The following is a 55,377-nucleotide window of genomic DNA, read 5'->3' on the forward strand; positions in this document are numbered from 1 at the left end:
GGTGTTCGGTCATTCCGCACCTCTTCTGTCACCACGGACGGCCGCGTCCCGTCAGCGGGCCGCATCCCAGACTTCCTTGCGTTGCGACCACAGCAGCAACGCCACGATCACGCCGAACGGCAGGAAGTACCGCGCCACCGACAAACCGTCCACCTGGGCCGCCGCGCCCTGCACCAGGCCGAGTCCCAGGCCCCCCGCCACGGCCAGGTCCAACCGCCGGAAGCCGCCCAGCAGGGAAGCGGCGGCGGCCGGGACCACCAGCATCGCCAGCGAGGTCGCGTCGTTCGACTGCGACGGCGCCACGATCGACACCACTAGCGTGCTGACCACCCCGGTAGCCGCCCACACCGCCACGCTGAGCCGTTTCGCGGGAATGCCGAGCAGTTCGGCGGTGGTCGGGCGTTCCGACAGCGCTCGCAGCTCGACCCCGGCCGAGGTTCGGCTCAGCACCAGCTTGCTGGCCACCGCGACCACCACGGCCAGCGCGACCGTCACCACGGTGACCTGGCTGATCACCACCCCGCCGACGGTCACCGCCGGCCCGTCCAGGATCGGGTGGAACGGCTGCGGCTTGTTCCCGAACAGGATGAACGACAACGAGATCAACAGGAGCAGCACCGCCACCGTGACCGCCGACCGGGTACCGGTGTCGGCCTCGGCGAGCCACGTCGAGATGATCCAGCCGAGCAGCGCGCTGAGCAGACCGCCCAGCGCGATGCCCGCCACCGTGGCCAGCCAGGTCGGCAGTCCGAACTGGACGGACAGGAACACCGCCACGTAACAGCCGAACATCCCGGTCGCGGACTGGGCGAAGTTGACCACCCGCACCAGCCGCGACATCAGCGTCAGGCAGACCGCGAGCACCGCGTACAGCCCGCCCGCCGCGAGGCCGGCGAGTGCGCCTTGCAGCATCGGTACCGCCTCCTAGTTCCGCGCGGGGATGTGCAGCCAGTCGTCGGCCGCGAGCTCCCAGCGGTTCGTGCCGGAGGCGAGCTTGATCGGCCAGCCCGCGGTGTTGTCGTGGTGGGTTTCGCCGGGACCGAACACGTACGGCGTGCCGACCATCGGATCGCTGATCGGCTGCATCTCACGCAGCGCCTTGGTCACCGACTCCCGGGTGATCTCGCCGCTGATGCCGCGGATCACGTCGAGGAAGTACTTCGCCGCGAGATAACCGCCTTGGCTGAACGAGGTCAGCGGGATGCCGTTCTTCGTCATCAGCTCGCGCCATTCCTTGTTCTGCGGGCTTCCGGCGTCGGTGAACGGGTAGAACTCGGCGGGCACGTACACCCCGGCGCCGGCGTTCGAGATGGCCTTCGCGTAGTTCTCGCTGTAGACGCTGGTCAGCAGCAGCCAGGTGACGTCGGTCCAGCCCTGCGCCTGCGCGGCCTTGAGCTGCCCGATCGAATCCGGCTCGACCGGGTTCACCGTGATCGCCTTGCAGCCCGCGTTGCGCGCCTTGACGATGTAGGAGGTGTAGTCGGAACCGCCGTACGGCACGGTCGCGTCCATGTACTTCAGCTTCTTGCCGGTGATCGCCGACCACTCGTCGATCGCCGCCTGGTAGGACGGCAGCGTGTTGCCCGCGATCTCCAGCAGCGCGCAGATGTCGGTCAGCCCCAGCTGCTCCGAGCCGTAGAGCAGGCTCAGCGTCATGTCGTGGTACGGCCCGACGTTGACCGGTGCGATGTTGGGGCTGGAGAAGCACGCCGGGTCCACGCCGATGCCCGACATGGACAGGATCTTCTGCTGCTCGTAGTACTCGGCGTTGATCTCGCACTCGATCAGGCTGGACGAACCGACCATCGCCACCGCCTCGTCGCCGCCGACGATCTCGCGGGCCGCCGCCGCGGCCGCCGCCGGGTCGCCCTTGTCGTCGAGCGCCTTGTACTCGATCTGCCTGCCGTTCACCCCGCCGCCGGCGTTGGCCGCGTCGAACACCGCCTTCGCCGCCTGCGAGGCCTCGGGAAAGGTGGCCGCACCGCTGAGCGCGTTGACCGAACCGACCACGATCGGGCCGCCGGAACCACTTTCCGCACCCGCGCACCCCGCCGCGGTCAGCAGCACCACCGCGGCGACCGCACTGAGGCGCCGCATCACCGCGCCCCGGCCGCGCGGACCACCGGGGCGGAGTCGACGATCTGCTCGAAGCTCGCCAGCTTGCCACCGTCGAACTTCCACACGTGCGCGACGCGGGCGGTGAACGAGCGCCCGGTCTCCCGGTGCTTCCCCTGGTACGAACCGAGTCCGATCACCGCGTCACCGGCATCGAGCAGCTCGGCGAGGGTGAAGGCGTACCCGTCCCAGTCCCGCGCGATCGCGTCGAAGACGTTCTCGCGGACCTCCTCCGGGCCGACGTACGTTCCCGCGTAGGGGAAACCGGCGGCCTCGGTCCACGTGGTCTCCGGACCGAGCGGGGCCAGCATGCCCGCCAGATCCCCGTTGTCGCTGGCGTCGTAGTGCGCCGCGATGATGTCTACATTGGACATGGAAGCTCCTTCAAACCGGTTGCGCGTCGGGGTAGGCGACGGTGCCGAGCGGGTAGATGTGCCCGCCCGCACGGGAGTGCTCGGACCGGCCGTCGCCGGTCAGGCCGAGGAAAACGCCGGTGGTCCGCAGGCCGTAGCCGAGGTCGTGCAGCCACACGCTGGCCACCGCGATGCGGAACTCGCGGAAGCAGAACAGGTAGAGCCCGTCTTGGAACTTCCACACCGTCGACAGGTCCATGTCGCCGTGGCCGCGCTGCACGCCTTCGAGGCACTGCCAGGCGTAGCGCTGCGAGGACACGTACACGTGCTCGTAGAGGTGATCCGGGCTGTACCGGTAGATGTTGCGCTTGCCGATCAGGTCCCGCGACGGCCCGGGAACGGAACCGGACGGCGTTCCCGCGTCGGTGGTGCCCGAGGAGAACGTCTGCGAAACCCGCGGAACCCCTTCGACGTCCTCGGCGCCGATGACCGACCGCACGGCCAGCGCGCGGTGCGTCGTCGAGGAGAACACGACGGTGAGCGCTTCACCTTCCACGCTGGTGTGCGGGAAATTCACGAAGAAGACGTCCTCGCGCACGGCCACCGCGTCGTACGGGTCCTTGATCCCGTTGCAGGTGGCCGTTTCCGCGTCGTCGAACCGCAGCGCGAGCGTGGTGCCGTCGTCGAGCGAGACGGTCAGCTCGCGGCCGGTCAGGTCCGCGTTCGGCAGGCGGTAGGTGGCTATTCCGGCGGCGAACTCGTCATAGGTGCGCCACTGTTCCTCTGGTGTTCCGGGCATGCGGTCATCGTCGAGTCGCCCGCCCGGCCGGGGCCAGCGGTCACGCGCTGGGCGGCAAGAACCGGTCGCTCACGGTCAAGCCACGGCGTAGTTCACTCGGCGAGCGGCCGAACTCGGTCTTGAACACGCGGCTGAAGTGCGGTGCGTCGACAAAGCCCCACTTGGCCGCGATGGCCGCGACCGGCCGCGCGGCGTGCACCGGGTCGAGCAGTTCGCGGCGGCAGTGCTCCAGCCGCCGGGTGCGGATCCAGCCGGACACCGTGGTGCCCTGCTCGTGGAACAACCCGTGCAGGTGCCGCGTGGAGATGTAGTGCTCGGCGGCGATCTGCGCCGGGCCGAGGTCGGTGGAGGACAGGTTCGCGTCGATGTAGGCGAGCACCCGGCGCATCAGCTCGTGGTGCGGCCCGGCGGTGGCGCGCGCGAGGTCCAGTTCGGTGGCGAACAGGGTGGCGAGCAGGTCCACCGCGGTGTGCGCGAGCCGGACCCCGGCCGGCCCGCCGAGCTGGTCGAGATTGGTGCCGAGCTGGGCGAGGAAGGGCACCACCACGTTGCCCATGCCGCGCTTGCCGGACATGCGGACCGCGGTGAGCTGGCCGACCAGGTCCCGCGGCAGGTCGATCAGCCGCTGCGGGAACATCACCACCAGCGTGCGGAAGTCCTCCTCGAACACCAGCGAGTACGGGCGGTGCGTGTCGTAGAGCGCCACGTCACCGGGGCGCAGCAGGGCCTGCCGGTCATCCTGCACCAGCAGCCCGGTCCCGGCCAGGATCAGGCTCAGCTTGTAGTAGTGGCGATCGGCCGCGGCGATCAGCTCCGGGGTGCGCTCGACCACGTGCGCGGTGGCGGTCACCTCGGACACCTGCACCTCGTCGGCACCGCAGGAGCGGATGCGCCCGCGGAACTGGTCGCGCTGGTCGCTGGTCACCCGCAACGGGACGAACGACCGCGAGACCACCGCGCGGAAGTCGGAGAAATCGCGTGCGACCAGGGTGGTGGTCGGATCGGCGGTGGGGGACACGGCGTCACCTCACGACATCGGGAGGACCGGAATTTCATATACGATAAGCGATACGATGCCGCCGGGCAATCATCCCGGCACCGATCTCGAGATCTTTCTGACGGGATCCGTCGCCGGGGTTTTCCGGCACTGGTGCCCGTACAAGAGCCTGAAACCACCGGTCTGACCAGCACCAGTGCAGGATTCCCGCGTTGACGGGCCCGATCCGGGTACCTACCGTCTGCCCGCATGGTGATCGACGAACTGGACCGGCGCATCATCGGCGCGCTCCAGCTCAACGGCCGCGCGCCGTGGAGTGCGATCGCACGCTGGGCCGGGGCCAGCGAGACGACCGTGCAGCGCCGGTTCGCCGCGCTGCACGAGCGCGGGCTGGTGCACGTGGTCGGTGTGATCGACCTGGACCGCACCGCCGCCGGTTCGTCGATGCTGGTGCGCGTGCAGGCCAAGCCGGGCCGGGGCTGGGAGCTGGCCGAGCTGCTGGCCGCCCGGCCCGAAGCGCGGTTCCTCGCCGTGGTCACCGGTTCGGCCGACCTGGTCGTCGACTTCGTCGCGCACGACAACGACGAACTGCTCCGGCTGCTGTTCACCGACCTGCCGGGTGCCGGGCTGATCACCGGGACCGACAGCGTCGCGGTGATCCGCACCTTCACCACCGCGCCGATGTGGGACACCGGCCTGCTGCCGCCCGAAGCCGCCGACGACCTGCGGCCAGGGCACCGGCCGCCGTACGAGCGCGACGACTGGAACACCCCGCCGCGGCGCCCGAGTGAGCTGGAGAGCGCGGTCGCCGAGGAACTGGCGGCCGACGGAAGGCTCCCGGTCAGCACCATCGCCCGGCGGCTGGGCCGCAGCGAGTCGAGCGCGGCCAGGGCACTGGACCGGCTGGTGGCCACCGGCAGCCTCCAGTTCCGCACGCTGGTCGAACCGGGACTGCTCGGCTACGCGGTGGAGTTCATGCTCTGGCTCTCGATCCACCCCGGCAAGCTCACCGAGGCGGGCCGCTGCCTGGCGCGGCACCCCGGCACCAAGTTCCTGGCCGCGTCCACCGGCCGCTTCAACCTGGTCGGCCAGATGGTGCTGCCGAGCACCGCCGATCTGTTCCGCTACACCGACGAGGTGATCGGCAGGCTGCCCGGCCTGACCGCCTCCGACGTCACCCTCCACCTGGCCACGCTCAAACGCGCGTGGACCAGGGTCGACCGTTCCCAGTGACCGACGCTGAGCCCACGGAGGAACTATGGATCCCCAGCCATGGCAGTGGCCGGAGCAGACCTGGCGCGCCCACGTCGACGCGGTGCGCGCCGGACGGCGGCTCGTGCCGCCGGCGTGGCCCGGCGGCGCCCGCGTCGCCGTCGCGTTGTCCTTCGACTCCGATCACGAGACGATCCCGTTGCGGGACGGGGAAACCAGCCCCGGGCGGCTCGCGCAGGGCGAGTACGGCGCGCGCGTCGGTGCCGGGCGTGTGCTGGAACTCCTTGCCGAGTACGGCATTCCGGCCACCTTCTTCATGCCCGCGGTGTCCGCGCTGCTGCATCCTGCCGAGGCGAAGGACTACGCGAGCGGCCCGCACGAGATCGGCGTGCACGGCTGGATCCACGAGCGCAACACGCTGCTGTCCGAAGCGGACGAACGCGAGCTGGTCCGCCGGTCGCTGGACACGCTGGCCGAACTGACCGGCACGCGGCCGGTCGGCATCCGCACGCCGTCGTGGGACTTCTCCTCGTCTACTTTGGACATCGTCAGGGAGCTGGGCTTCGCCTACGACTCCTCGCTGATGGCCGACGACGAGCCGTACGAGATCGTCGCCCGCGGTGAACCGACCGGACTGGTGGAGATCCCGGTCGACTGGATCAGGGATGACGCGCCGTACTTCACCATGGACCGCTACGGCTCGGTGCGGCCCTACACCCGGCCGCGCGACGTGCTGGAGATCTGGACCGACGAGTTCGACGCGGCCTACCGCGCGGGCGGGGTGTTCCAGCTGACCCTGCACCCCCACGTGATCGGCCACCGTTCCCGGCTGGTCGTGCTGCGCGAGCTGATCGACCACATCCGCGCCCACGGTGACGTCTGGTTCACCACGCACGCCGAGCTCGCCACCGCCGTGCGCGACACCCCGGGAGGCACGCCGTGACCACAGTAGACACCGGGACCCGGCTGTCGCCCAAGCAGCGCAAGGCGATCGTCGCGGGCACCATCGGCAACACCGTCGAATGGGTGGACTGGGCGCTGTACTCGATCTTCGCCAAGATCATCGCGGTGGAGTTCTTCCCCGGCGGCGACGAGACCGTGGCGCTGCTGTCCACGCTGGCGGTGTTCGCCGTCGGCTTCGTGATGCGCCCGATCGGCGCGGCGGTGCTCGGCGCCTACGCCGACCGGCACGGCCGCAAGAAGGGCCTCACGCTGACCGTGGGCCTGATGGCGGGCGCGTCCTTCGTCATCGCGCTGACCCCGAGCTACGGCGCGATCGGCGTGCTGGCGCCGGTGATCCTGCTCGTCGCCCGGCTGTTGCAGGGCTTCTCGGCGGGTGGCGAGTTCGGCTCCTCCTCGGCCTTCCTGGTCGAGTCGGCGGCACGGGGGCGCCGGGCGTTCGCCGGTTCGTGGCAGCAGGTCTCGGTCGGCGGCGGGGTGCTGATCGCCTCGCTGCTCGGCACCATCGCCACGTCCACATTGGACGACCAAGCGCTGCACGACTGGGGCTGGCGGGTGGCCTTCGTGCTCGGCGGGCTGCTCGGCCTGATCGGGCTGTGGCTGCGGATCTCGGTGGAGGAGACGGACTCCTTCACCAAGACCGCCGCGAGCCGGAAGGTCAATCCGCTCAAGGCGATGGTCAAGGAGCACCCGGGTGCCGCGCTGCGGGTCGCCGGGATCACCATCGCCGGCACGCTGACCTACTACATCTGGGTCAACTACCTGCCCACCTACGCCAACATCACCACCGGCATCCCGCTGTCGCAGGCCCTGCTCTCGCAGACGTTGTGCCTGGTCGTCTTCGTGGTGCTGCTGCCGTTCGCCGGGCTGGTCTCGGACAAGCTGGGCCGCAAGGTCACGCTCGGGGTGTTCGCCGGCGGTTTCGTGGTGCTGTCGTGGCCGATGCTGCACCTGCTGGACAACAGCTTCCTGAGCGTGTTCCTGGTGCAGCTGACCGGGATGCTGTTCCTGCTCGGCTATTCGGCGAACTGCGCGGTGATCATGGCCGAGCAGTTCCCGCCCGAGGTGCGGGCGACCGGCATCGCGCTGCCGTACGCGCTGGCGGTGGCGTTGTTCGGCGGCACCGCGCCGTACGTGACCACCTGGCTCAACGAGATCGGCCAGCGCGACCTGCTGTGGCTCTACGTCTCCGGTTCGGCGCTGATCTCGCTGGTGGTCTACCTGACCATGCCGGAGACCAAGGACAAGGAGTTCGACTGATGCACGTGCTGGTCACCGGCGCGGCCAGGGGCATCGGGCGGGCGATCGCCGAGGAGTTCGACGGCGCCACGCTCAGCCTGGCCGACCTGGACGGCTCGCTGATCCCGGCGTCGCTGGGCTTCGCGATCACCGCCGACCTGACCGAACCGGAGGCGCCGGAGCAGGTCGTGGCGCAGGCGTGGCGGCGCCACGGGCCGGTGGACGTGCTGGTGAACGCGGCGGGCCGGTACCCCTCGCTGGACATGATCGACGTCGACGCGACCGCGTGGGACGCGCTCTTCGCGCTCAACCTCCGCGCACCTGTGCTCGCCACGGCCGCCTTCGCTCGGCGTGCCAACGGGCGTGGTGGCTCGGTCGTGAACATCTCGTCCGGCGCCGCGCTGCGAGCCCGGCCCGGCGGCGGGCCGTACGCCAGCACCAAGGCGGCGCTGGAGATGGCCACCCGGGCGGCGGCACTCGAATTCGGGCCGCTCGGCATCCGCGTCAACGCGGTGAGCCCGGGGTTCGTGGCCGTCGCCAGCGACCGGAACCCGGTGGCGCCGGACTACGCGGCGGCCGTGTCGGGCAACCCGCTCGGCCGCCCCGGCACGCCCGCCGACATCGCCCGCGCGGTCCGCTGGATCGCCGGTGAGGAAGCCTCGTGGATCACCGGGGAGGTGCTGCGCGTGGACGGCGGTTCCGGTGCCGGTGCCGCGCACCTGCCCCGGTTGTGGCCACCCGGCAGCAATCCCGAAACAGTCCAGAAAGGACAGACAGGATGACCCGCGGTTCGTACGCGGTGGTCGGCGGCGGTGCCATCGGCGGCACGCTCGCCTTCCACCTGGCCAGGGCCGGGCACCCGGTCACCGTGGTGGACAACGACGCCGAGCACGTGGCGGCGATCCGCGACGGCGGCCTGACCATCGAACGCGGCGGGGCCAGGGACCGGATCGCCGTCGAAGCGGTCACCCCCGGCGAGTTCGACGGGCGGCTGGAGCGGGTGCTGCTCGCGGTGAAGGCACAGGCGACCGGGAGCGCGGCCGACTGGATCGCGCCGCTGCTGGCCGACGACGGTTACGTGGTCTCCATCCAGAACGGGTTCAACGAGCCGGTGCTGGCGGAGCGGATCGGCTGGCCGCGGACGGTCGCCGCGTTCGTCAACATCTTCGCCGACCGCCTCGAACCCGGGGTCATCGCCGACGGCGGCGCCGGGGCGCTGGTCATCGGCGAACCGGGCGGGCGGCCGGTGTCGCCGCGGGTGTCGTCCCTGGTCGCGGACCTGCGAGCGTGGGGACCGGCGCAGGCGAGCGACAACGTCGAGGGCTTCCTGTGGGCCAAGGCGGGTTTCGGCGCCATGCTCGCCGCGACCGCGCTGGCCGACGACGCGATGGCCGACCTGATCGACCGCCACCCGGCGGCGATCCGCGCGCTCGGCGAGGAGGTGTTCGACGTCGCCGCGGCGCTCGGGGTGCGGCTGGAGGCGTTCGACGCGTTCACCCCGGACGCCTTCGCCCGCGGCGCCGATCCGGCGGACCGGGCGGCGGCCACCACCCGGCTGACCGCCTGGCTGCGCACGCAACCCAAGAACCGCAGCGGGATCTGGCGCGACCTGGCCGTGCGGCGGCGCCGGGTGGAGGTCACCACGCACTACGCGACCGTGCTGGCCGAGGCGGACCGGCTGGGGCTGGCCACCCCGGTGCTGCGGGCGGTGCTGGACCAGCTCCGCGAACTGGAGGCCGATCCCGGCACCATGGCCGAGGCGCGCCTCGACGCCCTCGATCGACTCGCCGTGAGCCCGGTGTGACGTAGCGCGAACGGAGGTTGCGCGAGGAGCGGTCACCCTGCGAAGTTGATCGCTGTGAAGCGCGGGCGCCGCCGGGCGAAGGACAGGGAATCGGGCACGCTGTCGACCAGGGTCCGCCGGATCTGGGAGGTGGTGACCACCACCCTGGCCCTGCTCACCGCGGTCTACCTGGTGCTGAACACGATCGAGCCGACCAGGATGGTGCTCGAGCGGTACGTGCTGAAGCTGAACGTGGAGGCGCTGACCGCGATCGTGGCGATCATGCTCGAGGTGGCCATCGTGGCGGTGTACCAGCTCGGCCGCCAGGTGCGCACGATGCGGGCGGAACTCGGGCCGCGCAAGGACACCGAGGTGGTCGACGACGTCGGCGCCGTGGTCGACGCGGTGAAGCGGCTTTCGCGGACCGGCCGCCGCAGCGAGCGCACGCTGGAGGTGCTCGGCCTGACGCTGAACACCACCTGGCCGCAGCTCGCCCCCTGGGTGACCGGGCACGGCGCGCCGGCGCACTGGCGGATCACGCTGTACAGCCTCGATCCGGAGTACGTGCGGCGGTCCGGGGAACTGCCCGCGCACTGGAGCGACGAGGCGGCCCGCAGCCAGGAGCGGATCCGGGCGCTGGCCGCCGAGGAGGCCGACGAGCTGGCGCACCGGCGGATCAAGCTCGACCTGCACACCTACGCCTGCCTCCCGGTGGTGCACGGGTTCCGCCTCGGCAACGGGGACCTGTTCCTCGCCTACCTGCAGTGGACCGAGGCGGGCAGCATCCGGCCGTTCGAGTTCTACGAGCACATCCCGCGCGCGGACACCTCACCGCGCGCCAACCGGTACCGCGACCTGTTCGAAAGCTGGCTCAACCGCGCCGCCGCGAAGACCACGGAACCCAAGGCGGCCTAGGGACGGCCGGCGATCGCGGACCGGTGCGCCAGGCTGCCTTCCCGGTAGAACACGTATCCGCCGTGGTGCAGCACGTCGCCGTCGAACTCGCCGTCGGCGGCGAAGCCGGTGTCGTCCTGGTAGTCGATGTGCGTGCCGTCGATCTGGTAGGCACCGGTGTAGGCGCTGGCGCGCCGGCCGCGTGCTTCGTCGTAACGGCCGTCGGGGCGGAGTTCCTGGCGGATGTGGTTGTCGGCGGTGACCCACAGGCCGACGTAGTCGTTTTCCATCACGGGAACGAGCATCACCCGCGGCCGCGACGGGGACCAGGTCGTGGCGCACCCTGGGTGGGCGGCACCTACCCGGCGTTGTCCAGCAGCGGCGCCAGTTCGGCGACCACGGTGGTCAGCGGCGCGACGTCCCGGCGCACGCGTGCCGCCATGATCGCGCCTTCCAGCGTGCTGATCATCAGCGTCGCCAGCCTGCGGGCCCGGCGCCGGGGCAGGTCCATGCGTTCCAGTTGCGCGGCCACCGCCAGTTCCCAGCGTTCCAGCGCGGCACGCAGGGGCTCGACCACCGCGGAATCGCCGCCGGCGAGGTCGGCGGCCGTGGCCATCACCGGGCAGCCGCGTTCGAAGCCGCGGCGGCCGAATTCGTCCTTCCACTGCTTGGCCAGGTGCGCGAACAACCCGGCGGGCGTGGGTTTGCGGGCCTTCGCGTACGCCTCGGCGTGCCGCGCGGCGAATTCGGCCGACCACAGCAGTGCTTCCCCGACGAGCTGGTCCTTGCCGCCGGGGAAGTAGTGCTGGAACGAGCCCCGGGGCGCGCCGGCGTGCTCGACCACGTCCCGCACCCCGGTCGCGGCGACGCCGCGCGCCCGGACCAGCTGGGCCGCGCTGTAGACCATGCGCTCGCGCGGCGGTCGTCCATCGGTCAACTCTTCCCACCTTTCATGACAGCTGTCATAGTATGACACCTGTCATAGGGAGGGCGGCATGGACACCGGATTTCTCGGGCTCGGCGTGATGGGGCAGCCGATGGCGCGCAACCTGGCGCGCGCGGGCACCCCGCTGGTGGTGTGGAACCGCACGGCCTCGCGCGCCGCGCCGGTGCGTGAAGCGGGTGCGGTGGTCCTCGGCAGCCCGGCCGCGGTGTTCCGCCGGGCGGAGGTGGTGTTCCTGATGCTCACCGACGGCGACGCCATCGACGCGGTGCTGCGCCGGGGCGCACCGGAGTTCGCCGCGATGGTGGCCGGCCGGGTGGTGGTGCACATGGGCACCACGTCACCGGAGTACTCGCGCGGGCTCGGCGCCGACGTCCGCGCGGCCGGTGGTGCCTACGCCGAGGCGCCGGTCTCCGGCTCGCGCAAGCCCGCCGAATCGGGGCAGCTGGTGGGCATGCTCGCCGGTGACCCGGCCACCACGGCCCGCGTCCGGCCGCTGCTGGCGCCGATGTGCCACGAGGTGGTCGACTGCGGTGCCGCGCCGAACGGCATGCTGATGAAGCTGTCGGTGAACCTGTTCCTGATCACCATGGTCACCGGGCTGGCCGAGGCAGTGCACTTCGCCGATCGTCAGGGCGTCGACCTGGTCACGCTGCTGGGCGTGCTGGACGCGGGACCGATGGCGAGTGCGGTGTCGCGGATGAAGGCGCGCAAGCTCGCCGACCGCGATTTCGCCGTGCAGGCGGCGATTTCCGACGTGCGCTACAACAACGAACTGATCGCCGCGGCCGCGCGCTCGGCGGGGATCGCTTCGCCGTTGCTGGACGTCTGCCTCGACCTGTTCCGGGAAACCGAGGCGCGGGGGCTCGGCGACACGGACATGGCGGCGGTGGTCAGCGCGATCGAGGAGCGGACGGCGCTCAGAGCCGCTCGACCGCTTCCTTCGCCTCCACCAGGCCCGCTCCCGTCAGTTCCCGGTAGGCCTTGATCGCCTTGATCTTCTTGCCCTCGTCGAGCAGGGCGCGCACCTCGTCGAGCTCCGGTTCGGGCAGGGTGACGCCCTGCTCGTCGAGGAGGGCGTCGAGCTTGCGTTCGATCCGGGTCAGGCGGCGGTCCAGCCGGTCGAACCGGGTGTCGGTGGCGGTGAAGCCGAGCCTGGTCGCGAGCAGCAGGACGACCACGGCCAGCAGGATCCATCCGTAGTCCACGGCAGGGACCCTAGCCCACGCGCCCGGCCGCCGCGTCGATTTCGGCCATGTGCGCCTCGGCCCATTCCCGGAGCGCGGCCAGCGGAACCTCCAGCGAGCGCCCGAGTTCGGTCAGTCCATAGTGCACTCGCGGCGGTACGGCGCCCTCGACGCGGCGGGTGACCAGGCCGTCGTCGGACAGCGCCCGCAGGGTGACCGACAGCATCTTCTGCGACACCCCGGGCATCCGCCGCTGCAGTTCGGAGAACCGCAGTTCGGCCGGATCGGCCTCGGCCAGCAGCTTGATCACCATCGAGGTCCACTTCGAACCGATGCGGTCGAGCAGCTGCCTGGTCGGGCACGCGGGATCGAACAGATCGCCACGGGTCACCTCGGGCTCACCTCCTGAGCGGAAAGTGCCGTCTTGGCGGAGCCAAGTGGCTTACCTACGGTTTCCAGGTAACCAACGGTAACCCATGGAGGTGGATGGTGGTCCTCGAACGGCGGGTGGACACCGGCACGACCGAACTCAACGTGGCCGTCGCGGATGGCCCCGGCTCGGCGGTCCTGTTGCTGCACGGCTGGCCGCACACCTGGCGGGTGTGGTCGAAGGTGCTGCCCGCGCTGGCCGCGGAGCACCGGGTGATCGCGCCTGACCTGCGCGGACAGGGTGGCAGCCGTCCCGAGTCGAGTGGTTATGAGCCCGTCTCGCTCGCTCGTGATCTCGTCGGTCTGCTCGACGCGCTCGGCGAGGAGTCAGCCTCGGTGGTCGCGCTCGATGCCGGAGTGCACGCGGCGGTCGCGCTCGCGCTGACCGAACCGGCGCGCGTCGAGCGGCTCGTGGTGATGGAGGCGTTGCTGACCGCCGAAGCGCCTCCGTGGTGGTTCGGCTTCCACGCGGTGCCGGGCCTGGCCGAACGCGTGCTGCCCGGGCACGAGGCCGAGTATGTCGACCACTTCCTGCGGATCGGTAGCGAGCGCGAAGGTGCTGTGCCGCAGGACATCCGGGATTCCTTTGTGGAGGCGTACACCGGGGAGGCGGCCCTGCGGCGGGGGTTCGAGCACTACCGCCACCGGCACCTGCCGCTGCCGCCGGGCAAGCTCACCATGTCGGTGCTGGCGATCGGCGGGAACGTGGTGGGGGAGCGGCTGCACCGGCAGTTGGGTGAACTCGCCGAGGACCTGACCGGGCACCGCATCGATGCGGGCCACATCCTGCCGCTGGACGCGCCGGAGGAACTACTCGATTTGCTGGCCCCTTTCCTGCGCTGATCGCTGCCGGGCGGGCTGTTTGGTTTCGCTGGCCCCCTTTCTCCGCTAGCCGCTACCGGGCGGACTGCTGGTGTCTCCCCGCGCTGGTCGCCACCGGGCGGACTACTCGGTCTGCTTGCGTGTTCGCTGAGCTTGTCGCCATCGGGCGGGGGTGCTCGGTCTGCTTGCGTGCTTCCTGAGCTTGCCGCCACCGGGGGCGGCCTGCTCGATCCGTGCGCCGCCTCCTGCGTTAGCTGGTGCCGCGGACGATGAGTTCGTGCGGGGCGACGATCGCCCTCGGGGGGTGGGAGTCGCCGGTGAGGCAGTCGAGGGCGAGTTCGGCGATGGCGTGCTTGTCCGGGGAGATCGTGGTCAGCGCGGGCACGCTGAACCGCCCGTCCTCGATGTCGTCGAACCCGGCGAGCGCGAGGTCCTCCGGCACCGCGACGCCACGATCGGCGGCCGCCCGCAGCGCGCCGAGCGCGAGTTCGTCGGTGAAGCAGAACACCGCGTCCGGCGGCTCGGCGAGGTCGAGCAGGCCGAGCATGGCGCGGTGGCCGTCGGCGCGGTGCAGCGTCCGGACCGGCACCTCCAGCTCCGGCACCGGGGTGAGCCCGGCCTCGGTCAGCGCTTCCCGGTAACCACGCAGGCGGCGCCGCGCGGTGGCGTTCGAGACCTGCGGCTGCAGGCCGAGCGCGGCCACCCGGCGGCGGCCGGTCGAGAGCAGGTGCGTGGTCGCGGTGCGGGCGGCGGCGACGTTGTCGATGGCGACGTGGTCGACCGCCGCCGTGCTGTCGTGTTCGCCGAGCAGGACCAGCGGCACGGAGTCGGTGCGCGCGGCGAGTTCGTCGGGGGAGACCGCCCAGGGGTTGAACAGCACGCCGTCGACCAGCTGCGTGCGCTGGCCGCGCAGCAGGCGGCGCTCGCGCTCGGCGTCGCCGTCGGTCTGGTCGATCAGCACGGTCAGCCCGCGTGCCTCGGCGATGCGCACCGTGCGCGCGGCCAGTTCGGCGAAGTACGGCGAGTCGACCTCGGGGATGACCAGCGCGACCAGGCCGGTCCGGCCGCGCCGCAGCGAGCGCGCGGCCATGTTGGGCCGGTAGCCCAGCTCGTCGATGCTGGCCTGCACGCGGGCCCTGGTGTCGTCGGCGACGTAGCGGAAGCCGTTGACCACGTTGGACACCGTGCGCACCGAGACGCCGGCGTGCTCGGCCACCTCCCGCAGGCTCGCGCCCATGCCACCTCCCGTCGTCTCCGCCGAGACTACCTCTTGCAACGTTGCATGCCACGTTGCAAACTGGGCGACACACCGAAGGAGGTCCGATGGACGAAGCTGAGCTGGCGGCGGTCACCGCCCGGATCGAGCAGGACGGCATCGCGGGGCTGCCCGGGGCGTTCGAGCGGTCCTGGGTGGCGCGGCTGGGTGAGGATGTGGACGCCGCGTTCGCCGAGGCGCTGTCCCGCGAGGGCGGCGCGGTCGGCCGCGGCCCGAACCGGTACTACGTGGAGATCCACCCCGAGCAGCTGCGCGGGTTCACCGAACTGGTCACGCACCCGTGGATCGACGCGGTGTGCGCGGCGGTGCTCGGACCGGACTACCAGATCGTCGAGGTCGGTTTCGACGTGCCGCTGGCGGGCGCGGTCGACCAGCCGTGGCACCGGGATTTCCCGATGCCGGGGGAAACCCGGGACACCGGCAGGCTCACCTCGCTCGCCATCAATGTGACCACTGTGGACACCGAGGAGGACATGGGGCCGTTCGAGATCGCGCCCGGCACGCACCGGGAAACGGGCGAGGACTTCGAGCACGGCATGTTCCCGCCGGACACCGAGTACCCGCGTTACCGCTCGCTGGCGACGCGGAAGTACCCGAAGATGGGCGACATCTCCATCCGTTCCGCGCTCACCATCCACCGGGGCACGGCGAACGTCTCGTCGAAGTCGCGGCCGGTGCTCGTGCTGGGCGTCGACGCGCCGGGCGCGGGCAACGACGAACGCCACGACACCGCGGTCACCCGGGAGTTCTGGGAAACCCTGCCCGACTCGCTGAAGCGGCACCTGCACTGCCCGGTGGTCGACGTGCTGCGGCCGATCACGCAGAAACACACCATCGAAGGCCTGGTGATGGGCGCTTCCGGGTAAGTTCTCCGGCATGTCCGAAGAGCAGCTGGTGGCCGGTCGCTACCGCCTCGGCCGCACCCTCGGCGAGGGTGGCATGGGGGTGGTCTGGCGGGCCAGGGACGAACTGCTCGACCGCGAGGTCGCGCTCAAGGAACTACGGCACACCAGCGCCTTCGACCCGGCGGACCCGGATCCGGCCTACCGCCGGATGCTGCGCGAGGCGATGGCCGCCGCGCAGTTGCGGCACCCCGGGATCATCACCGTGCACGACGTGGTGATCGACCGCGAGCGGCCGTGGATCGTGATGGAGCTGGTCGACGGGCCGTCGGTGGCGCAGCTGGTGGCCGAGCGGGGGCCGCTGCCCGAGTGGCAGGCCGCGGCGATCGGCCGCCAGGTGGCGCAGGCGCTGGCCGCCGCGCACGCGCGGGGCATCGTGCACCGGGACGTCAAACCGGCGAACATCCTGCTCGACGGGGACCGCGCGGTGCTCACCGACTTCGGCATCGCGGCGATGTCCGGGGCCACCGCGCTGACCGGCACCGGGAACCTGATCGGCTCGCCGGAGTTCATGGCGCCGGAGCGGGTCAACGGGCAGCCCGCGGGGCCGCCGAGCGATCTGTGGTCGCTCGGCGTGACGCTGTACTTCGCGGCGAGCGGGCTTTCGCCGTTCACCGGGGAGGACCTGCAGGGGGCGCTGGCCGCGGTGGTGACGCGGGAGGCGGTGCCGCTGGCGCAGGTCCCGTCGCTGTGGCCGGTGATCGCCGCGCTGCTGCGGAAGAACCCGGCGGAACGCCCGGCCGGCGCGCAGGCGATCGCGCTGCTCGGGGGCCCGCCGGTGGTGCCATCGGTGCCGCAGCCCGGCTACCCGCCTCACCCGGTGACGCCGCCCAGCTACCCGGCCACACCGACTGGCCACCCAGCCACGCCGCCCGGCCAGCCAGTGGCACCGTCTGGGCACCCAGTCACGCCACCCGGCTACCCGGCCACACCGTTTGAGCAGCCGGTCGCGCCACCCGGCTACCCGGCCACACCGTTTGAGCAGCCGGTCGCGCCGTCCAGCCACCCAGCCACGCCGCCCGGCCACCCGGTCGCATCGTCCGGCCACCCGGTGTCGCCTGGCTATCCGGTGGGGCAGGCACCAGCGGCCGATCCCTTCGCGCCACCCCCGGGCACGCGGCCCGCCAGAGCCTCCCGGAGGATGCGGCTGGCGATCATCGGGGTGGTGGTGTTCGTGGCGCTCGCCGCGGGCGGGGTCATCTGGTGGCAGACCAGCGGCGAGCAGTCCCAGGCGCAGTCCCCGCAAACCTCCGAATCGGCGAAGCCGCAGTCCTCGGCCCCGGTGACCGAGGTCGACGGATCGCCGACGGTGGACCGGATCCAGGCACGCGGCACGGTCGTCATCGGGGTGAAGAGCGACCAGCCGGGCCTCGGCATGCAGAACCCCGCCGACGGCACCCGCTCCGGCTTCGACATCGAGATCGCCCGGATCGTGGCGGGCGGCCTCGGCCTCGACGACAACCGGATCGTCTACCAGAACGTCGAGTCCGCCGGGCGCGAGACCGCGCTCCGCGACGGGACCGTGGACTTCTACGTCGGCACCTACGCGATCACCGACAAGCGCAAGGAGCAGGTCAGCTTCGCCGGCCCGTACCTCACCGGCGGCCAGTCGCTGCTGGTGCGCCGCGACGAAACCGCCATCACCGGCAAGGACACCCTGCGCGGCAAGAAGGTCTGCTCGGTGACCGGATCCTCCCCGCTGCAGCGGATCCAGCAGCTGAACCTGACCGAACCGGAGAACATCGTCGCGTTGTCCACCTACGCCGACTGCGTGAGCCGCCTGTCCGGCGGCGAGGTCGACGCGGTGACCACCGACGACGCGCTCCTCAAGGGCTACGCCGCCGAGGACCCGGACGTGCTGAAGGTGGTCGGCGAGCCGTTCGACCAGCTGGCCTACGGCATCGGCCTGGCCAAGGACGACAAACCGCTGCGCGACAAGGTGAACGACCTCCTCCAGGCCGCGCTCGACGACGGCCGGTGGCAGAGCGCCTACGACCGCACCCTCGGCCGGTCCGGCTCCTCGACGCCGAAGCCGGTCCTCGACCGGTACTAAACTGGGATCATGCGCACCCGACCGACGCTGAGCTGGGCGTTCACCGGCGAACCGCCGTCGCGCACGACCAGCCTCGACGAGGTCGTCGAGTGCGTGGCGCGGCGCAACGCGCTCGTGCTGAGCGGAGCCGGGCTCTCCACCGAGTCCGGCATCCCCGACTACCGCGGCGACGGCGGCAGCCTGCGCCGCCACACCCCGATGACCTTCGACGAGTTCACCGGCAGCGTCGACGGGCGGCGCCGCTACTGGGCCCGCAGCCACCTCGGCTGGCGCACCATCGCCCGCGCCCACCCGAACGACGGCCACCGCGCGGTCGCCGCCCTGCAGGACCGCGGCCACTTCTCCGGCATCATCACGCAGAACGTAGACGGGCTGCACCAGGCCGCCGGCGCGCGCGACGTGGTCGAACTGCACGGCAGTCTGGACCGGGTGATCTGCCTGGACTGCCGCCGCACCAGCCCGCGCGAGGACCTGGACCGGCGGCTGCGGGCGGCCAACCCGGACTTCGGCGGCGAGGCCACCCGGATCAACCCGGACGGCGACGTGGAACTCGCCGAGGAGGACGTCCGCGGCTTCCAGCTCGTCGCCTGCGCGGACTGCGGGTCCGGGGTGCTCAAGCCGGACGTGGTCTTCTTCGGTGAGAACGTGCCCAAACCGCGGGTCGAGCGCTGCTACCGGATGGTCGACGCGGCCGGGGCGCTGGTGGTGCTGGGCTCGTCGCTGACCGTCATGTCCGGCCTGCGGTTCGTCCGGCACGCGGCCAAGGCGGGCAAGCCGGTGCTCATCCTCAACCTCGGCCGGACCCGCGGCGACCAGTACTCGACCGTGCGCGTCGACCTCCCGCTCGGCCAGGCGCTCACCGAACTGCTCACCCGGCTCGGCTGACCGCCGGCCGCGCTGTCACATCTGCTTGACTCGCGGGGTCATCTCGATGACGACCCGCGAGGAAGGACCGTGACAGGGTGGAATCCGTGGACGAGCGCGACCGGCTGGCGGCGGAGTTCGAGCAGCACCGCCCGCGGTTGCGCGGGGTGGCCTACCGGATGCTCGGCTCGCTCGGCGAGGCCGACGACGCCGTGCAGGAGGCGTGGCTGCGGCTCAACCGCACCGGTGGCGAGGACATCGACAACCTGGCCGCCTGGCTCACCACCGTGGTCGCGCGGATCTGCCTGAACCTGCTGCGCTCGCGCGAGAATCGGCGCGAGGAACCACTCGACGGGGTGGACGGCAACGCCGGTTCGGCGGATCCGGCCGAGGAGGCGGCACTGGCCGACTCGGTGGGTGTGGCCCTGCTCGTCGTGCTCGACCTGCTCAGCCCGGCCGAACGCCTCGCCTTCGTGCTGCACGACTTGTTCGCCGTGCCGTTCGACGAGATCGGCACCCTGCTCGACAAAACGCCCGCCGCGGCGAGGCAGCTCGCCAGCCGCGCCCGGCGGCGGGTCAAGGGCGCCGGAACAGCCCCTGCCGACCACGGCCGCCGCCGCGAGGTGGTGCACGCCTTCCTGGCCGCGTCCCGGGGTGGCGACTTCGGCGCGCTGGTCTCGTTGCTCGATCCGAACGTGGTGCTGCGCGCCGACGCCGAGGCCGGGCCGACCAGGGGCCCGCTCGTGCTGCGCGGCGCGCTGCAGGTGGGCAAGGGCGCGATCGCCGCGGGCTCGGCACGGGCGGCGTTCTCCGGCCCGGCCCTGGTCAACGGCTCGCCCGGGGTGGTGCTGGCGCCGTACGGCCGGCTGTTCCTGGTGCTCTCGTTCACCGTCGAGAACGGCCTGATCACCGGGATCGACATCATCGCCGAACCGGAGCGGCTGCGCGAGGTCGAAGTCGCGGTGCTCGGGGATTGACCTCCAGCGGACTGGAGGATGCACGCTCGATCGCGTGGAAACCAAGGAGAACGAGGAAATCCGGGCGATCGAGCGCGTGGTCGCCGCGGTGGAGCACGCACAGGCGAACGAACTCGTCGACGAGTTCGTCGCCCTCTTCCGCGCCGACGCCATCTGGACCACCGGCGGCGGCAAGAAGCTGATCGGCCGGGACGAGATCGCGGCCTTCACCCGGCAGGTGCTGCCGGGCGGCATGACCGGGCTCAAGTGCACCCTGGAGGTGGTGCACGTGCTGTTCATCCGGCCGGACGTGGCCGCGGTGAAGGTGCGCCAGCTCTACACCAGCACCGACGGCGTGCCGCGGGAGGACGAGGGGGAGGGCACACCGTTGTTCGTCATGTCCAAAGAGGAGGGCCGGTGGTGGCTGACCGCCTGTCAGAACACCGGGGTGGCGGCGTAGGGCTCACTCGTCGTGCTCGTCCTCGTCCTCCGGGGGCGGCGCCTGGCGCCGGGCGAGCACGACGAGCAGAACGATGATCCCGACCGGGCCGCCGAACACCATGATCTCGTCCCAGCCGCCCTGGTGCGCCAGCACCCAGTGCACCGCTCACGCTCCTGACACCAGGTAGATGCCGATGGCGGTGTACCCCACCATCAGGGCCAGCACCGGGTACTGGCCCGCCTTCTCATAGTGCGCCCGCAGCACCACGAGCGCACGGTCGTGGGCCGACACCACGCCGATCACGTGGCCGAGCACGATCCCGGCGATCTGCACAGCGGCGATGACCGCGGGCGAGAGCACCGTGTAGTCCACCGTCAGCAACAGGCCCTGCTGCCCTTCGAACACGGCGAAGGAGAAGTAGTGCGCGATCGTGTAGCCGACCATGATCGGCACCAGTGAGTGCGCGAACGCGCGGTAGGGCTCGGTGCCCTTGCGCAGGAACGGCCGCGTCAGCCGCACCGCGCCCGCGTAGGCCCCGGCGAGCAGCGCGATCGCCAGCGCCAGCCCGGCGGTGCCGGTCAGCACCGCGGTCACGGCGCCCAGTTCGCGGGTGTTGTCCGTCCACAGTGGAAGCCTGGTCAGCCCGTCGAAGGCGGTCGCGCCGAGCACCACCAGGATGAACGGGGTCAGCCCGGCCGCGCGGTCGAGGGTGAGCAGGCCGTCGAGCGGGCTGCGCAGCACCAGCCTGCCGTCGGCGCGCCTGCCGACCGGGGCCAGCGCGGCGACCAGTCCGAAGTAGACCTCGAAGGCGTCACCCCGGTCGAACCACGACGGCCCGTACCGCACGCCGCCCGCGACCTGCGCGAGCAGGTAGGCGGTGAGGAACACGGCGACCGCGAGCGGGGCGTCGGAATGCGGGAAAACCAGCTCCAGCCACAGGAACGCGAGCAGTCCGGTGGTCGCGGCCCGGTAGCCGAGCCGGTCCGGCAGCGGCCGGGTGCCACGCAACGCGGGCACGGCCAGGCACACCGCCGCGGCGATCGTGCGGGCCGGGTTGACCAGCCGCCACACCGGCCCCAGCACCAGTGAAACCGCGACCAGGCCCACCCAGAACCAGGCGTAGAACCAGGCCGGGGCCGGGTTCTCACCGCTGTCCCCGCCGGACCACGCGGTGACCAGCACGACCGCCGCCGCGACCACACCGAGCACGCGCAGCGTGGCCCGTGTCGCGGCCGAGTCGGCGAAGCGCTCGACGAACGCGGGCAGCGGCCGACCGGCCTGATCCCCTTGCAGTCGCGGGGTTTTCCAGAGCGCGGTCAGTGCGAAGAAGGAGATGAGCACCGCCGCGGCCCCGGCGTAGAGCGCCAGCCACAACGGCACCGGCAGGTCGGACCGCCCGCCGAGGCCGTGCGCCAGGAACACCCCGCCGGTCACTGCACCCGAAGTTGGGTCAGCGGGCCGGTTTCGTGCATCTCGACCTCGAACACGCCCGGCACGTCGGCGGTGAAGGTCAGCGCGGCCGGGGCACCGGGCCCGCAGGGGGCCGCCTTGTCGTAACCGTGCACGTGGAGTTCGTCGGTGGCGTCGCAGGTGACCTCGAAGGTCACCGCGGTCCCGGTGGACACGTCGACCCGGTCCGGTCCCTCGGTGCGGGCGCCGCCCTCGACGGCGAACCGGTGGAGGGCGCCGCCCGGGGTGGCGGTCGGCGCGGAACCGCACGCTGTCATGCACAACACCGCCAGAACCGCCACACTACGAGCGCACCAGCTCACAGGACTTCCTTCCACCCGGCTCGACTTTATGTGTGACCAACGGTAACATGCTATCTTCAGTAACTGTTACCTGGGGTAACACGTAGATTTCCCGGAAAGGTCCAGCAGTGAACCTCGCGCAGCCGACCAGTCCGCCCGCCGGTGGTGCCGAGCTCGGTCAGATCGCCATCGCCGGGCTGATGTTCTTCGTCGTCTTCCTGCCGCTCGCCGTTTTTGTGCTGCGCGAGCGGGCGGGCAAGCGCACCGCCGCCGGGCGGCTCGCGGACTGGGCGGCCGGGCTGTCCGGCCTGCCGCGCTGGGCCGCGCTGCCGATGTTCCTCGCCGGGCTGTCCGGGCTCTCGGCGCTGATCGGCGTGTACTGGGACGTGCCGATCCACATGGAACTGGGCCGCGACGAGGGGCCGCTGGCCAACCCGTCGCACTACCCGATCTACTTCGGACTGATGGGCATCTTCGCCAGCGGCGTGCTCAGCGCCGGGCTGGCGAAGGGAAAGCTGCCCGCGCGCACCTTCCCGCTCGGCCCGCACTGGCGGGTGCCGATGGGCAGCGTGCAGATGATGGCCACCGGCCTGGTCGGCGTGGCCGGGTTCCCGCTGGACGACGTGTGGCACCGGCTGTTCGGCCAGGACGTCACCGAATGGGGCCCCACCCACGTGCTGATGATCGGCGGCGGCATCGGCGTGGTGATCGGGCTGCAGCTGCTGCTCGCCGAAGCGCGGCAGGTCGGCGCGAGCGGGCCGCTGGTCCGGCTGCTCGGCCCGCTGCTCGCCGGCGCGTGGATGATGGGCGCCTCGGCGTTCCTGATGGAGTTCGACCTCGGGGTGCCGCAGTTCCCGATGCTCGCGCAGGTGGTGCTGGTCGGCCTGATCGGCGGCTGGACCCTGCTCTACGGGCGGCTGGCCTGGGGGCCGGGCGGCACGCTGATCGTGCTCGCGGTGTTCCTGGTGACGCGGGCGTTGTTCGCGATCATCCCGGCGGTGGACGACCTGCACGTGGCCTCGCTGCTGCCGTACGTGGCCGAGGCCGTGGTGATCGAGGTGGTCGCGCTGCTGGCGGGCCGGGCCGGCGCGCACCGGCTCGCGCTGCTGGCCGGGATCGGCGCGGGCACCGTCGGCATGCTCGGCGAATGGGCCTTCTCGCAGTGGCTGATGCCGAACCCGTGGCCCGCCGCGCACCTGCCGCTGTTCCTCGGGTTCGGGGTGTTCGCCTCGATCGCGGGCTGCCTGATCGGGGCGTGGCAGTACCAGCAGGCGGAGAGCATCGCGGCGCCGGAGGGCCCGGAACCCCGGACGCCGGAGCGGCGGGTGCGGCACGTCGCCGGGCTGGCCGGTGCGCTCGGCGCGGTCGCGCTGATGGCCGTGGTCGTGGTGCCGCAGGACCCGCCGGCGGGGCTGACCGCGGAGGTCGCGCTGAGCGAGTCGACCACCGGGCTGCCGGTGTCCGCCCCGCACGGCGGCGGGGAACCGCGCTGGGTGCACGCCACGGTCACCATCAGCGATCCCGCGCTGGCCTCGGACGCGCTCTGGCTGAACGGCTTCTCCTGGCAGGGCGGCGATTTCTTCTCGAAGCCGCTGGAACAGGTCGGGGAGGGCGTCTACCGCACCGCCGAACCGCTGCCGGTCTACGGCGCGTGGAAGAGCGGGTTCCGGCTGCACACCCCGAACCGCATGCTGGCGCTGGCTCCGGTGTACGCGCCGGACGACCCGGCTGCCAACGCACCGGCGATCGAAGCGGTCTCCGGTCCGCGCCCGTTCATGTCGGAGATCGAGTTCCTGCAACGCGAGCGCAAGAGCGAGACGCCCGCGGTGCTGTGGACGGTCGCCTACGTGGTGGTGGGCCTGATCTTCGGCGGCATGTGGGTGCTGTTCGGCTGGCTGTACACCGCGGGCGCCGGTGTCCGCCCGACCAGGGCGCGGTCTACCGTCTAGGGCATGAAGATCGTCGTCGATGACCTGTCCGGGCCGGAGATCGCCGCGTTCCTCGGCGAGCACCTCGAGGAGATGCGCTCGCTCTCGCCGCTGGAGAGCAAGCACGCGCTGGACCTCGACGATCTCCGGAAGCCGGACGTGACCTTCTGGTCGGTGTACGACGGCACCGAGCTGGTCGGCTGCGGTGCGCTCAAGGCGCTCGACACCGAGCACGCGGAACTGAAGTCGATGCGCACCACCACCGCGCGCAAACGCGGCGGGATCGCGTCGTTCCTGCTGGAGCACGTGCTCGCCGAGGCCCGGCGGATGCGGTTCTCCCGGATCAGCCTGGAAACCGGCTCCGCCGAGTTCTTCCGCCCGGCCCGGCGGCTGTACGAGAAGTTCGGCTTCACCTACTGCGAACCGTTCGCCGGCTACCGGCCGGACCCGCACAGCGCCTTCATGACCAGGACGCTCTGACGCGCCTCAGCCCAGGTTCTTGCGCTGGACGTCCCATTCGGTGGTGCACAGGCCGCAGGCCGGGCCGGTGAACTGCGCGCCGCTGGCCTGGTCGCCCTTGAGCTGCCACTTCAGCCAGTGCCCGCCGACCCGGCCGAACTCGCCGCCGTTCGGCTGGTCGAAGGTGCCGAAGTGGCCGACGTCGAGGTTGCCCATGAACGCGGGCAGCCCGGCGGGCAGCCGCCCCCAGTCATCCATCGCGTTGGGGTAGGCGATGTCGCTGGGGCCGCCGATGAAGTACGCGATCGGCGCGTGCAGCTGCTGCAGCAGGTGGTTCTGGCTGTCGCTGAGCAGGCCGCTGTTCCACAGCACGGTGGTGGTCAGCCGCGGGTCGTCCGCCACCTCGTAGGTCTCGATGCCGCCGCAGGACTGGCCCATCACCGCCACCTTGGTGGTGTCGATCCGGTTGCGGTACTTGCTGCCCAAGCGGGAGTTCTCCTCGATGGCCCAGTCGATCGACTCGGTCAGCATGGCCGAGTCGGTCTGGCCGAAGCCGCCCGGCCTGCCGTTCGCGATCACCAGGAAGCCGTGCGAGGCCCATTCGGTGAGGATGTTCTCGAACCAGGTGCCGTCCGCGCGGCAGGCACCGTTGCCCCAGGCCACGATCGGCAGCTTCACCCCGGCGGGCAGCGTGTCCGGGCGGTAGATGGTGTGGTCGGGCAGCCGGAAGCTGGTCTCGTAGCCGGCCGAGTACGGTCCAGAGCCACCCAGCGCGGACGGTGGTGTGGCGCCCGCGGTGGCGGGCGTGAGCAGGGCGGTGGCCGTGACGAGGATGCCGAGCAGTGCGGTGCGCAGTCGCATGGTCTTCTCCGGTGGTCGGGGGAGTGCGGCCGGGCCGAATTGTCGCGGCCGCACTCCGCGCCCGGCCAGCGAAGCGGCCGCGGACCGGCGAAATTGCCGATGACCGCGGCCGCCTCGTGTCCTCAGTGGACGGTCAGTTCGAGTTCGCCGTCATGGTGAGGTAGCCGACGCCGAGCGAGGCCAGCGATTCGAGCGCGAACTCGGTGAGCGTGTCGACCGTGGTCTTGTTCGCCAGCAGCATCTGGGTCTGCGCGTGCCGCGGCCCTGGCAGCCCCGACTGCTCCCGGTACTCGATCTTGACCGTGGTGCCGCCGGGCGCCTGCACGTCCACCTTGATGTCCTTGTACACCCCGGTCAGCTTCGAGGTGATCTTGGTGGCCAGGTCGTGGGCGATCACCGCGGCGGTGAGCGTCGCCACGATCACCACGATGGTCCTCGGATCGGCGTAGCGCGCGCTGGCCGACGGCGTGGACCACTTCCCGTCCTTGTAGAGGCGGGTCGCGGTGTTCTGCAGCGTCAGGTCGACCTCCACCGCGTTCGATCTGGCCGTGCTGAACATGGTGCTGGTCGCGATGTCCTGCTCGAACCACACCTGCACCGCCTCGACCGGGGTCAGCGTGTCCTGGCCGGACACGATCGGCTGCTCGGCCACGTAGATCGGGGTGGTCGAGGACTTGCCGTTGTAGTCGGTGGAGAAGGCGCACAGGCCGGGGTGGATGGTGCCGTAGTTGTTGATCATGGTGATGCCGGTGGCCGGGCCGCCCGAGGTGGCGTCCCCGAGATAGCCGTTGGTGTCGAGCACGGCCTGGTCGCCGAGGCCGATCGACACCTTGTTGGTGGACACGTTCACCTTCACGTCCCCGGTGAACTGGTTGCTGCCGAACATCTCGTACATCGGCTGCCAGGAGAAGGTGTTGTCGACCAGGTAGTCGATCCCCGACTGCCAGACCACGTTGTAGGTGTTGTTCACCTTCTTCGCGAAGCAGAGCTGGTAGCCGCTCGACTTGAGGGTTTCGAAATCGGCGGGTGCGATCTGGATGTCCACGGACTTGACGTTCCCGTCGGCCATGGTTGCCTCCTTGGTTCGTGCTGCGGGTTTCCGGGGCCGGTGACCCTGGGAGCACAGCTTCCGGACGCGGGGTCTCCGCGCCGTCGCCCGGCCGCGTGCCGCCGGGTCTGCCGAACGTGCCTTCACCCACTGGGCTGGATCGGGACGGGAAAATGACGCTGGGCCATTGGCCTTACCGCGGTCCGCGCGATCCGGCGGAATTGCGCACGCGCAGTGGCGTTACCCACCCGGCGCTCACTTCCGGGTGGTCATCGGTGGGAAGTCAAGCCGGTAAAAGGTGGGGGAAGTGCGGTGCACGTGCAGAAGACAGCGGCGTCCACGCCGGTGGGGGCGGCGGGGAGATGCGCGGAAGACACCCGCGGTGCGATGCTCGTTCGCCGGTGAAGGGCGTCGACGGAAACGAGGCAGGGCGATGGAAGAATGCGTTGCTGACCGGAGAACGGGGCGAAGCCGGGAATCCCTGGCCCATTTGCACCTGCTCGGCCGGTTCGAACTGGTGGTCGATGGCGAACGGGTTTGCCTGCCGAGGGGAGCGCAGCGGTTGCTCGCTTTCCTCGGGATCCGGAACGGGCTGCCGGTGAACCGGACGGCGGCCGCCGAGCAGCTGTGGCCGGAGAGCCGCCGCCAGCGCGCGGCGGCGAACCTGCGGCAGGCGCTGTGGCACGTGCGGCGCTCGACCGACCGGCCGGTGGTGGAGACGGCCACCGAGCACCTGCGGCTGTCGCCGGTGGTGGTGGTCGACCTCTGCCGTTCGCTCGATTCGGCCCACCGCGCGGACCCGGCGGCCGACGAGTGGCTGGCCGGTTCGCTGGCGCGGGACCTGCTGCCGGACTGGGGTGAGGAATGGCTGGTGCCGGAGCGGCAGCGCTGGGAACAGGTGCGGCTGCACACGCTGGAGGCGATCGCCCGCCGCCTGATCACCGCGGGCGCGCACCTGGCCGCGCTGGAGGCCGCGCTGACCGCCATCGCCATCGACCCGGTGCGGGAGAGCGCGCACTGCACGGTGATCGCGGTGCACCTGGCGCAGGGCAACACCGGTTCCGCGCTGCGGCACTACCAGCAGTATCGGGGGCTGCTGCACCGGGAGCTCGGCGTGCTGCCGTCACCCCGCATGACCAAGTTGCTCTCCTCGGCCCACGCCCACCCGGTGACGCTCGGCTAGCCTTGCGGCTCAGGACTCCTTGGTCGTGTCGAACCAGCCGGCGTCGCGCGGGGTGAGGGTGGCGACGGCTTCGTCGTGTAGTTCGGCGATGGCGCTCAGCGCTTCTTCCGCCTGCTTCGCCAGCCACGTGTCGTCGTGGGTGCCAGTGTCCATCTCGGTTCCTTCGCTCATCGGGGTCTCGGTGGCGGGGTGAGTTCGCCGTTGGATTCGGCGAGACGGGTAACGACGGTCTGGCAGTCCGTGCAGTGGGCGACGTGGTCGTCGATGCGGCGGGTGCGATGGCAGGAGAGACCCCCGCGGATCCAGGTACCCATTCGGTGCCGGGACAAACGGCAACCCTGGTCACCCGATTCGGGGACTTGCTCCTGCAGGTACGCCTGCCGCAGCCCTTCGCGGGCCCGTTTGGCGAGCGCGGCCACCCCGTTGGGGGAGATGCCCAGCGCCGAAGCCAGGTCCGCGGCGGACGCCGACTCCACTTCGGTGTGCCAGAGCACCAGCTGCCAGCGTTCCGGCAGCCGCTGGAAGGCGGACCCGGCCAGCTGCGCGTTCCACCGGTGCAGCACGACCTCGTCCAGCCGGGGCGCGGTGGGGTCCGCCCCGCTTTCCGGCACCTCGCCGTACAGCTCGACCCTGGCCAGCCGCCGCTGCCAGGTGATCGCCAGGTGGCGCATGGTGACCAGCAGGTAGGGCCGCAGGTGCTCACGCGGTCCGGCCCCGCCGCGGATGGCCGCGAGCACCCGCGCGAACCCCTCGGCGACCAGTTCGTGCCGTTCCGCCGGACTGCGGTGCCAGCGGCGGGCGAACTGCCGCGCGGCCTCGGCGTGCCGCTCGAACAACAGCCCGTACGCGGGCAGGTCACCGGCACGCACGGCGTCGAGCAGCGCGGCATCGGTCAGCTGGACCGGTTCGGTCAAATCCCCTCGGACAGCACCAGGCAACGCATCGGCCTCCTTCTCCCCAATTCGGCCGGACTCGCGGTAACGAGTACAGAAATGTATCAGGTACACGGTCGTATGAGGTAGTTGACGGACGATAAACTCTGCGTATGCCTTCTTCCGGCCACTCGGGCGGCCACACGGACGGCCGGGCCGCGCGCTGGGCCGGTCAGCGCGAACGCCGTCGCCGGGAGTTCGTCGAAGCCGCGTTGCGGGCGATCAGGGAACGCGGGCCCGACGTGTCCACCGAGCGCATCGCCGAAGAGGCCGGGGTCGCGCGCACCCAGCTGTACAAGCACTTCACCGACGCCACCGACATCCACCGCACGATCGCCCAGCGCGCGGTGGAACTGATCAACGCCGAACTCGCGCCGCTGTGGGAACTGCACGGCTCCCCGGAGCGGATGATCAGCACCGCGGTGGACACGCACATCCGGTGGCTGGCCGAGAACCGCCACCTCTACCGGTACCTGAGCAGGCACTCGCTGTCCGCGCCGGACACCGGGCCCGGCGCGGTCAACGATGTCAGGACCACCATCGGCGAGCACCTCACCGTGGTGTTCGAGCACTACCTGCGGGCGTTCGGCCTGGACACCCGCGTCGCCGAGCCCGCCGCGTTCAGCGTGGTCGGGCTCGTCGACGCCAGCACCGCGCAGTGGCTCCGGTACCCGCGGGGCCTCGAGCACGCCCAGTTCGCCGCGTTGCTTTCACGCTGGGTCTGGAGCATTCTCGACGACGCGCTGCGCGGGGAGGGCATCGAGGTGGACCCGGCGGAGCCGCTGCCGCCGCCGGATCTCACCTTTCCCAGCACGCGCAACGAAATCGGCTAGCGTCCGTCCAACATGGACAAAGAAACGAAGTCGGCCAGTGCCTGCTGTCCGGCGGCGTTGGCGTGCACCCCGTCGCCGTTGTCGTAGGGCGGGTGGATTCCGTTGGGGCGCAACGGGTCCTTGAGCACCTGGTCGAAGTCGACCACGCCGTCGCAGGTGCCGGAGCAGTTGTTCCAGCGCTGGGTGAACGTGCCGACCTCGTGCCGGACCAGGTTCTGCGCGTCGGTGTACCCGGGCCGCGAGGTGATCGGCGTGACGTACACCGCGACACCGGCGTCGCGCAGGCGCTGGAACACCTTCCGGTAGCTGTCCAGGATCGGCCCGGCCGCGCAGCCGAAGGCCAGGTCGTTGGTGCCGTAGTAGTAGATGACCCCGGTGACGCCGTGCAGCGCGAGCACGTCGCGGTCCAGCCGGGTGAGCGCGTCGAGTTCGGCGACCCGGTCCGGGGTGCCGGGGCACTCGGCCGAACTCGTGGTGCCGCTGATGCCGGCGTTGGCGATGGCGACCTGCCGGTGCGCCGGGTGTTCGGCGACCACGCGCCGCGCGAGGTCGTCGGTCCAGCGGCGGTTGGTGCCCAGTTCGGTGCAGCCCGGCCCGCAGTTCGTGCTGCCCACCCCGTCGACCACCGAACTGCCGTAGGCGACGATCGTGCCGCGCAGCGCCCGGTTGCGCACGTCCACCGCGCTGACCAGGTAGGTCGAGGTGACGGTCTCGGTGTACGCCGCGCCGCTGCCGTCCCCGGTGTGGTCACCCGCGCCGGGCGCGGTCAGGTAGTTCTCGCGGAACGCGGACTCGTGCTGCCCGGGAACCGCCGTGCCCGCGACGTACATGCTGATGCTGACGTCGGTGTCCGGCCGGGTGGCCAGCCCGGTTTCGTCGCTCCACAGCTCACCGCCGGGCGGGATGGTCACCGCGGGCTTGCCGCCGAAGGTCAGCGGCCGGGTGCCGGTGACCGACGCGCCCGGCCCGCTCAGCCCCGCGGTGGCGCGGTCGATGGTCAGCGGGGTGGTGCCGAAGGTGTTCTGCACGCGGATCCGCAGTGCGTCACCGCCCTGGCTCAGGTGCGTGACCATGCGGACGGACTGGCCGGTCAGCGCCTTCGGGGCCAGGCTCTGCTGCGACTGCGCCCACGAGGTGAACCACGGGGAGCGCTGCGGTTGCGTGGCGGGCGCCGAGCCCATCAGCAGTCCCGCCAGCACCACCACCGCCGCGGCCAGTGCCGCGAGCTTGCCTGAACGCCTCATCGCGCCCCTCCGGGTTTTCAGTGCGACTCGCGGCTGACCTCCGAGCCGCTGGAACCGAGCAGGAAGTCCAGGTCCGCGCCGGTGTCGGCCTGCAGCACGTGGTCGACGTAGAGCCGCTCCCAGCCGCGGCGCGGGTTGGCGTACGCGGAAACGGTGGCCTCATCGGGTTCGCGGGCCGCGAGGTCCTCTTCGGACACTTCGACGTCGATGCGGCGCGCGGCGACGTCGAGGCTGATCACGTCACCGGTGCGGACGAGCGCGAGCGGGCCACCGGCGGCGGCCTCGGGCGCGACGTGCAGCACGACCGTGCCGTACGCGGTGCCGCTCATCCGCCCGTCGCACACCCGGACCATGTCGCGCACGCCCTGCTCCAGCAGCTTCCGCGGCAGCGGCATGTTGGACACCTCGGGCATGCCGGGATAGCCCTTGGGACCGCACCCGCGCAGCACCAGCACCGAATCGGCGTCCACGTCGAGGTCCGGGTCGTCGATCCGGGCGTGGAAGTCCTCGATGGAGTCGAACACCACCGCCCGGCCGCGGTGGCGCAGCAGCTCCGGGGTGGCGGCGGCGGGCTTGATCAACGCGCCGCCGGGCGCGAGGTTCCCGCGCAGCACGGCGATCCCGCCCTCGGCGACCAGTGGTTCCGCGCGGGTGCGGATCACCTCGGGGTCCCAGATCGGCGCTTCGTCCAAATAGGACACCAGTGGCTCGCCGGTGACGGTGAGCGCGTCCGGGTCGAGCAGGTCGCGCACTTCCCGCAGCACGGCGAGCAGGCCGCCGGCGCGGTGGAAGTCCTCCATCAGGAACCGCCCGGCGGGCAGCAGGTCCACCAGCACCGGCACGGACGAGCCGAGCCGGTCGAAGTCGTCGATGGACACCTCGACGCCGAGTCGCCCGGCGATGGCCAGCAGGTGGACCACCGCGTTGGTGGACCCGCCGATCGCGGCCAGCGCGACGATCGCGTTGCGGAACGAGCCCGCGGTCAGGAAGGTGCTCGGCCGCCGGTCCGCGGCGACCAGGTCGACCACCAGCCGCCCGGTGGTGTGCGCGGCCTCCAGCAGCCTGCTGTCCGGCGCCGGGGTGCCCGCCAGCCCCGGCAGCACCGTGCCCAGCGCCTCGGCGACCAGCGCCATGGTCGACGCGGTGCCCATCGTGTTGCAGTGCCCGCGGCTGCGGATCATCGCCGACTCCGAGCGGGTGAACTGCTCCGGCGCCAGCTTGCCCGCCCTGACCTCCTCCGAGAGCCGCCACACGTCGGTGCCGCAGCCCAGCGGGGTGCCGCGGAAGGTGCCGGTGAGCATCGGCCCGCCGGGCACCACCACCGCGGGCAGATCGACCGACGCGGCGGCCATCAGCAGCGACGGGATGGTCTTGTCGCAGCCGCCGAGCAGCACCACGCCGTCGAGCGGATTGGCGCGCAGCATCTCCTCGGTGGCCATCGCGGCCATGTTGCGCCACAGCATCGCGGTCGGCCGGACCTGCGTCTCGCCCAGCGACACCACGGGCAGTTCCAGCGGGATGCCGCCGGCCTCGTAGATCCCGTTCTTCACCGAGACGGCCACCTCGGACAGGTGGGCGTTGCACGGGGTGAGGTCGGAGGCGGTGTTCGCGATGGCGATCTGCGGACGGCCGAAGGCGTCGCCCGGTGTGCCCCGGCGCATCCACGCCCGGTGGATGTAGGCGTTGCGGTCTTCCCCGTCGTACCACTGCCCGCTGCGCAGACCCGATTCCGGCACGCCCGCCCCGCCTTCCAATAGTCGGTACGGTGTTCTAAAGTTCGGAACGCGATGAACGATACGCAGATGATCGGCGAAGCGAAAGCACCCGACGAGAGCAAGCTCGTCGGTGCCGATCGTGTGCTCGCGGTGCTCAAGGAGCTCGCCAAGTACGCCGACGGGGTGGAGCTGGACGAGCTGACCCGCGTCATCGGCAGCCCGAAACCCACCGTGCACCGCGCGCTCGGCGCGCTGCGCCGCGCCGGGCTGGCCGAGCAGGATCCGCGCGGCCGCTACCTGCTGGGTGACGAGTTCCTGCGGATGGCCTTCGCGCACCACGAGGAGCGGCCGGACCACGTGCGCGTCCAGCCGGTGCTGGAGGCGCTGGCGGAGCGGTTCGGCGAGACCGCGCACTACGCCGTGCTCGACGGGACCGAGGTGGTCTACCGCGCCAAGGTCGATCCGCCCTCCGGTGCCGTCCGGCTCACCTCGACGGTCGGCGGCCGCAACCCGGCGCACGCCACCGCGGTGGGAAAGCTGTTGCTGTCCTACGAACTGGACACCCGGGAGGCGGTCGAAGCGTGGCTCGACGACCGGGTGCCGGCCCGGCCGACCGCCCGGACCCGGTGCACCGCCGCGGAACTGCACGCCGAACTGGTGCTCGCCCGCGAACGCGGTTACGCCGAAGACGACCAGGAGTGCGAGGTCGGCGTCAACTGCCTCGCCGTCCCGGTGCGCGCCACCGCGCCCTCGATGCCCTCCGGTGCGGTGAGCGTCAGCGCGCTCGCCTACCGCACCCCGTTGCCCGTGCTGGCCGACGCCGTCGGGGAGATCCGGCGGCTGCTCGGCCCGCTCGCCTGAACCCCAGGAGAATTCCGTGTACCTCATGCGCATCGGTGAGCCCGGCGCCGAGAAGCCGGTTGTCCGCGTTGACGACGGCCACTACGTCGATCTGTCCGATGTGGCCGGTGACTTCGACGAGAAGTTCTTCGGTGGCGGGGGACTGGGGCGCATCCGGCCGATCGTCGAGGAACGCGTGGCGGCCGGGCGGGTGTCGGCGTTCGCCGGGGAACGCGTCGGCGCGCCGATCGCCCGGCCGCACCAGATCCTGTGCATCGGCCTGAACTACCGGGACCACGCCGCGGAAACCGGGCAGGCCGTGCCCGACGAGCCGATCCTGTTCACCAAGTCGCCCAACACCCTCGTCGGCCCGGACGACGACGTGCGCATCCCGCGGGGTTCGACCAAACCGGACTGGGAGGTCGAACTCGGCATCGTCATCGGCCGACGGACGTCCTATTTGGACTCCGTGGCCGACGCCCGCGCGGCGATCGCCGGCTACCTGGTGGTCAACGACGTCAGCGAGCGCGCGTTCCAGATGGAGCGCGGCGGCCAATGGGCCAAAGGGAAGTCCGCCGAGACCTTCAACCCCGCCGGACCGTGGCTGGTCACCCCGGACGAGATCGACGACGTGCTCGCGCTCGACCTGTGGCTGGACGTGAACGGGCAGCGGCGGCAGACCGGCAACACCCGGACGATGATCTTCGACCCGTACTTCATCGTGCACCACCTGAGCCAGTTCATGGTGCTGGAGCCGGGGGACCTGATCAACACCGGCACCCCGCCGGGCGTGGGCATGGGTTTCCGGCCGCCGGTGTGGCTGCGGCCCGGTGACGTGGTGGAACTGGGCATCGACGGACTGGGGCGCCAGCGGCAGCACGTGCTCGCGCCCCGGTGATGCGGGCCTTCGTGCTCACCGGGCCGGGGGCGTACGAGGTGCGGGAAGTGCCCGCGCCGCAGGCGGTTCCGGGTGAGGTGGTGGTCGAGGTCGAGCGCGCCGGGGTGTGCGGCACCGACGTCGAGTTCTTCACCGGTGAGATGGCCTACCTGCACCAGGGGCATTCCTCGTACCCGATGCGCCTCGGCCACGAATGGGCGGGCACGGTGGCGGAGATCGGGGACGGGGTCGACCCCGGCTGGCTCGGCCGCCGGGTGATGGGCGACACCATGCTCGGCGACCGCACCTGCCGCCGGTGCTGTCGCGGACGGCAGCACGTGTGCGAACAACGGCAGGAGGTCGGCATCCGCGACGGTCGCCCCGGTGCGCTGGCCGAGCGGATCGCCGTGCCCGCGTGGTCCCTGCACGCGCTGCCGGATCCGGTCGACGCGGTGCTCGGGGCGCTGGTGGAACCGGGCGGCAACGCGCTGCGGGCGGCACGGGCCACCGAGGCCGGGCCCGGCGACCGCGTGCTGGTCATGGGGCCGGGCACGATCGGGCTGCTGGTGGCGATGTTCCTGCGGGCCGCGGGCGCCGAGGTGCATCTGCTGGGCACCACCGCGTCGTCGCTCGACTTCGCGCGCGGCCTCGGTTTCGAGCGGGCCTGGGCGGAGGTGCCGGACCTGCCGTTCGACGCGGTCGTCGACGCGGCCAACGCCGAGCACCTGCCCGCGCTGGCACTGGACCGCGTCGAGCCCGGCGGCCGGATCGTCTACATCGGAATCGCCGGGCGGCCCAGCCGGATCGACACGCGGGCGCTGGTGCTCAAGGACGTCACCGCGGTCGGCATCCTGTCGGCGTCACCGGGACTGGCCGACACCATCGCCGCCTACGCCGAGGGCGGGGTCGACCCGCGCCCGCTGGTCGCGGCCACCGTCGGCCTCGACGAGGTCGGCGCGGTGCTGGCCGGGGGCTACCCCGGGCCGAAGGTGCAGGTGGACCCTAGGGCGCGCGCAGGGTGAGCAGGGTGATTTCGCTGGGCGCGAACACCCGCAGCGGCGGTCCCCAGAAGCCCGCGCCCCGGCTGGTGTAGAGCTGCGTCGTGCCGTGCTGGGACAGGCCGTGGAGCACGGGCTGGTCGGTGCGGACGAGGTAGTGGAACGGCCAGATCTGGCCGCCGTGGGTGTGCCCGGCGAGCTGGAGGTCGACCTGGTTCGCCGTCTCGGCGATCTGCTTGGGCTGGTGGGCCAGCAGCAGGATCGGCACGTCGCCGGGCGAGCCGTCCAGCGCCCGGTCCAGTTCGGCGCCGTGCCCGTCGAGGCCGGAGGCGCGGGCGGTGGCGTCGTCGATCCCGGCCACGATCAGCCGGTGCCCGCCGCGTTCGACCACGATGTGCCGGTTGTGCAGCGAGTCCCAGCCGAGCGAGGTCATGTGGTCGAGCCAGGCCTGCGCCTCGCCGAAGTACTCGTGGTTGCCGGTCGAGTACACCCGCGCCAGCGGCGCGGTGATGGTGCCCAGCGGCGCGACCTGCGCGCGGCGCTGCTCGACCGTTCCGTCGGCGATGTCGCCCGCGTGCGCGACGATGTCCGGGCGCAGCGCGTTCACCGCGGCGGCCGTGCGCTCGGACCACCGGCGCCGGTCGATCGGGCCGAAGTGGGTGTCGGTCAGCAGGGCGACGGTGGTGCCGTCGAGGCCGGAGCCGAGCCGGGGCAGGGTCACCTCGACGCGGCGGATCCGCGGCACGCGCATCGCTTCGCGGACCCCGTACCCGACCAGCGCGAGGCCGACCACGAGCACCAGGACGGCGATGATCCGCGACCGCTGCGGCTCGGGCACGCCGAGCAGCGCGACCCTGAGCACCAGGCTGAGCACCGACCACGCGAAGAACACCCAGACGACGCCGAGGGTGGTGTCCGCCACCAGCGCCGCCCGGTCGTTGCCGCGCGCGTGCCCGAGGAACATCAGCACCGGGAAGGCGACCACGGCGATTCCGAACAGGACGGTCCCGGCCACCACCACGGGCGACGGCCAGGGCAGCACCAGTGTGGCCCACGGCACGCCGAACAACAGCAGCAGGGCGAGCACCACCACACCGGCGAACACCCCGGGCCGCCGCCCCCGCCGCTCCCGGGGCCGCCTCGGCTGCTGAGTCTGCGTCATTCCTCCAAGTTACCCGCGCGTTCCTGAGGCCCCAGGCACCCCGCGCCGATTGCTATGAGTGGGGCATTACTTGCGGTGAATGCAAGTAATGCCCCACTCATAGCAATCACTAGGCCGGTAGCCCGGTGGCGGCCGGGCGGCGGGCCTGGTCCGGCAGGTGGGTGCCCACCATGATCAGCCGCAGGGCGCGTTCGGTGGCGTCGGTGAGCAGGGTCTCGGCGTTGCCGATGGCTTCGGCCAGGGTGCCGGGCGTGGCCAGGATCCCGCTGAACGCGTCGATTCCGGCGCTCCGGGTGACCTCGGCACCGGCGCCGATGGTGCCGGCGAGGGCGATCACCGGGACGTGGTGGCGTTTGGCGAGTCTGGCCACCTCCCCGGGCACCTTGCCCCGGACGGTCTGGGCGTCGATGGTCCCCTCGGCGGTGATCACCAGGTCCGCCGCGCTGATCCGGGCGTTCAGGTCGAACTGGTCCAGCAGCACGTCGAACCGGGAGCGCAGCCGGGCCCCGAGCCCACCGGCGAGACCGGCGCCGAGCCCGCCGGACGCCCCGCCGCCGGGCACGAGCCGCAGGTCCTGGCCGCCGGAGCGGTCGAGCAACTCGGCCCACCGCTCCATCGCCGCCGACAGGACGGCCACCTGCGCCGGGGTGGCGCCCTTCTGCGGGCCGAACACGGCGGCGACCCCGCGCTCGCCGGTGAGCACGTTGCACGGGTTGCACGCGACGACCAGTTCCGTGTCGCGAAGCCGCGGGTCCAGCCCGCTCGTGTCCAGCGACACCGCGTCGTTGAGCGCGTACCCGCCGGGTCCCACTTCCCGGCCGTCCGCGTCGGTGATCTTCGCGCCCAGTGCGCTGAGCGCGCCCGCACCGCCGTCGCAGGTGCCGGAGTCCCCGCAGCCGACGAGGATCCGCGCGCAGCCGAGGTCCAAAGCGGACCGGATCAGTTCACCGACCCCGTAGGTCGTGGTGCGTCCCGGGTCCCGCCGGTCGGCGGGGACCAGCCGCAACCCGGCGGCGGCCGCCATCTCGACCACCGCGGTGCGCGGCCCTGGACCACCCAGCAGCGCCAGCGGAGCGATCACCGGCTCACCCGCCGGCCCGGTCACCGTCACCGGTATCAGCCGCCCGCCGGTGTTCTCGGCGAGCGCCCTGGCCGAACCCTCACCGCCGTCGACGAGGGGAACGGTGTCCAGCAGCGCGGTGGGCGCCACCCGCCGGACACCGGCCGCGATGGCACCGGCCACCGCGTCGGCGGAAAGGGACTCCTTGAACCCACTCGGGGCGATCACCAGACGCAACGGCGTGGTCATTTCATCTCCTGGAGGTAGAGCGGCAAACCGAACCCCGGCCAGACGGCCGTGGCGAACAACAGGACGAGCAGGACGAGGAGCGGGCCGAGCACCACCGACAGCCGCAGGAGGTCACCCCGGCGGTAGGTGGGCGCGTCACCGATTCCGCTGAACAACGCGACCGGCTTGGCCGACGCGGGCAGCGTGTGGCAGAACCCGGCCGCCACCGTCGAGGCGAACGCGGCGGCGGCGGGGTTGAGCCCGGAAACCGCGGCCACCGGCAGGATCAGCGGCACCAGCACCGAGGAACGGGCCGAGCGCGACTGGAGCACCAGGTGCGCGGCCGCGCTGACGCCGACGATCACCGCGAGCACCACCAGCGGGCTCCCGGTGTGGTGCCCGAGCGTCACGCCGGCCAGCCACCCCGCCGCACCGGAGGCGCTCAACGCGGACCCGAGCGCGGTGGTGGCCACCATGAACAGCAGCAACGACCACGGAACGGTGGCCAGCGCGGCGTCGAGCGCCACCGTGCCCGCCTTCGGCACGGTGATCAGCACCGCACCGGCCAACGCCACGAGCGCGGGCGGAAGTCCGTGCCAGGCTTCGGTGCACCACAGCCCGACCACGAGCGCGAGCACCGCCAAAGCGCGGAGTTGCACCACATTCAACGCTCCCAGTGCGACCCCCGCCTCCTCGGCGAGGTGGTGCGGGTCCACCACGACCGGCTGCTTCCGGTCGGCCCGCCGCGTCATCAGCAGCAACACCAGTTCGGCCGCGAGATGGCTGCTCAGCGCCGCGATCGGCACGCCGAGCAGCAACCACTGTCCAAACGAGATCCCGGAACCGGTCGACCCGGCGAGGATCTCCACGGTGATCAGGTGCGCCCCGGCGCCGGTCAGCGTGGCCGCCGCGGAGAGCAGGATCACCGACGGGATCAGCAGGGCCAGCGCCCGCACCACAGCCGGGCGGGGCGCGAAAGCCCGTGCCAGCGCGAGGAACACCGGCAGGGCCAGCGCCGCCCGGCCCGAGGTGGCCGGGATGGCGAAGGCGGTGAGCACCAGCCACGCGGTGAGCAGGTGGAACAGCGTTCTGACCCGGGAAGCCCTGGTGCACAAGGCGATCGCCGCGCGGGCGGGCAGGCCGGTCGCGGAAATCCCCGCCGCCAGCACAAAAGCCGAGATCAGCAGCCACACCACCTCGCCGCCGAGCGCGGCGAAGACCTGGTCGGCGTCCAGCACGCCCAGGAGGATCAGCACCAGCAGCGCGGCGAACCCGACAAAGGTGTCGTTCCGGCCGAACAGCCAGAAAAGCGTGGCGCCGGCGAACACCACCAGCGTGGTCCGGCCGCCGCCGGGCAGCGCGGATCCGGGGCCCGGCAGGAAAAGGTACAGCGCGGCGAGCACCAGCACGGCGGCCGCCAGTCCGAACGGCCAGCGCGGCACGCGGGGTGCCGCGGCCGGATCGGCGTCGTGCGCCGCGATCTTGAGCATGGGCCGAGAATGTGGCCGCCCGCTGAACGAGCGGTGAAACGCCGATGAGTGAATCCTCATCGGAGGGTGACAGCGGACGCCTTGGTGTCCCGTGCGATGTCCACTGGGGACGCATCCGTTACGCACGTAGGTCCAGCCACGGAGAATTTTGACGTTCACCCGTTCGGCCCAGTGCTTCTGGCGGTGTTCGGCGGCTAACGCTCGTACCTCGGGAAACGCCAGTAGTCAACCGAATGCGGACGGTAACCGGTAGTTGATCTTGGGGACGCAGCGCACAGTCGGGTGGGCGGGGGCAACCGCGTTCGGGTGAGACATGGTAAAAAACGGACCCTGATCTGTTCCGCGGCAACACGGAGGGTGAGGCGAGCACTGGTGGTCATGGGCCCGGGTCCCTGTGGTCCCAACGGTTCCGCCGTCGGTTCTGCTTCCTCTGCCAGATCTCCACACGTTTTTCGCCGACTGTCACTCAGGAGTTCGTGAACCCCCGTGCTGAACAAAGATGAAAAAGATGAATCGGACAAGCCGTATGACAAGTCCATCCGGAAACGGCTGACCAGGACCGTCCTGATTCCCAGCGTGACCCTGCTGGTGCTGTGGACCGCGCTGTCCTCGTACTTCTTCATCAACGGGCTCTACGTGCGCCTGGTCGCCGCCTCGGTGCGCGAAGTGTCCATTCCGGCCGCCACCGCGCTGGCCGCCTTCCAGGAGGAACGCCAGACCGCCTTGCGGTACCTGGACAATCCGTCCGCCGGGCCGGCCGGGCTGGCCGAGAAGCAGCAGGCGACCGACGAGAAGCTGGTCGCGCTGCAGGCCGCCTTCGACTCGACCATCTCCAGTGCCCCCGACGAGATCGCCACCAAGGTCAACGGGCTCAAGGGCCAGTTCGAGCAGCTCCCGGTGCTGCGCTCGCAGATCAACTTCCGGAGCATCGACCGGGCGCAGGTCAACGACTACTACAACGGCGTGCTGGACGCGGCGTCCAACCTGTTCGACACCCAGGCGCGCGTGGTGCCCGACGCCGAGGCCGCGCACGGCGGGGTCACCGCGACCACCGTCTTCCGCGCCGGCGACCTGATGTCGCGCGAGACCTCGCTGGTGTCCACCGCGTTCGCGGCCAAGGCGTTCGACCCGGACGACTTCGTCGAGTTCACCCAGCTCTCCGGGGCCTACCGCACGCAGCTCGCGCAGGTGGAACCGTTCCTGGACCCGGAAGTCCGCGCCCGGTACCAGGCGCTGACCACGAGCCCGGCGTGGGACCAGCTGGGCAACGCGGAGGAGGCGCTGGTCAAGCGCGGCCCGTGGGCCGGCGCGCAGGCGAACAACCTGCCGGTCAGCGAAGCCGACTGGCAGAGCGCGGCGAACCAGGTCGCCAGCAGCCTCAACGACCTGTCCATCCAGCAGGCGGACAAGGTGTCCGCGGCGGCCATCGAGTCCGGTGACGCCCAGCTGCGCAACGCCATCATCGGCAGCATCCTGGCGCTGCTGGCCTCGCTCGCGGCGATCATCGTCGCGGTGCGGGTGTCGCGCTCGCTCGTCGACCGCGCGCTGATGACCCGCCTCGCCCGGCTGCGCGACGACTCGCTCGACCTCGCCCGCAACCGCCTGCCCCGCATCGTCGGCCGGCTCAAGAGCGGCGAACCCGTTGACCTGAAACAGGAACTGCCGCAGCTCGACCACGGCCGCGACGAGATCGGGCAGGTGGCGGAGGCGTTCAACGCCGCGCAGCTGACCGCGGTCAACGCCGCCGCGAGCGAGGCGAAGGCCCGCAGCGGTGTGCACAACGTGTTCCTCGGCATCGCGCACCGCAACCAGGTGCTGGTCCACCAGCAGCTGCAGATCCTGGACGAGATGGAAAGCCGCGAGGAGAACTCCACCCAGCTGGCCTCGCTGTTCCAGCTCGACCACCTCGCCGCCCGCGCCCGCCGCACCACCGAGAACCTGATCATCCTGGGCGGCAAGCAGCCGGGCCGCCGCTGGCGCAAGCCGGTGCCGCTGCTGGAGGTGCTGCGCGCGGCGATCTCGGAAACCGAGCAGTACGCGCGGGTCCAGGTCGAGCAGGTGGCCGACGTGGCCATCGTCGGGGTCGCGGTGGCCGACACCATCCACCTGATCGCCGAGCTGGTCGACAACGCGACCTCGTTCTCCCCGCCCGGTTCGCCGGTCGAGGTGACCAGCCGCCAGGTCGCCCGCGGCGTCGTGGTCGACGTGTCGGACCAGGGCCTGGGCATGAAGGACGGCGTGCGCCAGTGGGCCAACGAGATGATGGCCGAGGCGCCCGAGTTCGACGCGATGGCGCTGCGCGCCGACTCCAGCCTCGGCCTCTTCGTGGTCGCGCGGCTGGCGGCCAAGCTCGGCATCACCGTCACCTTCGACCCGTCCCGGTACGGCGGCCTCCGCGCCACCGTGCTCATCCCGGCGCAGCACCTGGCCGGGCAGGAGGCGGAGCACCACCAGGGCGAGGCGGAGTTCTCCGCCGCGCCGGAGGACAACGCCGTCCTCGCCTCGGTGGGTGCCCCGGCGCCCGCGATTTCCGCACAGGCGCAGGGAACCCCCGCACCGGCCACGCCCACGTCGAGCTCGTTCACCGGCCAGATCCCGTTGAAGCGCGACGTCAAGCCGAGGCCGTACCCGGCACGGGCCGCCGAAGCCGCACCCACCACCCCGCCGGCGTTCACCGAGGTGAAGCACGCGGCTCCGCCCGAGCCGCCACCCGCCGACGACCGGCCGCGGCTGCCGCGGCGCGAGCCGCAGCAGAACCTGGTGGCCCAGCTCGAAAACGAACCGGACGACGACGTCCAGAGCACGGTGACGCCGGGGGAGGGCACCGCCCGCACCCTCGCCGCGTTCCACAAGGGCACCCGTCGCGGGCGCGACGGCGCCGGCGATTCGTAGTCCGCGACCGCACACGAAGTCCACTGAGGAAAGTCAAGGTCTATCCGCATGAACGAGTACGGGACCGCCAAACCCGATCTCAACTGGCTGCTCGACGACGTGGTGAACCGGGTCGTCGGCGCGCAGAACGCCATCGTGCTGTCCGCCGACGGCCTGCTCATCGGCAAGTCGGCCGGGATGAGCAAGGACGACTCGGACCAGCTCTCCGCCATCGCCTCCAGCCTGCAGAGCCTGGCCAAGGGGGTGAGCAAGCAGTTCGCCCGCGGGGCCGTGCTGCAGAACATGATCGAGATGGAACTCGGCTACCTGTTCGTCTCCGCGGCCGGTCAGGGCGCCTGCCTCGCCGTGCTGGCGGGGGAGAACGTCGACGTGGAGATGATCGCCTACGAGATGAGCAGGCTGGTCAAACGCGTCGGCGACTACCTGACCTCGGCTCCCCGTGAAGCGGCGCACGTGCTGCGCGAGGCCACGTGAGCGGGGAGGACGGCTGGTACGACGAGGCGGCCGGGCCACTGGTCCGGCCGTACACCATCACCAGCGGCCGAACTCCCGGCGAAAGCGCCAAACTGGACCTGTCCACGCAGGTGATGACGCTGCGGCAGGACCAGGAACCCACCGGGCTCGGCCCGGAGCACCTGGCGATCGTGCAGTTGTGCCGCAACCCGGTGTCGATCGCCGAGATCGCGGTCTACGTGAAGATCCCGCTCGGCGTGGTGCGCGTGCTGTGCGCGGACCTGATCGAGCGCGGGCTCGTGATCACCCGTTCCCCCACCCACCACCCGGCGCAGGCGCCGAACCTCGAAACTCTCCAGGCGGTTCTCGATGGCCTCATCAAGTACTGAAGGTTCGGCGGCGGACAACGTCCCGACGCCGGTCAAGATCATCGTCGCCGGCGGGTTCGGCGCCGGCAAGACCACCATGGTCGGCTCGGTCAGCGAGATCCCGCCGCTGACCACCGAGGAGGTGCTCACCGAGGCGAGCGCCGGGGTGGACGACCTGTCCGGGGTGGAGCGCAAGCACACCACCACGGTGGCGCTCGACTTCGGCCGGATCAGCATCTCGCCGCGGCACGTGCTGTACCTGTTCGGCACGCCCGGCCAGGCGCGCTTCTGGTTCATGTGGGACGACCTCGCCCGCGGTGCGATCGGCACCATCGTGCTGGTCGACACCCGGCGGCTGGAGACCAGCTTCGCCGCCATCGACTTCTTCGAGCGGCGGAAGATCCCGTTCATCGTGGCGGTGAACTGCTTCGACAAGGCGCCGCGGTACACCCCGGAGGAGATCCGCGAGGCGCTCGTGGTGCCGGATCGGGTGCCGATCGTCATGTGTGACGCACGCGACCGCGATTCGAGCAAACTCGCGTTGATCCGCCTGGTGAAGCACGCGATGACGGTGTTGCCAGTACCAGCTTGATCCGTTGCCTGGCAAGGAAAGTGTGACCGGTTCACCTGGATTTCGCAGCCCTCGCGGGTAACGCTTGGTGTCGGTGCGGGGTGGGATGTCCTTTTGTCAACCCACATGGCGCAATTGGTTGGACCAGCCGGGTGCAGTTGATCAGGGGGATTCTCGCCTGACTGCTACTCTTTGGCGCGTGGTCAATGGCTCGCCGGGGTTGTGCGATCAGGCAAGGGAAAACGGGAGCTATCCGGCGCGGGGCCGGTTGTACGGCGAATTCCTGTGTGGAGTGTGGGCCTCGGCGTGCGAGGCGCTCGAGGTCCCCGCGGACCAGGCGGCGTGGACCACGAGGTTGCTCGGCGCCGCGCTGCCCGCGTGGGCGGCCAACCGGATCGGGTCCACTCCGGACCAGCCGTCTTATGTTGCGGGGGACGGGTTTCCGGCCGAGCTGTCGGTCAACTGGTCGGGCGGGCAACCGGAACTGCGGGTGCTGTTCGACTGCTTGGACGACGTGCAACACGGGCACAGCCTGATCTCCGCCGCGGCGCAGGGGAATGCCCGCGACGGCATCTACGGCTTGTTCACCCCGGAGGCGGGCATGCCGTCGGCGGCGCCGTTGTGGCACTCGGTCGCCTGGCGGCCGTCGTCGCGGCTGGTGCACAAGACCTACTTCGGCTTGTACGACTGGCCGTTCGCCGAGCGGTACGCGGCGGTGGACGAGGCGATGGCCTGGCTGGGCCTGTCGAAGGCCTGGGAGCAGGCCCGCGCCCGGGTCGAGATCGCCGACGGGGAACGGGAAATCGAGTTCTTCGCGGTGGATCTGGCCGGGGAAGCCGATGCCAGGGTGAAGGTCTACTACCGCAACCACGGTGCCGACCTCACCGAGGTGAACCGGATCGCCGCGTCGGCGGCGCGTCACGACACCACGAGCGCGCTGGCCGCGTACCGGACCCTCGCCGGTTCCCGGACCGACGCCGGTGAGGCGGCGCTGAGCTGCCTCGCCTTCCGGTCCGGTGTGGACGGAGCCGACGAGTGCACCACCTACCTCCGGCTGACCGACCTGGCCGGCAGCGACCAGGAAGCGGTGGACCGCACCGCCACCGTGCTGCACCGCGAAGGCGTGGACCCCGCCCGGTTCCGCGCCCTCGCCGGGGCGCTGTCGCCCGGGTCGATCGAGGACAGCCGGGGGTTGCTGGAACTGGTCAGTTACCGGGCTTCGGGGCGGCGTGGTGACCTCACGACGTACTTCCGGCTCCCGGTGTTCGAGAAAACCCCCGCCCGCCTGCTTTCGCCGGTTGATCTCGCGTAGCGGCGCCGGGAAGATGATCATGCTTACCGCCACCGGAAGGAGCCGACCGTGAGCCACCAGGACGTGGACCGCATCGCCAGCCACAATGAGCAGCGGCAACAGGAATACGCCGCGTCGGCGCTGATCCGCCTGCTGGCGGACGAGAACACCGGCGAGCCGACGAAAAAGGCGGTGCTGACCTACCTCCAGCCGTGGTCGAACGCGTTCCAGCGGATGATCAGCGCCCGGGTGACCTTCGAGTCGGACCCGCAGCTGCGCGCGCTCGCCCTGGAGCACCAGGAGGAGGAGATCGGGCACGACAAGATCCTGGCCAGGACGCGGGCCGAGGACACGCGGCTGGTGTGGGACCCGGTGATCGAGTCGGGGGCGTCGTGGTTCGTCGACCAGTTCGCGATCCTGCCGAGCGTGCAGCGCGCGGTGCTGGCGCACCTCGCGCTCGAGGCGGGGAGCCTGGTGCTGAGCCAGGCCGGGACCAAGGCGTTCCCCGATGACCCGTACTTCGACCTGCACGACGAGGCCGATGTGGAGCACCTGGAGATGGGCTACCGGTTGCTGCGGGAGCGCACCGACTGGACGGTGGACGAGCTGATCGCGGTGCTGGACCGGGCGTGGCAGGTGATCGGCGTGGTGTCGGACCGCATCGCCGAGTGCGCTCGCCAGGACACCGCGGCGTGACTGCGGAAGCTCTGGCGGTAGCGCGGGAAAGCGCGGAGGCGTACCGGGAGGCGTTGGGGGATCGGCTGCTCGCCGTGTACCTGCTGGGCAGCCTTTCCTACGGCGGTTTTTCCCCCGCGGTCAGCGATATCGACCTGGCTCTGGTGCTGGATTCCCCGGGGGATCGGGAAACCGTCGACGCGGTGTCGTCGGCGTTGCGGGAACGCGGTGGTTTCTACCTGAAGTTGTCCGTGTTCTGGGCGTCGCTGCCCGCCCTGCGCTCAGGCCGCGACGACGGCCGGTTCCCGGCGCTGGACCGGTTGGAACTGGCGGGGAACGGCCGGTTGCTGATCGGGGAGGAGGTCGCCGCCTCGGTGGCCCGGCCGGAGCCGGAGGAACTCTCCGCGGAAACCGCGCGCTTCGCGGTCGGTGTGCTGGCGACGGAGGAGGTGGTCGCGGAGTTCCACACCCCGCGCCGCCTGCTGTCCGATGCGGTGTGGTTCACGAAGGCTGTGCTGTTCCCGGTGCGTTTTCTTTGCAGCAACGTCAAAACCGGCGGCCGCGCGGCGACGAACGATGAGGCGATCGAGTGGTACTTGTCGCTTGTGGACGCTCCAGCCAAGCCCCTGGTGCGCTCGGCCGCGGCGGTCCGTGCGGGTTCAGCTCTGCCCGATGCGGATTTCGCCGCCGATTTGCGGGCTTTGTACCGGTACTACATCGATGACCAACTCAACCGCCTGGACGATGCCGACCTCCGTGCTGCGTTCGAACGGTGGCGGGCTCAGCTGACCTGAACCGTCGAGATGGGAGCCGCCCTCCGCACGGCTCCCATCGGCGGCGCTCTGCCGGGCGGCGTCGTAGCAGCGCTGTCTTTCCCGGGCCCACACGGCACCGTCGTCGAGTGACTGGTACTCGGGGCGCATGCGCCTTGCCATGCCGTAGAAACCGGAGTTGGGCCTGCCGCTTTCCTTGGCCACCACCAGCGCGCTCCACAGGGGTTCACCACGTTCGGCCGCCCGCCGGGATACCTGGTCGAGGGGCTGGCTCAGGAAGTTCGGCTGGGTTCCCACGCGTCGGGCCAGTGGTCCGTAGCCGATCAGGCCGCCGCCCGTGGCGACGCCGAACAGGATGTCCGCGATGCGGTCAACGCGGTCGATCTCAAAGGTCTCCGGCACTGGTGTCTCCATCCTGGCTCGCCCTCATGGCGCGGTGCCTTGGAGGTCGTGTCAGCGGGGATGGGTGTTACGTCCGTCAAGGCAGAGCGTCGATCGCGGCTTTGCGTAGGGTGGTGGCGAGGGCGGCGGCCGCTTCCGGCAGGGGGGTCGGGAGGTGCGCGAGCATCAGGCGCCGCTGTTCGGCGGGGCCGCCGTGGACCGGGAGGACTCGGACTCCGGATGGGACCACGGCGGCCAGCGAAGCGGGCACGGTGGTGATCCCGCACCCCGCCGCCACCAGGTGCAGTTTTGCCAGCCAGTCCCGGGCGGTGTGCGCGATCTCCGGCCGTTCGTCCAGGCCGGGCCACACGCCCATCACCCGCTCGTCGCCGGAGCCCGCGATCCAGCGTTGCCCGGCCAGGTCCGCGACGTCGGCGAAGTCGCCGCGGGCGAGGGGATGGGTGGCTGGCACGGCCACGCACAGGCTGCGCTCGGTCAGCGTCCGCAGGCGCAGGGCCGGGGTTTCACTGTCCGGCGGGCGAAACGGCGGTGCCGACGCCAGGAGCGCCAGGTCCAGCGTGCCCGCCCGCAGGGCCCGCGCGAGGGCTGGCGTGCTGCCTTCGCGGGTGATCACCGTGATGGCCGGGTGCGTTTCGCGCAACGTGGCCAGAGCTCGCGGCACCAACGACGCCCCGGCGCTGGCGAACCACCCGAGCCGGACCGTGCCGCGTTCGTCGGGGAGTCCGGCCAGTTCCCTGGTGGTGGCGTCGACCTGGTCGAGCACGGCGGCGGCGCGGCGGACCACGACGTGCCCGGCCGGCGTGAGCCGGACCCCGTCGTGCCGTCGTTCGACCAGTTCGGCGCCGGCGGCCCGTTCCAGCGCGGCGATCTGCCGGGACACGGCGGACTGCGTGTACCCGAGCGCGGTGGCGGCGGCGGTGAACGTGCCGCGCTCGGCCACTTCGCGGAACACCCGCAGCGCGGTGAGCGAGACGTCGGAGAAGGCCATGACATCTACGCATACCAGGCGTGCCGGACTTTCGCTGTTCGCATGGCCGGATCGCTCCTAGCGTGGAGCCATGACCACCTCACTCATCGCCCTGGTCACCGGGGCGAACCAGGGCCTGGGCCGGGCGCTCGCCGCCGGGCTGGCCCGGCGGCTGACCGCGCAGGACGTCGTCTACCTCACCGGGCGCGACTCCGCCCGCGTGGCCGAGGCCGTCGAGGGACTTTCCGGCGCCCAGGTCCGCGGTGAACTGTTCGACGTGGCCGATCCCGAAGCCGCCTCCCGGTTCGCCGAGCGGCTGCGGGACCGCCACGGCGGCGTGGACATCGTCTTCGGCAACGCGGTGATGCGCGTCGGCCCCGAGGACGACCCGCGCGAGATCATCGGCCCCTACACCCAGGTGAACAACTTCGGCACCACCCGGCTGCTGCGGGCGTTCGCCCCGCTGGTGCGCGACGGCGGCAGGCTGATCGTGGTCGCCAGTTCGCTGGGCACCCTGCACCACCTCGCGCCCGTGCTGCACCAGCGCTTCGACGGTCTGTCCACATTGGACCAGGTGGACAAGCAGGTGGCTGCCTGGCGCGACGCGGTCGCCGACGGCAGCGCGCGCTCCGGTGCCTGGCCCGGCTTCGTCAACATCCCGTCGAAGATCGCGCAGGTCGCCGCGGTGCGCGCACTGGCGTCGCACCGACGCGCGGCCGACCTCGACCGCGGCACCCTGCTCGCCGCGGTCTGCCCCGGCATGATCAACACTCCGACCTCGGCGAAGTGGTGGGACGTGAGCGGCGCGCCCAGTCCGGCCGAGGCCGCCGTCGCGCTGCTGGACCTCGTTTTCGAGCCGGTACAACCAGAGCACTACGGACAATTGGTCCGATTTGGACAGGTCGTGCCCTGGAAGTAGGCGCTACACCACGTTCCTGGCGCGGTAGCCGGCCAGTTCGTCGGCCGGGATGCCGAGCAGCCCACCCAGCACCTGGTCGGTGTGCTCGCCCAGCTCCGGACCCACCCACCGCACCTCACCGGGGCTCTCCGGCAGGTGCGGCACCACCCCGGGGAAGCGGATGTCCTCCGGTTCACCGTCCACGGTGACCTGGAACGGCCTCACCATGCCGCGCGCCCGGTAGTGCTCGTCGGCCGCGATGGCGTGCGCGTCGTGCACCGGACCCGCGGGCACCCCGGCTTCGCTGAGGATCCGGACGGCCTCGGCGGCGGTGTGGCGGGAGGTCCACGCCGTGATCGCCTCGTCGAGTTCGGTTTCCCTGGCGTAGCGCGCTGATCCGTCGGCGAGCGTGGGGTCGCCCGCGAGGTCGTCCCGGCCGACCGCCGCCATCAGGCGAGCGAAGGCACCGCTGGAGTTGCCCGCGATGACCACCGATCCGTCGGCGGCCGGGTACACCCCGCTCGGCACCACGCCGGGCAGGTTCCCGGCGGTGCGCTCGCGTGCCGTGCCGTAGGCGTCGAGATCGGGGATGAGCGACTCCATCATCATGAACACCGATTCGTACAGCGCGACGTCGACCAGGTTCGGCCCGGGGGGCCGGTGGCCGCGTGCCTTCGCCAGCAACAGGATCAACGCGCCGACCGCGCCGTGCAGTCCGGCGGCGGTGTCGGCGATCGGCGCGGCGGAGCGCACCGGCGGCCGGTCGGGGTACCCGGTCACGTGACGCAGTCCGGCGAACGCCTCGGCGACCCCGCCGAACCCCGCGCGATCCCGGTACGGGCCGGTCTGGCCGTACCCGGAGATCCGCACCACGACCACGTCGGAGTTCGCCTCGGTGAGCCGGTCCGGCCCGAGCCCGAGCCGTTCCAGCGCGCCCGGCCGGAAGTTCTCCACCACCACGTCGCTGTGGCGCACCAGGTCCAGCGCGATCGCGCGCCCCTCGTCGGTGCCCAGGTCGAGGGTGACCGACTTCTTGTTGCGCGCGATGGTCCGGAACAGCATCGAGGTCTCGCCGCGACCGCGCCGCCAGCCCCGCAGTTCGTCGCCGGTGCCCGGCCGTTCGATCTTGATCACCTCGGCACCGAAGTCGGCGAACAGCCGGGTGGCGAACGGGGCGGCGATGAAGCTGCCCAGTTCGAGCACCCGGATCCCGGTCAGTGGAGCGTCGGCCACGGTCGGTCCCCTTCCGCGAGTGGTGGCGGCCGTCCACGGTAGGCGCCTAACCGGTCAGCTGGTAGATCCGGAACCCGGGATTCTGGTAGACCAGCCGGAACGGGGGCCGGTCGAGCTCGCGCAGGCCCGGCGTGCGTTCCTTGCCGTGGAGCAGGGGCGTGGCGACCACGGCGTACCCGATGTCGTACCGGCGCACGAGTTCCCGCACCCGGGGATCGGTGGCCACCTCGTCGAACTTCTCCAGCAGCACCCAGCGGTCCGAGCCGGGCGGGTAGTTGCCGAAGTAGGGCACCACGGTCCGGCGGCCGACCAGGCCGTAGGACCAGGTGGAGCCGTCGCCGTTGTCGTTCATCACGGCGGTGCCCGGCGGCACGATCTCGGTGAGCCGCCGCAGGCCCGCCGCCACGTCCGGGGTGACCGGGCCCGGCCGGTACACCTCGCGCACGCGCTCGCCGTTCGCGAGCGCGTACCCGCCCGTCGCGCCCAGGTAGCCGGCCAGCAGCAGGACCGCCACGCGCCAGTCGCCGAGGCGGCGGCGCACCTCGTCCAGCAGGTACCCGGCGGCGACCGCGCCGACCACCGGCAGCACCGCGATCAGCCGGAAGCTGTCGTTCCACCACGGCGCGACCAGGTACCGGGTCACCGCGTGATCGGTGGACACCGACAGCACGTACAGCCCGGCGAACACCAGTGCCGCCGCTGTGGCCCACCGCCAGGCCGGGACGCGCACGAACACCAGCAGACCGCCGAACACCAGCACGGCCAGCACCCACTGCGCCGGTGGCGCCGCCTCGCCGGGCTGGGGGACCACACCGCCGAGCGTGAGCACCCGGAACAACGCGGTCCCGGCGTCGCTGCTCGCCGCCCAGAACGGCTGGAACGCGGCGACCCGCGGCGTCACCCGCAGCAGGCCGCCGAGCAACGGCAGCAGCACCAGCACGCAGAGCCCGAGCAGCACGCCCAACCTGGCCCAGTCGAGCGGGAAATCGCGCCGGTCCCGCAGGAGCAGCACCAGCACGCCGAACACCGCGAGCACCACGGCCGCGCTCGGGTGCACCACCAGCAGCCCGTTCGCGGCGAGCACGGCCATCGGCAGGACGCCGGTGTCGCCGGTCCTGAGCCAGCGCACCGCCAGTGCCAGTGCGGGCCCGACCAGGCAGAGCGCGAGTGCGTAGGGGTAGAGCCCGCCGTAGCTCCACAGCAGGTACGGCAGGTTGGCGAAGGTCGTGCTGACCACCACGGCCGATGCCACCGCGCCGGTGCGCAGGCCCAGCCCGGCGGCGAGCGCGGCGGTGCCCAGTGGCACCACCAGCGTGGCCACCGCGATGACCAGCCCGTTGAGCACGGCCGGTGGCGGCTGCCCGGTGAGGCCTTGCACGAGCGAACCGATCAGGTGGAACCCGTTGGGGTAGAAGAAATCCGGGTGGTCCTCGGCGATCGCGGCCAGGCCGGCCGGTGCCGGGTCACCGGAGTCGGTGAGGTGCTGGATCGCGTTGCCGTGGAAGCTCATGTCCCACACCTGGGACACCGCGTCCAGGCCGCGCATGCCCAGCGCCACGACCACCGCGCCGATCGCCGCGGCGACCACCACCGCCGGGCCGATGGTGAGAAAGCCCTTGCGCTGCCACGTTTCCGGCTCCGCGTTTCCCGTGTCGCGCAGCCAGGGCCGGGCGAGCGCGGCCACCGCCACCACGGCGGCCAGGAAGAGCAGGAAGGTCCACCACCGCCACGGCACGCCGAGCAGGCTGAACAGCGGCCCGGCGAGCCCGGCCAGGCCGCAGGTGAGCGCCGGGGCGGCCCCGAGCACCGCCCAGCCGCCGCGCCGCACGGCCGTGGCCAGCGCCAGTCCCGGCAGCCAGAGCACGCCGGGCACCACCAGCACGGTCACCACGGCGCACCCCCTGGCCGTCCACGCTAGGAACCGGATTGCCTTGGCGCAGCACCCATTCGAGCGGCGGCGCGGGTGATTCGACCTACTGCAGCGTCACGGTTTTGTACTCGACGTACTGGGTCAGGCCGACCGCGCCGTACTCGCGGCCGATGCCGCTGGACTTGAACCCGCCGAACGGGCCGTCGAAGCCGATCGAGGCGCCGTTGACGGTGACCGTACCGGTCCGTATCCGGCGCGCGAACGCGAGCGCGCGGGCTTCGTCGGCGGACCAGACACCGCCGGAAAGCCCGTACTCCGACTCGTTGGCGATGCGGACCGCGTCGTCTTCGGTGTCGTAGGGGATGACCACGAGCACCGGCCCGAAGATCTCCTCCCGTGCGATGCGCATCGAATTGTCGACGTCGGCGAACAGCGTCGGCGTGACGTAGTGGCCGTTTTCCAGCCCTGCCGGGACTTCCGGGCCGCCGGTGACCAGGCGGGCACCTTCCTCGACGCCGAGCCGGATGTAGTCGAGCACCCGCTGCTGCTGGCCCCGCCGCACCATGGGGCCGATGAACGTGTGCTCGTCGGCCGGATCGCCGACCCGCAGCGACTCCATCATTTCCTTCAGCGCGGCAACGACTTCTTCGTACCGGTCGCGCGGGGCGAGGATGCGGGTCTGCGCGATGCAGGCTTCGCCGTTGTTGAGCAGGGAACCGAACTTCAGCCCCGGCACGGCGGCGTCGAGATCGGCGTCGGGCAGCAGGACGGCGGCGGATTTCCCGCCCAGCTCCAGGCTGACCCGCTTGAGCTGCGCGCCGGCCAGCGAGGCGATCCGGCGACCGGCCGCGGTCGATCCGGTGAACGCGATCTTGTCCACGCCGGGGTGCCGGACCAGGTACTCACTGGTTTCCCGGTCGGCGGGCAGCACGCTGATCACGCCCTCGGGCAGGCCGGTCTCCTCGAGCAGGCGCGCGAGCAGGTTCATCGTCAGCGAGTTCTCCGGCGACACCTTGAGCACCACGGTGTTGCCCGCGAGCAGGGCGGGGAGGACCTTCGCCAGCGCGGCCGAGAACGGGGAGTTCCACGGGATCACCGCGGCGACCACGCCGATCGGCTCGCGGCGGACGATCGACCGCTGGGGGCCGCCGGGCAGGGCCTCCTCCCAGGCCAGCTCCTCGGCGGCCTTGAGGTACGCGTCGGCCTGGCGGGTCAGGCCGGTCTGCCCGGCGTGGGTGAACCAGCGCGCGGAACCGTTCTCCGTGCTGGTCAGGTCTGCGATTTCCGCCGCGTGTGCCTTGCGCAGTTCGGTGAGCCGCCGGACGGCCGCGATCCGGTCGGCCGGGGCCAGTCGCGGCCAGGGACCTTCGTCGAAGGCCTTCCTGGCGGCGGCGACCGCGCGATCGATGTCCGCCGGGAGCGCCTGCGCGGCGCGGCCGAGCAGCGATCCGTCGTGCGGGGAGGTGATGTCCAGCAGGTGCGGGTCGCTCGGCTTGGTCCACGAGCCCCCGAGGAAAAGCTTGTCGTCAGTAATCACGGTCTCGACGGTACCACTTAAGTGTCACACCTGTGTGGCAGTAAATGTTGTACCTGTCACGTCGTGGTGTAGGTTGCCGGTATGAGGGCTGACGCCAAACGGAACCTGGAGCTGGTGCTGACCACCGGCGCCCGCATGCTCGCCGAAGACCCGTCGGCGAGCATCGCCGCCATCGCGGCCGAAGCCGGGGTCGACCGGCGCACGGTGTACCGCCGCTTCGCCTCCCGCGACGAACTGCTGGCCGCGGTGTACGAGGCGCGGCTCGACGCCATCGAAGCGGCGATCGAGGCGGCGCGGCTGCGCGAAGCCCCGTTCCCGGTGGCGATCCACCGCTACGTCGAGGGCATCATCGAGGTCAACCGCACCTGGCCGGTCGACCTCGGGCTCATGCTCGCGGACCCGTCCGTCCACAAGCGACGCGACCGGGCGATCGCCGAGGTGGACGCGTTCCTGCGCCGGGCCGTCGAGCAGGGCTTCCTCCGGCAGGACGGCCCGGACGGCTGGGCGGGCACGGTACTCGGCACGCTCCTGCGCGTCGGCGCCCGCGACCTGCCGGGAAGCGCGTCCCAGGCCGCCGACGTGCTGGTGCGTACCTTCGTGAGCGGTTTCGGGGGTTAGGCGGTGTCCGGCAAGTCACGCTCGCGGTCTTCGCGCCCAGGCGGCCCCTGGCGGCACCGGGCCTTCGGCCGAGTACGGCCAGTACGAGGCCGAATGCCCGGCACCGCCAGGAACCACCTGGATCACGAAGCCCATCGAGCAGACTCGCCGGACACCGCCTAAAGCGCGCCCAGTTCCGCGGTCAGGTCGTCGAGACCGAGCGCGCCCGCCGAAAGGGCGGCCATGTGCCACGCCTTCGCGTCGAAGTCGGCGCCCTTGGCGGTGCGTGCGGCTTCCCGGCCGTCGAGCCAGGCGCGCTCGCCGAGTTTGTAGCTGATCGCCTGCCCCGGCCTGCCCAGGTATCGGGTGATCTCGCTGTCGATGTACGAGTCCGGCTCGCTGCTGTACGCGGCGAACAGCGCGCGGCCCAGTTCCGGCGTCCAGGTCTGCCCGGCGCCCACCGGCGAGTCACCGGGGATCGGCAGCGACAGGTGCATGCCGATGTCGATGATCACCCGGATGGCCCGCATCAGCTGCGCCTCCAGGTACCCCAGCCGCGCGCCGGGCTCACGCAGGTGCCCGAGTTCGTCCATCAGCCGTTCCGCGTACAGCGCCCAGCCCTCGGTGCACGCGCTGACCCCGCCGATGCCCGCCTGGAACACCGACAGCCGGTCGGCCAGGTGCGCCCACTGCGCCAGCTGCAGGTGGTGCCCCGGCACACCCTCGTGGTACCAGGTGCTGACCAGGCTCCACAGCGGGAAGCTGGTCCGCCCGAGCGTCGGCAGGTAGGTGCGGCCGGGCCGGGTGAACGACCGGTCGGGGCGCACGTAGTACGGCGCGGCGGCGCTGCCCGGCGGCGCCTCGTGCGCCTCCACCCGGCGGATCGGCTCGGCCAGGTCGAAGTGCGTGCCGTCCAGGTCGCGGATCGCCTCGTCCATCAGGCCCTGCAGCCGGGCCAGGATCGCGGGCACGCCCTCGATCCGCTCGCCGTGCTCGTTCAGGTGCGCCATCGCTTCGCCGACCGACGCGCCGGGCAGCACCCGCGAGGCCTCTTCGACGATCTCCGCGCGCAGCCGGTGGAACTCGGCCCAGCCCCATTCGTAGGCCTGCACCGGGTCGAGGTTCGACCCGGTCCACTGCCGCGCGGTCACCCGGTACCGCTCCTCGCCGACACCGTCCGGGGTGCCCTCGGTGCGCGGCAGGTACTCCTCGCCCAGCCAGCGGCCCAGCTCACGGACGGCGTCCCCGGCCTGGTCGGCGGCGCGGTCGAGGTCGGCCCGCAGTGAATCGGGGACCTCGGCCTTCGCGGCCAGCCCGGCGAACCAGCCCCGCCCGCCTTCGACCGCCGACCAGTCGGCCAGCTGCCCGGCCACGGTCCGCGCCTGGCGGGGCGCGGCGGTCGTCCCGCGGTCCGCGCCCGCGCGCAGGGACTCGGTGTACCCGGCCAGTGCCGCCGGCACGTTCGCCATCCGCCGCGCGATCACCGCCCAGTCCTCGTCGGTGGCCGTCGGCATCATGGTGAACACCATCCGGCTGATGTGCACCGGGCCCATGATGTTGGAGACGTCGCGCAGGTGCTCGCCCGATTCGCTGACCGCCAGGTTCGAGCCGAGCCGCTCGCGCAGCAGCCGCGCGCAGCGCCGCTCGTCGTCCCCGCCGGGCTCGCCGGTCCCGTCCAGCGCGTCCAGCGCCGTCAGGGTGCGCCGGTCCAGGTCGTCACGGGCGCGCTGGCCGTCGGGGGAGAAGTCGGGCATCCGGTCGTCACCGGGGCGCAGGCCGGTCATCGTGCCGATGACCGGGTTCAGCTCGGCCAGGTCGTTCGAGTAGGAGTCGGCGAGGTCGCGGATCGCGCGGGAGGAGGCCATGCCGCACCGTATCTTGGTGCGGTGGAACCAGGTGAGGTGATCGCGGAGCGCTACCGGCTCGTCTCGCTGATCGGGCGCGGCGCGATGGGCGCCGTCTGGCTGGCGCACGACGACCGGCTGGACCGCCGGGTGGCGGTGAAGCAGCTGCTG

General features: G+C 71.5%; 57 protein-coding genes (1 of these 57 only partly in view). 30 read left to right on the forward strand and 27 right to left on the reverse strand.

What is annotated here, in order from left to right:
* Positions 1 to 51: 51 nt before the first annotated feature.
* The 5 genes from JYK18_RS28715 to JYK18_RS28735 are packed head-to-tail and all read right to left on the reverse strand — an operon-like array spanning position 52 to position 4,285.
* Entirely contained in the window at positions 52 to 912 is an 861-nt protein-coding gene (locus tag JYK18_RS28715) for a branched-chain amino acid ABC transporter permease (RefSeq protein WP_206806565.1), read from the reverse strand.
* 12 nt (positions 913 to 924) lie between these two features.
* Entirely contained in the window at positions 925 to 2,097 is a 1,173-nt protein-coding gene (locus JYK18_RS28720; protein WP_206806566.1) for an ABC transporter substrate-binding protein, read from the reverse strand.
* Positions 2,097 to 2,489, reverse strand: coding sequence for a nuclear transport factor 2 family protein (locus JYK18_RS28725; RefSeq protein WP_206806567.1), 393 nt, complete (start codon positions 2,487 to 2,489; stop codon positions 2,097 to 2,099). Before JYK18_RS28725 ends, JYK18_RS28720 begins: the two co-directional genes overlap by 1 nt.
* A gap of 10 nt (positions 2,490 to 2,499) precedes the next feature.
* Entirely contained in the window at positions 2,500 to 3,267 is a 768-nt protein-coding gene (locus tag JYK18_RS28730) for a MoaF C-terminal domain-containing protein (RefSeq protein WP_206806568.1), read from the reverse strand.
* A gap of 40 nt (positions 3,268 to 3,307) precedes the next feature.
* Complete coding sequence (locus tag JYK18_RS28735) at positions 3,308 to 4,285, reverse strand: helix-turn-helix domain-containing protein (protein WP_206806569.1); 978 nt, start codon at positions 4,283 to 4,285, stop codon at positions 3,308 to 3,310.
* Positions 4,286 to 4,513: 228 nt separating this feature from the next.
* Here JYK18_RS28735 and JYK18_RS28740 point away from each other — a divergent pair, with 228 nt between their 5' ends.
* From JYK18_RS28740 to JYK18_RS28765, 6 genes are read left to right on the forward strand one after another with little or no spacing between them, the layout of a single operon-like run.
* Positions 4,514 to 5,497, forward strand: coding sequence for an Lrp/AsnC family transcriptional regulator (locus JYK18_RS28740; protein ID WP_206806570.1), 984 nt, complete (start codon positions 4,514 to 4,516; stop codon positions 5,495 to 5,497).
* Positions 5,498 to 5,522: 25 nt separating this feature from the next.
* Positions 5,523 to 6,419 carry a polysaccharide deacetylase gene (locus tag JYK18_RS28745; RefSeq protein WP_206806571.1) on the forward strand — a complete coding sequence of 299 codons (897 nt, stop codon included), beginning with the start codon at positions 5,523 to 5,525 and terminating at the stop codon, positions 6,417 to 6,419.
* The gene (locus tag JYK18_RS28750; protein WP_206806572.1) at positions 6,416 to 7,696 is read left to right on the forward strand and encodes an MFS transporter; all 1,281 of its coding nucleotides are present in this window, start codon (positions 6,416 to 6,418) and stop codon (positions 7,694 to 7,696) included. Before JYK18_RS28745 ends, JYK18_RS28750 begins: the two co-directional genes overlap by 4 nt.
* Positions 7,696 to 8,457, forward strand: coding sequence for an SDR family NAD(P)-dependent oxidoreductase (locus JYK18_RS28755; RefSeq protein WP_242582183.1), 762 nt, complete (start codon positions 7,696 to 7,698; stop codon positions 8,455 to 8,457). Before JYK18_RS28750 ends, JYK18_RS28755 begins: the two co-directional genes overlap by 1 nt.
* A complete protein-coding gene (locus JYK18_RS28760; RefSeq protein WP_206806573.1) occupies positions 8,454 to 9,479 on the forward strand; it encodes a ketopantoate reductase family protein in 1,026 nt (341 codons plus the stop codon). The genes JYK18_RS28755 and JYK18_RS28760 overlap by 4 nt, the downstream gene beginning before the upstream one ends.
* A 54-nt stretch (positions 9,480 to 9,533) precedes the next feature.
* The gene (locus JYK18_RS28765; protein ID WP_206808183.1) at positions 9,534 to 10,373 is read left to right on the forward strand and encodes a hypothetical protein; all 840 of its coding nucleotides are present in this window, start codon (positions 9,534 to 9,536) and stop codon (positions 10,371 to 10,373) included.
* Here JYK18_RS28765 and JYK18_RS28770 read toward each other — a convergent pair.
* Both JYK18_RS28770 and JYK18_RS28775 read right to left on the reverse strand, forming a co-directional pair.
* Positions 10,370 to 10,642, reverse strand: coding sequence for an Atu4866 domain-containing protein (locus tag JYK18_RS28770; RefSeq protein ID WP_206808184.1), 273 nt, complete (start codon positions 10,640 to 10,642; stop codon positions 10,370 to 10,372). The genes JYK18_RS28765 and JYK18_RS28770 overlap by 4 nt on opposite strands.
* Before the next feature lie 68 nt (positions 10,643 to 10,710).
* Positions 10,711 to 11,289, reverse strand: a complete 579-nt coding sequence (locus tag JYK18_RS28775; protein ID WP_242582188.1) for a TetR/AcrR family transcriptional regulator — start codon at positions 11,287 to 11,289, stop codon at positions 10,711 to 10,713.
* Between the two features lie 58 nt (positions 11,290 to 11,347).
* On the opposite strand from JYK18_RS28775, the gene JYK18_RS28780 reads away from it, so the two are divergent.
* Entirely contained in the window at positions 11,348 to 12,283 is a 936-nt protein-coding gene (locus JYK18_RS28780) for an NAD(P)-dependent oxidoreductase (RefSeq protein WP_206806574.1), read from the forward strand.
* Here the strand turns inward: JYK18_RS28780 and JYK18_RS28785 are convergent.
* Both JYK18_RS28785 and JYK18_RS28790 read right to left on the reverse strand, forming a co-directional pair.
* Entirely contained in the window at positions 12,216 to 12,503 is a 288-nt protein-coding gene (locus JYK18_RS28785; RefSeq protein WP_206806575.1) for a ribosomal protein L7/L12, read from the reverse strand. The two genes, JYK18_RS28780 and JYK18_RS28785, sit on opposite strands and share 68 nt — an antisense overlap.
* 10 nt (positions 12,504 to 12,513) lie before the next feature.
* On the reverse strand, positions 12,514 to 12,873 hold the full coding sequence (locus tag JYK18_RS28790; RefSeq protein WP_307796108.1) for a helix-turn-helix domain-containing protein: 360 nt from the start codon (positions 12,871 to 12,873) through the stop codon (positions 12,514 to 12,516).
* Between the two features lie 95 nt (positions 12,874 to 12,968).
* Between JYK18_RS28790 and JYK18_RS28795 the strand changes: the two genes are divergently transcribed.
* Positions 12,969 to 13,754 carry an alpha/beta fold hydrolase gene (locus JYK18_RS28795; RefSeq protein ID WP_206806576.1) on the forward strand — a complete coding sequence of 262 codons (786 nt, stop codon included), beginning with the start codon at positions 12,969 to 12,971 and terminating at the stop codon, positions 13,752 to 13,754.
* A gap of 229 nt (positions 13,755 to 13,983) precedes the next feature.
* Here the strand turns inward: JYK18_RS28795 and JYK18_RS28800 are convergent, their stop codons facing one another.
* Positions 13,984 to 14,970, reverse strand: coding sequence for a LacI family DNA-binding transcriptional regulator (locus JYK18_RS28800; RefSeq protein ID WP_206806577.1), 987 nt, complete (start codon positions 14,968 to 14,970; stop codon positions 13,984 to 13,986).
* An 86-nt stretch (positions 14,971 to 15,056) separates the two neighbouring features.
* Here JYK18_RS28800 and JYK18_RS28805 point away from each other — a divergent pair, with 86 nt between their 5' ends.
* From JYK18_RS28805 to JYK18_RS28825, 5 genes are all read left to right on the forward strand, one after another.
* Positions 15,057 to 15,875, forward strand: coding sequence for a phytanoyl-CoA dioxygenase family protein (locus JYK18_RS28805; protein ID WP_206806578.1), 819 nt, complete (start codon positions 15,057 to 15,059; stop codon positions 15,873 to 15,875).
* Between the two features lie 10 nt (positions 15,876 to 15,885).
* Positions 15,886 to 17,964 (forward strand): bifunctional serine/threonine-protein kinase/glutamate ABC transporter substrate-binding protein, encoded by a 2,079-nt coding sequence (locus tag JYK18_RS48330; RefSeq protein WP_206806579.1) that lies wholly within the window; start codon positions 15,886 to 15,888, stop codon positions 17,962 to 17,964.
* Positions 17,965 to 17,973: 9 nt separating this feature from the next.
* Entirely contained in the window at positions 17,974 to 18,849 is an 876-nt protein-coding gene (locus tag JYK18_RS28815) for an NAD-dependent protein deacetylase (protein WP_206806580.1), read from the forward strand.
* 86 nt (positions 18,850 to 18,935) lie between these two features.
* Positions 18,936 to 19,805, forward strand: a complete 870-nt coding sequence (locus JYK18_RS28820) for a sigma-70 family RNA polymerase sigma factor (RefSeq protein WP_206806581.1) — start codon at positions 18,936 to 18,938, stop codon at positions 19,803 to 19,805.
* 34 nt (positions 19,806 to 19,839) lie between these two features.
* The gene (locus tag JYK18_RS28825; RefSeq protein ID WP_206806582.1) at positions 19,840 to 20,244 is read left to right on the forward strand and encodes an SgcJ/EcaC family oxidoreductase; all 405 of its coding nucleotides are present in this window, start codon (positions 19,840 to 19,842) and stop codon (positions 20,242 to 20,244) included.
* A 3-nt stretch (positions 20,245 to 20,247) separates the two neighbouring features.
* Here JYK18_RS28825 and JYK18_RS28830 read toward each other — a convergent pair whose 3' ends face one another.
* Genes JYK18_RS28830 through JYK18_RS28840 form a run of 3 tightly spaced genes read right to left on the reverse strand, consistent with a single transcriptional unit; the run spans position 20,248 to position 21,953 of the window.
* Positions 20,248 to 20,388: a hypothetical protein gene (locus JYK18_RS28830; RefSeq protein ID WP_206808342.1), complete on the reverse strand. Its 141-nt coding sequence runs from the start codon at positions 20,386 to 20,388 to the stop codon at positions 20,248 to 20,250.
* 3 nt (positions 20,389 to 20,391) lie between these two features.
* Complete coding sequence (locus JYK18_RS28835; protein WP_307796109.1) at positions 20,392 to 21,660, reverse strand: hypothetical protein; 1,269 nt, start codon at positions 21,658 to 21,660, stop codon at positions 20,392 to 20,394.
* Positions 21,657 to 21,953: a hypothetical protein gene (locus JYK18_RS28840; RefSeq protein ID WP_206806583.1), complete on the reverse strand. Its 297-nt coding sequence runs from the start codon at positions 21,951 to 21,953 to the stop codon at positions 21,657 to 21,659. The genes JYK18_RS28835 and JYK18_RS28840 overlap by 4 nt, the downstream gene beginning before the upstream one ends.
* A gap of 152 nt (positions 21,954 to 22,105) precedes the next feature.
* On the opposite strand from JYK18_RS28840, the gene JYK18_RS28845 reads away from it, so the two are divergent.
* Together JYK18_RS28845 and JYK18_RS28850 are read left to right on the forward strand one after the other, a co-directional pair.
* Positions 22,106 to 23,926 (forward strand): hypothetical protein, encoded by a 1,821-nt coding sequence (locus tag JYK18_RS28845; RefSeq protein ID WP_206806584.1) that lies wholly within the window; start codon positions 22,106 to 22,108, stop codon positions 23,924 to 23,926.
* A gap of 3 nt (positions 23,927 to 23,929) precedes the next feature.
* Complete coding sequence (locus JYK18_RS28850; RefSeq protein WP_206806585.1) at positions 23,930 to 24,385, forward strand: GNAT family N-acetyltransferase; 456 nt, start codon at positions 23,930 to 23,932, stop codon at positions 24,383 to 24,385.
* Between the two features lie 6 nt (positions 24,386 to 24,391).
* On the opposite strand, the gene JYK18_RS28855 is transcribed toward JYK18_RS28850, so the two are convergent.
* The gene (locus JYK18_RS28855; RefSeq protein WP_206806586.1) at positions 24,392 to 25,225 is read right to left on the reverse strand and encodes an alpha/beta hydrolase; all 834 of its coding nucleotides are present in this window, start codon (positions 25,223 to 25,225) and stop codon (positions 24,392 to 24,394) included.
* Between the two features lie 133 nt (positions 25,226 to 25,358).
* Positions 25,359 to 26,294 carry a hypothetical protein gene (locus JYK18_RS28860; protein ID WP_206806587.1) on the reverse strand — a complete coding sequence of 312 codons (936 nt, stop codon included), beginning with the start codon at positions 26,292 to 26,294 and terminating at the stop codon, positions 25,359 to 25,361.
* 469 nt (positions 26,295 to 26,763) lie between these two features.
* Here JYK18_RS28860 and JYK18_RS28865 point away from each other — a divergent pair, with 469 nt between their 5' ends.
* On the forward strand, positions 26,764 to 27,456 hold the full coding sequence (locus JYK18_RS28865; RefSeq protein WP_206806588.1) for a BTAD domain-containing putative transcriptional regulator: 693 nt from the start codon (positions 26,764 to 26,766) through the stop codon (positions 27,454 to 27,456).
* 9 nt (positions 27,457 to 27,465) lie between these two features.
* Here the strand turns inward: JYK18_RS28865 and JYK18_RS28870 are convergent, their stop codons facing one another.
* Complete coding sequence (locus tag JYK18_RS28870) at positions 27,466 to 27,609, reverse strand: hypothetical protein (protein WP_206806589.1); 144 nt, start codon at positions 27,607 to 27,609, stop codon at positions 27,466 to 27,468.
* A gap of 14 nt (positions 27,610 to 27,623) precedes the next feature.
* Positions 27,624 to 28,370: an RNA polymerase sigma factor gene (locus tag JYK18_RS28875; RefSeq protein WP_206806590.1), complete on the reverse strand. Its 747-nt coding sequence runs from the start codon at positions 28,368 to 28,370 to the stop codon at positions 27,624 to 27,626.
* 131 nt (positions 28,371 to 28,501) lie between these two features.
* On the opposite strand from JYK18_RS28875, the gene JYK18_RS28880 reads away from it, so the two are divergent.
* Positions 28,502 to 29,221, forward strand: coding sequence for a TetR/AcrR family transcriptional regulator (locus JYK18_RS28880; protein ID WP_206806591.1), 720 nt, complete (start codon positions 28,502 to 28,504; stop codon positions 29,219 to 29,221).
* On the opposite strand, the gene JYK18_RS28885 is transcribed toward JYK18_RS28880, so the two are convergent.
* Positions 29,218 to 30,465, reverse strand: coding sequence for a GDSL-type esterase/lipase family protein (locus tag JYK18_RS28885; RefSeq protein WP_206806592.1), 1,248 nt, complete (start codon positions 30,463 to 30,465; stop codon positions 29,218 to 29,220). The two genes, JYK18_RS28880 and JYK18_RS28885, sit on opposite strands and share 4 nt — an antisense overlap.
* 17 nt (positions 30,466 to 30,482) lie before the next feature.
* Positions 30,483 to 32,201, reverse strand: a complete 1,719-nt coding sequence (locus tag JYK18_RS28890; RefSeq protein WP_307796110.1) for an IlvD/Edd family dehydratase — start codon at positions 32,199 to 32,201, stop codon at positions 30,483 to 30,485.
* Positions 32,202 to 32,252: 51 nt separating this feature from the next.
* Here JYK18_RS28890 and JYK18_RS28895 point away from each other — a divergent pair, with 51 nt between their 5' ends.
* From JYK18_RS28895 to JYK18_RS28905, 3 genes are read left to right on the forward strand one after another with little or no spacing between them, the layout of a single operon-like run.
* On the forward strand, positions 32,253 to 33,041 hold the full coding sequence (locus JYK18_RS28895; protein ID WP_206806593.1) for an IclR family transcriptional regulator: 789 nt from the start codon (positions 32,253 to 32,255) through the stop codon (positions 33,039 to 33,041).
* A 16-nt stretch (positions 33,042 to 33,057) separates the two neighbouring features.
* A complete protein-coding gene (locus tag JYK18_RS28900) occupies positions 33,058 to 33,918 on the forward strand; it encodes a fumarylacetoacetate hydrolase family protein (protein ID WP_206806594.1) in 861 nt (286 codons plus the stop codon).
* The gene (locus tag JYK18_RS28905; RefSeq protein WP_206806595.1) at positions 33,918 to 34,919 is read left to right on the forward strand and encodes a zinc-binding dehydrogenase; all 1,002 of its coding nucleotides are present in this window, start codon (positions 33,918 to 33,920) and stop codon (positions 34,917 to 34,919) included. The genes JYK18_RS28900 and JYK18_RS28905 overlap by 1 nt, the downstream gene beginning before the upstream one ends.
* Here JYK18_RS28905 and JYK18_RS28910 read toward each other — a convergent pair.
* The 3 genes from JYK18_RS28910 to JYK18_RS28920 form a co-directional block, all read right to left on the reverse strand.
* Positions 34,900 to 36,057, reverse strand: coding sequence for a metallophosphoesterase (locus tag JYK18_RS28910; protein WP_206806596.1), 1,158 nt, complete (start codon positions 36,055 to 36,057; stop codon positions 34,900 to 34,902). The genes JYK18_RS28905 and JYK18_RS28910 overlap by 20 nt on opposite strands.
* 109 nt (positions 36,058 to 36,166) lie before the next feature.
* A complete protein-coding gene (locus JYK18_RS28915) occupies positions 36,167 to 37,366 on the reverse strand; it encodes a glycerate kinase (RefSeq protein WP_206806597.1) in 1,200 nt (399 codons plus the stop codon).
* Positions 37,363 to 38,835: an SLC13 family permease gene (locus JYK18_RS28920; protein WP_206806598.1), complete on the reverse strand. Its 1,473-nt coding sequence runs from the start codon at positions 38,833 to 38,835 to the stop codon at positions 37,363 to 37,365. The genes JYK18_RS28915 and JYK18_RS28920 overlap by 4 nt, the downstream gene beginning before the upstream one ends.
* A 486-nt stretch (positions 38,836 to 39,321) precedes the next feature.
* Between JYK18_RS28920 and JYK18_RS28925 the strand changes: the two genes are divergently transcribed.
* The 7 genes from JYK18_RS28925 to JYK18_RS28955 all read left to right on the forward strand — a co-directional run bounded on the left by JYK18_RS28925 (position 39,322) and on the right by JYK18_RS28955 (position 45,879).
* Positions 39,322 to 41,727, forward strand: coding sequence for an ATP-binding protein (locus JYK18_RS28925; RefSeq protein ID WP_206806599.1), 2,406 nt, complete (start codon positions 39,322 to 39,324; stop codon positions 41,725 to 41,727).
* A 48-nt stretch (positions 41,728 to 41,775) separates the two neighbouring features.
* Positions 41,776 to 42,201 (forward strand): roadblock/LC7 domain-containing protein, encoded by a 426-nt coding sequence (locus JYK18_RS28930; protein ID WP_206806600.1) that lies wholly within the window; start codon positions 41,776 to 41,778, stop codon positions 42,199 to 42,201.
* Positions 42,198 to 42,569: a DUF742 domain-containing protein gene (locus JYK18_RS28935; protein WP_206806601.1), complete on the forward strand. Its 372-nt coding sequence runs from the start codon at positions 42,198 to 42,200 to the stop codon at positions 42,567 to 42,569. The genes JYK18_RS28930 and JYK18_RS28935 overlap by 4 nt, the downstream gene beginning before the upstream one ends.
* On the forward strand, positions 42,550 to 43,140 hold the full coding sequence (locus tag JYK18_RS28940; RefSeq protein WP_206806602.1) for an ATP/GTP-binding protein: 591 nt from the start codon (positions 42,550 to 42,552) through the stop codon (positions 43,138 to 43,140). The genes JYK18_RS28935 and JYK18_RS28940 overlap by 20 nt, the downstream gene beginning before the upstream one ends.
* 178 nt (positions 43,141 to 43,318) lie before the next feature.
* Positions 43,319 to 44,431, forward strand: coding sequence for a hypothetical protein (locus JYK18_RS28945; protein ID WP_307796111.1), 1,113 nt, complete (start codon positions 43,319 to 43,321; stop codon positions 44,429 to 44,431).
* Positions 44,432 to 44,479: 48 nt separating this feature from the next.
* A complete protein-coding gene (locus tag JYK18_RS28950; RefSeq protein WP_206806603.1) occupies positions 44,480 to 45,106 on the forward strand; it encodes a hypothetical protein in 627 nt (208 codons plus the stop codon).
* A gap of 74 nt (positions 45,107 to 45,180) precedes the next feature.
* Entirely contained in the window at positions 45,181 to 45,879 is a 699-nt protein-coding gene (locus JYK18_RS28955) for a hypothetical protein (protein WP_307796112.1), read from the forward strand.
* 457 nt (positions 45,880 to 46,336) lie between these two features.
* On the opposite strand, the gene JYK18_RS28960 is transcribed toward JYK18_RS28955, so the two are convergent.
* Positions 46,337 to 47,248, reverse strand: coding sequence for a LysR family transcriptional regulator (locus JYK18_RS28960; protein WP_206806604.1), 912 nt, complete (start codon positions 47,246 to 47,248; stop codon positions 46,337 to 46,339).
* Positions 47,249 to 47,318: 70 nt separating this feature from the next.
* Between JYK18_RS28960 and JYK18_RS28965 the strand changes: the two genes are divergently transcribed.
* Positions 47,319 to 48,146, forward strand: a complete 828-nt coding sequence (locus JYK18_RS28965; protein ID WP_206806605.1) for an SDR family NAD(P)-dependent oxidoreductase — start codon at positions 47,319 to 47,321, stop codon at positions 48,144 to 48,146.
* Between the two features lie 3 nt (positions 48,147 to 48,149).
* On the opposite strand, the gene JYK18_RS28970 is transcribed toward JYK18_RS28965, so the two are convergent.
* From JYK18_RS28970 to JYK18_RS28980, 3 genes are all read right to left on the reverse strand, one after another.
* On the reverse strand, positions 48,150 to 49,358 hold the full coding sequence (locus tag JYK18_RS28970; protein WP_206806606.1) for a CaiB/BaiF CoA-transferase family protein: 1,209 nt from the start codon (positions 49,356 to 49,358) through the stop codon (positions 48,150 to 48,152).
* Positions 49,359 to 49,404: 46 nt separating this feature from the next.
* Positions 49,405 to 51,246 carry a DUF6541 family protein gene (locus tag JYK18_RS28975; protein WP_206806607.1) on the reverse strand — a complete coding sequence of 614 codons (1,842 nt, stop codon included), beginning with the start codon at positions 51,244 to 51,246 and terminating at the stop codon, positions 49,405 to 49,407.
* Positions 51,247 to 51,331: 85 nt separating this feature from the next.
* Complete coding sequence (locus JYK18_RS28980; RefSeq protein ID WP_206806608.1) at positions 51,332 to 52,765, reverse strand: aldehyde dehydrogenase; 1,434 nt, start codon at positions 52,763 to 52,765, stop codon at positions 51,332 to 51,334.
* An 81-nt stretch (positions 52,766 to 52,846) separates the two neighbouring features.
* On the opposite strand from JYK18_RS28980, the gene JYK18_RS28985 reads away from it, so the two are divergent.
* On the forward strand, positions 52,847 to 53,383 hold the full coding sequence (locus tag JYK18_RS28985; RefSeq protein ID WP_206806609.1) for a TetR/AcrR family transcriptional regulator: 537 nt from the start codon (positions 52,847 to 52,849) through the stop codon (positions 53,381 to 53,383).
* Between the two features lie 158 nt (positions 53,384 to 53,541).
* Here the strand turns inward: JYK18_RS28985 and JYK18_RS28990 are convergent, their stop codons facing one another.
* Positions 53,542 to 55,227, reverse strand: a complete 1,686-nt coding sequence (locus JYK18_RS28990; RefSeq protein WP_206806610.1) for a DUF885 domain-containing protein — start codon at positions 55,225 to 55,227, stop codon at positions 53,542 to 53,544.
* Between the two features lie 21 nt (positions 55,228 to 55,248).
* On the opposite strand from JYK18_RS28990, the gene JYK18_RS28995 reads away from it, so the two are divergent.
* Positions 55,249 to 55,377: the beginning of a serine/threonine-protein kinase gene (locus JYK18_RS28995; protein ID WP_206806611.1), read on the forward strand. The gene runs 1,152 nt beyond the window's last position; the window shows 129 of its 1,281 coding nt (coding positions 1–129); it begins with the start codon at positions 55,249 to 55,251; its stop codon lies beyond the right edge, outside the window.

It is taken from the genome of Amycolatopsis sp. 195334CR, assembly GCF_017309385.1.
Lineage (GTDB): Bacteria > Actinomycetota > Actinomycetes > Mycobacteriales > Pseudonocardiaceae > Amycolatopsis.

What these genes read in the sequence shown, in the direction of transcription:
- JYK18_RS28715 (WP_206806565.1), bottom strand. Translation starts at nt 912, where the DNA reads ATGCTGCAAGGCGCACTCGCCGGCCTCGCGGCGGGCGGGCTGTACGCG.
- JYK18_RS28720 (WP_206806566.1), bottom strand. Translation starts at nt 2,097, where the DNA reads ATGCGGCGCCTCAGTGCGGTCGCCGCGGTGGTGCTGCTGACCGCGGCG.
- JYK18_RS28725 (WP_206806567.1), bottom strand. Translation starts at nt 2,489, where the DNA reads ATGTCCAATGTAGACATCATCGCGGCGCACTACGACGCCAGCGACAAC.
- JYK18_RS28730 (WP_206806568.1), bottom strand. Translation starts at nt 3,267, where the DNA reads ATGCCCGGAACACCAGAGGAACAGTGGCGCACCTATGACGAGTTCGCC.
- JYK18_RS28740 (WP_206806570.1), top strand. Translation starts at nt 4,514, where the DNA reads ATGGTGATCGACGAACTGGACCGGCGCATCATCGGCGCGCTCCAGCTC.
- JYK18_RS28745 (WP_206806571.1), top strand. Translation starts at nt 5,523, where the DNA reads ATGGATCCCCAGCCATGGCAGTGGCCGGAGCAGACCTGGCGCGCCCAC.
- JYK18_RS28755 (WP_242582183.1), top strand. Translation starts at nt 7,696, where the DNA reads ATGCACGTGCTGGTCACCGGCGCGGCCAGGGGCATCGGGCGGGCGATC.
- JYK18_RS28760 (WP_206806573.1), top strand. Translation starts at nt 8,454, where the DNA reads ATGACCCGCGGTTCGTACGCGGTGGTCGGCGGCGGTGCCATCGGCGGC.
- JYK18_RS28770 (WP_206808184.1), bottom strand. Translation starts at nt 10,642, where the DNA reads ATGGAAAACGACTACGTCGGCCTGTGGGTCACCGCCGACAACCACATC.
- JYK18_RS28780 (WP_206806574.1), top strand. Translation starts at nt 11,348, where the DNA reads ATGGACACCGGATTTCTCGGGCTCGGCGTGATGGGGCAGCCGATGGCG.
- JYK18_RS28795 (WP_206806576.1), top strand. Translation starts at nt 12,969, where the DNA reads ATGGTGGTCCTCGAACGGCGGGTGGACACCGGCACGACCGAACTCAAC.
- JYK18_RS28800 (WP_206806577.1), bottom strand. Translation starts at nt 14,970, where the DNA reads ATGGGCGCGAGCCTGCGGGAGGTGGCCGAGCACGCCGGCGTCTCGGTG.
- JYK18_RS28805 (WP_206806578.1), top strand. Translation starts at nt 15,057, where the DNA reads ATGGACGAAGCTGAGCTGGCGGCGGTCACCGCCCGGATCGAGCAGGAC.
- JYK18_RS48330 (WP_206806579.1), top strand. Translation starts at nt 15,886, where the DNA reads ATGTCCGAAGAGCAGCTGGTGGCCGGTCGCTACCGCCTCGGCCGCACC.
- JYK18_RS28815 (WP_206806580.1), top strand. Translation starts at nt 17,974, where the DNA reads ATGCGCACCCGACCGACGCTGAGCTGGGCGTTCACCGGCGAACCGCCG.
- JYK18_RS28840 (WP_206806583.1), bottom strand. Translation starts at nt 21,953, where the DNA reads ATGACAGCGTGCGGTTCCGCGCCGACCGCCACCCCGGGCGGCGCCCTC.
- JYK18_RS28850 (WP_206806585.1), top strand. Translation starts at nt 23,930, where the DNA reads ATGAAGATCGTCGTCGATGACCTGTCCGGGCCGGAGATCGCCGCGTTC.
- JYK18_RS28855 (WP_206806586.1), bottom strand. Translation starts at nt 25,225, where the DNA reads ATGCGACTGCGCACCGCACTGCTCGGCATCCTCGTCACGGCCACCGCC.
- JYK18_RS28860 (WP_206806587.1), bottom strand. Translation starts at nt 26,294, where the DNA reads ATGGCCGACGGGAACGTCAAGTCCGTGGACATCCAGATCGCACCCGCC.
- JYK18_RS28870 (WP_206806589.1), bottom strand. Translation starts at nt 27,609, where the DNA reads ATGGACACTGGCACCCACGACGACACGTGGCTGGCGAAGCAGGCGGAA.
- JYK18_RS28880 (WP_206806591.1), top strand. Translation starts at nt 28,502, where the DNA reads ATGCCTTCTTCCGGCCACTCGGGCGGCCACACGGACGGCCGGGCCGCG.
- JYK18_RS28885 (WP_206806592.1), bottom strand. Translation starts at nt 30,465, where the DNA reads ATGAGGCGTTCAGGCAAGCTCGCGGCACTGGCCGCGGCGGTGGTGGTG.
- JYK18_RS28895 (WP_206806593.1), top strand. Translation starts at nt 32,253, where the DNA reads ATGAACGATACGCAGATGATCGGCGAAGCGAAAGCACCCGACGAGAGC.
- JYK18_RS28905 (WP_206806595.1), top strand. Translation starts at nt 33,918, where the DNA reads ATGCGGGCCTTCGTGCTCACCGGGCCGGGGGCGTACGAGGTGCGGGAA.
- JYK18_RS28910 (WP_206806596.1), bottom strand. Translation starts at nt 36,057, where the DNA reads ATGACGCAGACTCAGCAGCCGAGGCGGCCCCGGGAGCGGCGGGGGCGG.
- JYK18_RS28915 (WP_206806597.1), bottom strand. Translation starts at nt 37,366, where the DNA reads ATGACCACGCCGTTGCGTCTGGTGATCGCCCCGAGTGGGTTCAAGGAG.
- JYK18_RS28920 (WP_206806598.1), bottom strand. Translation starts at nt 38,835, where the DNA reads ATGCTCAAGATCGCGGCGCACGACGCCGATCCGGCCGCGGCACCCCGC.
- JYK18_RS28930 (WP_206806600.1), top strand. Translation starts at nt 41,776, where the DNA reads ATGAACGAGTACGGGACCGCCAAACCCGATCTCAACTGGCTGCTCGAC.
- JYK18_RS28940 (WP_206806602.1), top strand. Translation starts at nt 42,550, where the DNA reads ATGGCCTCATCAAGTACTGAAGGTTCGGCGGCGGACAACGTCCCGACG.
- JYK18_RS28960 (WP_206806604.1), bottom strand. Translation starts at nt 47,248, where the DNA reads ATGGCCTTCTCCGACGTCTCGCTCACCGCGCTGCGGGTGTTCCGCGAA.
- JYK18_RS28965 (WP_206806605.1), top strand. Translation starts at nt 47,319, where the DNA reads ATGACCACCTCACTCATCGCCCTGGTCACCGGGGCGAACCAGGGCCTG.
- JYK18_RS28985 (WP_206806609.1), top strand. Translation starts at nt 52,847, where the DNA reads ATGAGGGCTGACGCCAAACGGAACCTGGAGCTGGTGCTGACCACCGGC.
- JYK18_RS28990 (WP_206806610.1), bottom strand. Translation starts at nt 55,227, where the DNA reads ATGGCCTCCTCCCGCGCGATCCGCGACCTCGCCGACTCCTACTCGAAC.